At 36.4% G+C, this 57671-nt stretch carries 51 protein-coding genes and 2 riboswitches (1 of these 53 running past the window's edge); of the genes, 8 read left to right on the forward strand and 43 right to left on the reverse strand.

Annotation, left to right across the window (positions count from 1 at the left end; translation table 11 throughout):
- The 6 genes from ACGLXV_RS03515 to ACGLXV_RS03540 form a co-directional block, all read right to left on the reverse strand.
- On the reverse strand, nucleotides 1–395 hold a 395-nt coding region (locus ACGLXV_RS03515), incomplete at its 3' end, for an amidase family protein (protein WP_391557514.1).
- Complete coding sequence (uca, locus tag ACGLXV_RS03520; RefSeq protein WP_391557515.1) at nucleotides 355–3999, reverse strand: urea carboxylase; 3645 nt, start codon at nucleotides 3997–3999, stop codon at nucleotides 355–357. The genes uca and ACGLXV_RS03515, both read right to left, overlap by 41 nt.
- Nucleotides 4000–4019: 20 nt before the next feature.
- Nucleotides 4020–4670 carry an urea amidolyase associated protein UAAP2 gene (locus tag ACGLXV_RS03525; RefSeq protein ID WP_391557516.1) on the reverse strand — a complete coding sequence of 217 codons (651 nt, stop codon included), beginning with the start codon at nucleotides 4668–4670 and terminating at the stop codon, nucleotides 4020–4022.
- Nucleotides 4670–5398 carry an urea amidolyase associated protein UAAP1 gene (locus ACGLXV_RS03530; protein ID WP_391557591.1) on the reverse strand — a complete coding sequence of 243 codons (729 nt, stop codon included), beginning with the start codon at nucleotides 5396–5398 and terminating at the stop codon, nucleotides 4670–4672. The genes ACGLXV_RS03525 and ACGLXV_RS03530 overlap by 1 nt, the downstream gene beginning before the upstream one ends.
- A 50-nt stretch (nucleotides 5399–5448) precedes the next feature.
- Nucleotides 5449–5543: riboswitch (guanidine-I (ykkC/yxkD leader) on the reverse strand.
- Nucleotides 5544–5626: 83 nt separating this feature from the next.
- Complete coding sequence (locus ACGLXV_RS03535; protein ID WP_391557517.1) at nucleotides 5627–6994, reverse strand: APC family permease; 1368 nt, start codon at nucleotides 6992–6994, stop codon at nucleotides 5627–5629.
- A 68-nt stretch (nucleotides 6995–7062) separates the two neighbouring features.
- Nucleotides 7063–7157: riboswitch (guanidine-I (ykkC/yxkD leader) on the reverse strand.
- A 146-nt stretch (nucleotides 7158–7303) separates the two neighbouring features.
- Nucleotides 7304–8296 carry a hypothetical protein gene (locus tag ACGLXV_RS03540; RefSeq protein ID WP_391557518.1) on the reverse strand — a complete coding sequence of 331 codons (993 nt, stop codon included), beginning with the start codon at nucleotides 8294–8296 and terminating at the stop codon, nucleotides 7304–7306.
- Nucleotides 8297–8487: 191 nt separating this feature from the next.
- Between ACGLXV_RS03540 and ACGLXV_RS03545 the strand changes: the two genes are divergently transcribed.
- The gene (locus ACGLXV_RS03545) at nucleotides 8488–10188 is read left to right on the forward strand and encodes a transglutaminase domain-containing protein (RefSeq protein ID WP_391557519.1); all 1701 of its coding nucleotides are present in this window, start codon (nucleotides 8488–8490) and stop codon (nucleotides 10186–10188) included.
- A gap of 221 nt (nucleotides 10189–10409) precedes the next feature.
- Here the strand turns inward: ACGLXV_RS03545 and ACGLXV_RS03550 are convergent, their stop codons facing one another.
- The 9 genes from ACGLXV_RS03550 to ACGLXV_RS03590 form a co-directional block, all read right to left on the reverse strand.
- Entirely contained in the window at nucleotides 10410–11618 is a 1209-nt protein-coding gene (locus ACGLXV_RS03550) for a glycosyltransferase family 4 protein (protein ID WP_391557520.1), read from the reverse strand.
- Between the two features lie 175 nt (nucleotides 11619–11793).
- Nucleotides 11794–12303 carry a (2Fe-2S)-binding protein gene (locus tag ACGLXV_RS03555; protein ID WP_391557521.1) on the reverse strand — a complete coding sequence of 170 codons (510 nt, stop codon included), beginning with the start codon at nucleotides 12301–12303 and terminating at the stop codon, nucleotides 11794–11796.
- Nucleotides 12294–14567 (reverse strand): xanthine dehydrogenase subunit D, encoded by a 2274-nt coding sequence (pucD, locus tag ACGLXV_RS03560; RefSeq protein WP_391557522.1) that lies wholly within the window; start codon nucleotides 14565–14567, stop codon nucleotides 12294–12296. Before pucD ends, ACGLXV_RS03555 begins: the two co-directional genes overlap by 10 nt.
- A 12-nt stretch (nucleotides 14568–14579) precedes the next feature.
- Entirely contained in the window at nucleotides 14580–15437 is an 858-nt protein-coding gene (locus ACGLXV_RS03565; protein WP_391557523.1) for an FAD binding domain-containing protein, read from the reverse strand.
- Nucleotides 15434–16051: a nucleotidyltransferase family protein gene (locus ACGLXV_RS03570; RefSeq protein ID WP_391557524.1), complete on the reverse strand. Its 618-nt coding sequence runs from the start codon at nucleotides 16049–16051 to the stop codon at nucleotides 15434–15436. The genes ACGLXV_RS03565 and ACGLXV_RS03570 overlap by 4 nt, the downstream gene beginning before the upstream one ends.
- Complete coding sequence (locus tag ACGLXV_RS03575; protein ID WP_391557525.1) at nucleotides 16011–17084, reverse strand: XdhC family protein; 1074 nt, start codon at nucleotides 17082–17084, stop codon at nucleotides 16011–16013. Before ACGLXV_RS03575 ends, ACGLXV_RS03570 begins: the two co-directional genes overlap by 41 nt.
- 702 nt (nucleotides 17085–17786) lie before the next feature.
- Nucleotides 17787–19010, reverse strand: a complete 1224-nt coding sequence (locus tag ACGLXV_RS03580; RefSeq protein WP_391557526.1) for an MFS transporter — start codon at nucleotides 19008–19010, stop codon at nucleotides 17787–17789.
- A 15-nt stretch (nucleotides 19011–19025) separates the two neighbouring features.
- A complete protein-coding gene (locus tag ACGLXV_RS03585) occupies nucleotides 19026–19439 on the reverse strand; it encodes a MarR family winged helix-turn-helix transcriptional regulator (RefSeq protein WP_391557527.1) in 414 nt (137 codons plus the stop codon).
- Between the two features lie 120 nt (nucleotides 19440–19559).
- Entirely contained in the window at nucleotides 19560–20378 is an 819-nt protein-coding gene (locus tag ACGLXV_RS03590) for a methyl-accepting chemotaxis protein (RefSeq protein ID WP_119709670.1), read from the reverse strand.
- Between the two features lie 162 nt (nucleotides 20379–20540).
- On the opposite strand from ACGLXV_RS03590, the gene ACGLXV_RS03595 reads away from it, so the two are divergent.
- Both ACGLXV_RS03595 and ACGLXV_RS03600 read left to right on the forward strand, forming a co-directional pair.
- Nucleotides 20541–21455 carry an ABC transporter ATP-binding protein gene (locus ACGLXV_RS03595; protein ID WP_391557528.1) on the forward strand — a complete coding sequence of 305 codons (915 nt, stop codon included), beginning with the start codon at nucleotides 20541–20543 and terminating at the stop codon, nucleotides 21453–21455.
- Entirely contained in the window at nucleotides 21442–22278 is an 837-nt protein-coding gene (locus tag ACGLXV_RS03600) for an ABC transporter permease subunit (RefSeq protein ID WP_391557529.1), read from the forward strand. Before ACGLXV_RS03595 ends, ACGLXV_RS03600 begins: the two co-directional genes overlap by 14 nt.
- A gap of 50 nt (nucleotides 22279–22328) precedes the next feature.
- Here ACGLXV_RS03600 and ACGLXV_RS03605 read toward each other — a convergent pair whose 3' ends face one another.
- The 5 genes from ACGLXV_RS03605 to ACGLXV_RS03625 all read right to left on the reverse strand — a co-directional run bounded on the left by ACGLXV_RS03605 (nucleotide 22329) and on the right by ACGLXV_RS03625 (nucleotide 28115).
- Nucleotides 22329–23153: a hypothetical protein gene (locus ACGLXV_RS03605; protein ID WP_391557530.1), complete on the reverse strand. Its 825-nt coding sequence runs from the start codon at nucleotides 23151–23153 to the stop codon at nucleotides 22329–22331.
- Nucleotides 23154–23327: 174 nt separating this feature from the next.
- A complete protein-coding gene (locus ACGLXV_RS03610; protein ID WP_391557531.1) occupies nucleotides 23328–24389 on the reverse strand; it encodes a Ger(x)C family spore germination protein in 1062 nt (353 codons plus the stop codon).
- The gene (locus ACGLXV_RS03615; RefSeq protein WP_391557532.1) at nucleotides 24386–25480 is read right to left on the reverse strand and encodes a GerAB/ArcD/ProY family transporter; all 1095 of its coding nucleotides are present in this window, start codon (nucleotides 25478–25480) and stop codon (nucleotides 24386–24388) included. The genes ACGLXV_RS03610 and ACGLXV_RS03615 overlap by 4 nt, the downstream gene beginning before the upstream one ends.
- 24 nt (nucleotides 25481–25504) lie before the next feature.
- Nucleotides 25505–26992, reverse strand: a complete 1488-nt coding sequence (locus ACGLXV_RS03620) for a spore germination protein (RefSeq protein ID WP_391557533.1) — start codon at nucleotides 26990–26992, stop codon at nucleotides 25505–25507.
- Nucleotides 26993–27116: 124 nt separating this feature from the next.
- On the reverse strand, nucleotides 27117–28115 hold the full coding sequence (locus tag ACGLXV_RS03625; protein ID WP_391557534.1) for a F510_1955 family glycosylhydrolase: 999 nt from the start codon (nucleotides 28113–28115) through the stop codon (nucleotides 27117–27119).
- Nucleotides 28116–28482: 367 nt separating this feature from the next.
- Here ACGLXV_RS03625 and ACGLXV_RS03630 point away from each other — a divergent pair, with 367 nt between their 5' ends.
- From ACGLXV_RS03630 to ACGLXV_RS03640, 3 genes are read left to right on the forward strand one after another with little or no spacing between them, the layout of a single operon-like run.
- The gene (locus ACGLXV_RS03630) at nucleotides 28483–29883 is read left to right on the forward strand and encodes a sensor histidine kinase (protein WP_391557535.1); all 1401 of its coding nucleotides are present in this window, start codon (nucleotides 28483–28485) and stop codon (nucleotides 29881–29883) included.
- Nucleotides 29855–30532 (forward strand): response regulator transcription factor, encoded by a 678-nt coding sequence (locus ACGLXV_RS03635; RefSeq protein ID WP_391557592.1) that lies wholly within the window; start codon nucleotides 29855–29857, stop codon nucleotides 30530–30532. Before ACGLXV_RS03630 ends, ACGLXV_RS03635 begins: the two co-directional genes overlap by 29 nt.
- Nucleotides 30529–31065, forward strand: a complete 537-nt coding sequence (locus ACGLXV_RS03640) for a TVP38/TMEM64 family protein (protein ID WP_391557536.1) — start codon at nucleotides 30529–30531, stop codon at nucleotides 31063–31065. Before ACGLXV_RS03635 ends, ACGLXV_RS03640 begins: the two co-directional genes overlap by 4 nt.
- An 18-nt stretch (nucleotides 31066–31083) precedes the next feature.
- Here ACGLXV_RS03640 and ACGLXV_RS03645 read toward each other — a convergent pair whose 3' ends face one another.
- Nucleotides 31084–32577, reverse strand: a complete 1494-nt coding sequence (locus ACGLXV_RS03645) for a methyl-accepting chemotaxis protein (protein ID WP_391557537.1) — start codon at nucleotides 32575–32577, stop codon at nucleotides 31084–31086.
- Nucleotides 32578–32752: 175 nt separating this feature from the next.
- Between ACGLXV_RS03645 and ACGLXV_RS03650 the strand changes: the two genes are divergently transcribed.
- Complete coding sequence (locus tag ACGLXV_RS03650) at nucleotides 32753–34207, forward strand: M20 family peptidase (protein ID WP_391557538.1); 1455 nt, start codon at nucleotides 32753–32755, stop codon at nucleotides 34205–34207.
- Nucleotides 34208–34249: 42 nt separating this feature from the next.
- Here the strand turns inward: ACGLXV_RS03650 and ACGLXV_RS03655 are convergent, their stop codons facing one another.
- From ACGLXV_RS03655 to ACGLXV_RS03715, 13 genes are all read right to left on the reverse strand, one after another.
- Entirely contained in the window at nucleotides 34250–35515 is a 1266-nt protein-coding gene (locus ACGLXV_RS03655) for an L-lactate MFS transporter (RefSeq protein ID WP_391557539.1), read from the reverse strand.
- Between the two features lie 256 nt (nucleotides 35516–35771).
- Nucleotides 35772–36788 (reverse strand): nucleotidyltransferase family protein, encoded by a 1017-nt coding sequence (locus tag ACGLXV_RS03660; RefSeq protein WP_391557540.1) that lies wholly within the window; start codon nucleotides 36786–36788, stop codon nucleotides 35772–35774.
- A 17-nt stretch (nucleotides 36789–36805) separates the two neighbouring features.
- The gene (locus tag ACGLXV_RS03665) at nucleotides 36806–38605 is read right to left on the reverse strand and encodes an ABC transporter ATP-binding protein (protein ID WP_391557541.1); all 1800 of its coding nucleotides are present in this window, start codon (nucleotides 38603–38605) and stop codon (nucleotides 36806–36808) included.
- Between the two features lie 14 nt (nucleotides 38606–38619).
- Complete coding sequence (locus tag ACGLXV_RS03670) at nucleotides 38620–39027, reverse strand: signal peptidase I (RefSeq protein ID WP_391557542.1); 408 nt, start codon at nucleotides 39025–39027, stop codon at nucleotides 38620–38622.
- A gap of 16 nt (nucleotides 39028–39043) precedes the next feature.
- On the reverse strand, nucleotides 39044–39310 hold the full coding sequence (locus tag ACGLXV_RS03675; protein WP_391557543.1) for a PqqD family protein: 267 nt from the start codon (nucleotides 39308–39310) through the stop codon (nucleotides 39044–39046).
- Nucleotides 39310–40089 (reverse strand): hypothetical protein, encoded by a 780-nt coding sequence (locus tag ACGLXV_RS03680; protein WP_391557544.1) that lies wholly within the window; start codon nucleotides 40087–40089, stop codon nucleotides 39310–39312. Before ACGLXV_RS03680 ends, ACGLXV_RS03675 begins: the two co-directional genes overlap by 1 nt.
- A gap of 97 nt (nucleotides 40090–40186) precedes the next feature.
- Complete coding sequence (locus ACGLXV_RS03685) at nucleotides 40187–40348, reverse strand: hypothetical protein (protein ID WP_391557545.1); 162 nt, start codon at nucleotides 40346–40348, stop codon at nucleotides 40187–40189.
- Nucleotides 40349–40522: 174 nt separating this feature from the next.
- Nucleotides 40523–40987: a VanZ family protein gene (locus ACGLXV_RS03690; RefSeq protein WP_391557546.1), complete on the reverse strand. Its 465-nt coding sequence runs from the start codon at nucleotides 40985–40987 to the stop codon at nucleotides 40523–40525.
- Nucleotides 40988–41015: 28 nt separating this feature from the next.
- Nucleotides 41016–41732: a metallophosphoesterase family protein gene (locus tag ACGLXV_RS03695; protein WP_391557547.1), complete on the reverse strand. Its 717-nt coding sequence runs from the start codon at nucleotides 41730–41732 to the stop codon at nucleotides 41016–41018.
- Nucleotides 41733–41773: 41 nt separating this feature from the next.
- Entirely contained in the window at nucleotides 41774–42562 is a 789-nt protein-coding gene (locus ACGLXV_RS03700) for a class I SAM-dependent methyltransferase (RefSeq protein ID WP_391557548.1), read from the reverse strand.
- A gap of 236 nt (nucleotides 42563–42798) precedes the next feature.
- Nucleotides 42799–43908: a hypothetical protein gene (locus tag ACGLXV_RS03705; protein ID WP_391557549.1), complete on the reverse strand. Its 1110-nt coding sequence runs from the start codon at nucleotides 43906–43908 to the stop codon at nucleotides 42799–42801.
- Between the two features lie 10 nt (nucleotides 43909–43918).
- Nucleotides 43919–45346 carry an MBOAT family O-acyltransferase gene (locus tag ACGLXV_RS03710; RefSeq protein ID WP_391557550.1) on the reverse strand — a complete coding sequence of 476 codons (1428 nt, stop codon included), beginning with the start codon at nucleotides 45344–45346 and terminating at the stop codon, nucleotides 43919–43921.
- A 26-nt stretch (nucleotides 45347–45372) separates the two neighbouring features.
- The gene (locus tag ACGLXV_RS03715) at nucleotides 45373–46440 is read right to left on the reverse strand and encodes an acyltransferase family protein (protein WP_391557551.1); all 1068 of its coding nucleotides are present in this window, start codon (nucleotides 46438–46440) and stop codon (nucleotides 45373–45375) included.
- A gap of 167 nt (nucleotides 46441–46607) precedes the next feature.
- Here ACGLXV_RS03715 and ACGLXV_RS03720 point away from each other — a divergent pair, with 167 nt between their 5' ends.
- Nucleotides 46608–48944: a right-handed parallel beta-helix repeat-containing protein gene (locus ACGLXV_RS03720; RefSeq protein ID WP_391557552.1), complete on the forward strand. Its 2337-nt coding sequence runs from the start codon at nucleotides 46608–46610 to the stop codon at nucleotides 48942–48944.
- Nucleotides 48945–49886: 942 nt separating this feature from the next.
- Here ACGLXV_RS03720 and ACGLXV_RS03725 read toward each other — a convergent pair.
- The 9 genes in view from ACGLXV_RS03725 to ACGLXV_RS03765 are tightly spaced (at most 57 nt apart) and all read right to left on the reverse strand, a layout consistent with a single transcriptional unit that may run on beyond the window.
- Nucleotides 49887–50000: a hypothetical protein gene (locus ACGLXV_RS03725; protein WP_391557553.1), complete on the reverse strand. Its 114-nt coding sequence runs from the start codon at nucleotides 49998–50000 to the stop codon at nucleotides 49887–49889.
- Nucleotides 50001–50029: 29 nt separating this feature from the next.
- A complete protein-coding gene (locus ACGLXV_RS03730) occupies nucleotides 50030–50185 on the reverse strand; it encodes a hypothetical protein (RefSeq protein ID WP_391557554.1) in 156 nt (51 codons plus the stop codon).
- A 57-nt stretch (nucleotides 50186–50242) separates the two neighbouring features.
- A complete protein-coding gene (locus ACGLXV_RS03735) occupies nucleotides 50243–51793 on the reverse strand; it encodes an oligosaccharide flippase family protein (protein ID WP_391557555.1) in 1551 nt (516 codons plus the stop codon).
- Between the two features lie 37 nt (nucleotides 51794–51830).
- A complete protein-coding gene (locus ACGLXV_RS03740; protein ID WP_391557556.1) occupies nucleotides 51831–53321 on the reverse strand; it encodes a DUF6056 family protein in 1491 nt (496 codons plus the stop codon).
- A complete protein-coding gene (locus ACGLXV_RS03745) occupies nucleotides 53318–53743 on the reverse strand; it encodes a GtrA family protein (RefSeq protein ID WP_391557557.1) in 426 nt (141 codons plus the stop codon). Before ACGLXV_RS03745 ends, ACGLXV_RS03740 begins: the two co-directional genes overlap by 4 nt.
- Nucleotides 53724–54689, reverse strand: coding sequence for a glycosyltransferase family 2 protein (locus tag ACGLXV_RS03750; RefSeq protein ID WP_391557558.1), 966 nt, complete (start codon nucleotides 54687–54689; stop codon nucleotides 53724–53726). Before ACGLXV_RS03750 ends, ACGLXV_RS03745 begins: the two co-directional genes overlap by 20 nt.
- 39 nt (nucleotides 54690–54728) lie before the next feature.
- Nucleotides 54729–55928 (reverse strand): polysaccharide pyruvyl transferase family protein, encoded by a 1200-nt coding sequence (locus ACGLXV_RS03755; protein WP_391557559.1) that lies wholly within the window; start codon nucleotides 55926–55928, stop codon nucleotides 54729–54731.
- A complete protein-coding gene (locus tag ACGLXV_RS03760; protein WP_391557560.1) occupies nucleotides 55906–57048 on the reverse strand; it encodes a glycosyltransferase in 1143 nt (380 codons plus the stop codon). Before ACGLXV_RS03760 ends, ACGLXV_RS03755 begins: the two co-directional genes overlap by 23 nt.
- A protein-coding gene (locus ACGLXV_RS03765; RefSeq protein WP_391557561.1) for a glycosyltransferase family 2 protein crosses the window boundary here: on the reverse strand, nucleotides 57045–57671 show its 3' portion. 414 nt of this gene lie beyond the right edge of the window; the window shows 627 of its 1041 coding nt (coding positions 415–1041); its start codon lies beyond the right edge, outside the window — the gene reads right to left on this strand; the stop codon is at nucleotides 57045–57047. The genes ACGLXV_RS03760 and ACGLXV_RS03765 overlap by 4 nt, the downstream gene beginning before the upstream one ends.

Raw genomic sequence — 57671 nt, forward strand, 5'->3', positions numbered from 1 at the left:
ACAAGTCCAGTAGCGAATTGATCCAGATTTGCTTTTCCAACCGGGATGGCACCCGCGTCGATAAGCCGTCTTACTACTGTCGCATGTTCTACAGGAGTATAAGCAAACTCAGCACAACCGGCTGTTGTTGGTACACCTGCTAGGTCGATATTATCTTTAATCGCAAAAGGGATTCCCCAGAGAGGAGCTTTCTCTGGGTCCACTTTTTTCAAATTATCCAAGTAAGGCTGAATGAATTCCATAGAAGGTGGAGTGATCCAAATATTCATCTCTTTGTCAGCTTCGGCTCGTTGAATAATCTCTTGAATAAGTTTTTCTGGTGTTAACTCGTTAGACTTATATTTTTCTCTTAGATTATGAATGGATAGTAGCTTTGGCGTGTTCATCGTTTTCATTGGCTATCCCCCGCTTTTCTTTTGTAATGGAGACAAACAGTTGTCCCGCATGAACTTCATCACCTGGTGATACGTGTACAGATTGTATCAGTCCATCAAACGGAGCATGTTGAGGAAATTCCATCTTCATACTCTCCTCAATCATTAATACGTCGCCTTTCTTGACTGTATCACCCGCAGAAACCAGCACTTTCCACACGCTTCCTGGCATCGTACAACGGACCGCTTCTACTCCTTGTGGCAATTCTTCTTCAACCGTTTCAGACACCGATTGTTCCGAAATATACTCAGCAAGACCAAGCTCTTTCCAGCTCTCGCGCTCCGTCTTAAATGCTGCCTCCTGCGTTTGTCGGAATTCTTCTGCACTCTCTTTAATAGATTCCAAAAACGCTAAGTACTCTCCAAGGTTAAAGGTTGTCTCGGTAATGTCTACTTCAAAACGTCCTCTTAGGAAGTCTTCTCTCATGACTGTAAGCTCTTCTGTACTGACTGGGTAAAATTGAATTTGGTCAAAGAAACGAAGTAACCATGGCTTTTTCTCTGTAAAGCTCTTTGTTTCCCGAACTCGATTCCAAACTTGAACCGTCCGTCCAACAAATTGGTAGCCACCAGGTCCCTCCATTCCATAGATGCACATATAGGCGCCGCCAATTCCCACTGCATTCTCTGGTGTCCATGTTCGAGCCGGATTATACTTTGTGGTTACTAATCGATGTCTTGGATCGATTGGGGTTGCAACAGGTGCACCCAAGTACACATCCCCAAGACCAAGCACTAAATAGCTCGCATCAAAGACCGTCTTCTTCACATCTTCTATCTGTGCCAGACCATTCACTCGTCGAATGAATTCTAAGTTGCTTGGGCACCAAGGAGCATCAGGCCGAACATTTTTTTGGTAGCGATCGATGGCAAGCTGTGTAGCTGGATCATCCCATGAAAGAGGAAGTCGAACCACACGGGATGGTACTTCAATCTCCTCTAACGGAGGCAACTCTCGGTTGATTCCTTCAATTAATGCACAAATAGCAAAGGTAGATATTTGGGATGCATCAAAATGGACTTGTAAGGAACGAATTCCTGGCGTTAAGTCTAAAACAGGAATATCCTTACGAACTTGAATGGCATCCATTAATGCATGAATTTGAAAACGAAGCAGCAGATCTAACTCCATTTCTCCATACTCAATGAGAATGTGCTCATCTCCCGCCGCACGAATCGTCAATGGGAAACGGCTCTCCTCATTTTGAACGAGTACGGGATAACTTGGTGACAGGAGCTTCGTTTCTTCTGGCAATGTAGGAACTGCGTGATCTCCTATATTTTCTAAAAACAATTCTTGTGTTTTTCTTAGTTGTTCCGCCTCTTCTAGCGTTAAAAGCTGAAAGCGGACGCGGTCACCTGCATGAAGCTGGCCGAGTTTCCAAAATTCTGCTGATGCTGTTGTCACTGGACAAACAAACCCGCCCAGACTCGGACCATCAGGACCAAGTAAGATAGGCATATCCCCAGTTAAATCTAATGTACCTATCGCATACGCGTTGTCGTGAATATTAGAAGGATGTAACCCTGCCTCTCCCCCGTCTTCTCTAGCCCAAAGTGGAGCAGGCCCAATTAAACGGACACCTGTACGAGAGCTATTAAAATGGACTTCCCAGCTTGTTTCTGTCAACTGTGTCAAATACTCTGGTAATAAAAACTCTTCTGTACAGTGTGGACCGGGAATGACACCTATTGTCCATTCTTTTGTTAATACAGGCTGTTGATTGATACTAAGCTCTTTATTGGGAGGAGTAGCACAAGGATGAACGCGCAACACATCTCCTGTACGAAGTGCACGCCCACCGTGTCCACCAAACCCTCCAAGCGTAAAGGTGGAGGCACTTCCTAAATAAAGGGGCATATCGAAACCACCTGCCACTAACAAATAGGTGCGCATTCCTTGTGTAGCTTCACCAAATGAAAGAATTTGGCCGCGCTTGGCAGTGATTACCTTGTAGGTCGGAACAGGCATATCATCCAATGTTGCTCCCATATCTGAGCCGGTTAAGCAAAAAACGATATCTCCACGGAAACGGTAAGAGCCCCCTCGTAAAGTGAGTTCTAATCCAGCGGCATGAGAATCATTCCCTAGCAACTGATTTCCGATTCGGAAGGAGAAAGGATCCATCGGTCCACAAGGAGGAACTCCCACATCCCAATGTCCCACTCGTCCTGGCCAATCTTGAACAGTCGTTTGAATCCCACCATCCAGTACTTCAATGGCACACTCCGCTGGTGAAAATTCCTTTAACATTTGAGTATGAACATGTCCAGAGCGACATTCTTCTTCCTCTAACAGTGACTGTACATATTGTAAGTTGGTTGTGACACCATATAGTCTTGTATCTTGTAATGCTTGACTTAGCTGATTAATAGCTTGTTCACGTGTGGCCGCATGAACAATAATTTTGGCAAGCATGGGGTCATACAAAGAGGTAACCGTTAAGCCATCTCTTACCCAAGTTTCAATCCGGGCATCCTCTGAAAATCGAACTTGATCCAATTGACCACCGCTCGGACGAAAATCATTTAGACAGTCTTCCGCATAAATCCGAGCTTGAATACTATGCCCTTTCGGAGTGGTATACAAAGTATTAAGTTGACGAAGCTCACCAGCCGCTTCATGAACCATCCACTCGACTAAATCAAGACCTAACACTTCTTCGGTCACACCGTGTTCTACCTGAAGTCGGGTATTTACTTCAAGAAAGTAAAACTTCTCAGCTTCCGGATCATACAAATATTCAACCGTTCCTGCACTCCTGTATCCCACTTCCTCTGCTAGTCGTTTTGAAGCAGCTAGCATTTCCTCACGAACAGCTGGAGATAAACATGGAGCTGGACTTTCTTCTACCACCTTTTGATTACGACGCTGAACGGAACAATCACGTTCTCCTAATGCGACCACTTCACCGTACTCATTCCCGAAGATTTGAACCTCCACATGGCGTGCTTTTTGAATATATTTTTCTAAAAAGACTCCTCCGTTGTTAAAATTCGTTTCAGCTAGGCGACAGACCGAATCGAAGGCATCTGTTAGGGCAGACTCATCTACACAGACACGCATTCCAATTCCTCCACCTCCTGCTGTACTTTTAAGCATGACAGGATATCCAATTCGTTCTGCTTCAGTAACGGCGGTTTCTACTTGGGTTATTAAGGATGTTCCCGGTAAAAGTGGAACTCCTGCCTTCACCGCTATTTCACGCGCTGAATGCTTTAAACCAAACAGCTCCATTTGCTCAGGTGTAGGACCAATAAAGGTGATTCCATGTTTTTGACAAGCACGGGCGAAATCAGCATTTTCACTGAGGAACCCATAGCCTGGATGAATGGCTTCCGCACCTGTTTCAAGTGCCGTTTTTAAAATGAGTTCCGCATTGAGATAGCTTTCTTTTGCAGCACCTTCACCTATTAATACAGCTTCATCCGCGTGATCGACATGAAGGCTATCTTGATCTGCTTTTGTATAAACCGCAACAGATGAAATGTTTAGTTTTTTTAGAGTTCTTTCAATTCGAACCGCAATCGCTCCACGGTTTGCAATTAATACTTTTTTGAACATGGCTGGAGCTCCTCTCTATGTTATTTATCCCAGATTAGTAGTTGAATAGGAGTAGGATTATAGGCGTTACAAGGATTATTTAATTGTGGACAGTTGCTAATAAGGACAAGTGTCCGACTGACTGCTTTCATTTCTACATAATATCCTGGGGCGGACACACCATCTTCAAAGGTTAATCCACCTTCTGGCGTAACAGGAACATTCATAAAAAAATTTACGTTTGGTGCTAAATCTCGTTTGTTAAATTGGCTTCCATACTTTGAGAGTTGAAGCATAAACGTATCTCGACAGTTGTGCATAGGAAGCTTGTCATGAGAATAGCGAACGGTGTTACTTTGCGCGGAACAAGCGCCACCAAGCGTATCGTGGCGTCCACATGTATCGGCAACAATCTCAACAAGTTCTTTCCCAGACTCTGAAACTAGAACCGAACCAGTCGTTAGATAAACATTGCCCTGACGTTGAATTGTATTTATTGCACTATAATGGTCCGTTGGATGATCGGCATCGTAGAATAGGGTGTCTGCTGCTTGATTTCCTTCTACATCCACAATTCGTAGCACCTGTCCTGGTTCAAGAATTTGTGTCCACCCTTCTCCAGCAGGAACAATATAGTTATCTATCGCTTCCTCTACCTGTCTTTCACTAACCTTGTATTGTAAAGTGGCCATTAGTTCGTTCCTCCTTTTGTTAGCAAAGCATAATCCCATGTGTTCTCAAATGCACGACGGTTTTCCGGACGATGGTTCACACAAATATCGTTCTCCTCAACAGGAGCTGCATCGGTGATCGTTATCTCGACAGGAACAGAAGGATAATTGGCACTTGGGTCAAGCGGATTTGGTGTGTTTGATAAAATAATAAGAACATCCATTTCGGCTCTCAATGTAATGGTGTCACCCTTTTTTGAATGACTTGGGGCAAAATGAAGTGAACCATCTTCCTTGCAAGATACTTTTGAAAATAAATTAACAACGGGGATCAGATCTCTGTTCGTTAATCCATTTCGGAACAATTCAACAGCAAAGTTTTCCTCCCCACTTCGATACCAATCATTTCTTTGTTCTTGATATGTGGTCTTCCCATATCGTTCGTCGATCATAAGGCGTGTCACATAGCCTGATATCGTGTCATGCCAGCCGAGAGAATCATCAATAATACTAGCTAGTACTCTTCCATTGTCACTCATCAAGACGTTTCCAGCCGTTAAGTGAGCAGTATGCTGAGCCTTTAATGTATCCGGCATATTGTAGCGCTCTGATGTGTCATCTGCGTTATATAAAAGAAGAGAAAGATTGGCTCCATCTCCAAGAGCAGTAAAGGTTAGTTGTTTTCCACTTTTTATTTTTGTTGACCATTTTCCACCAGCAGGAATTATTTTCGTTAGTACCTTACTCATCATTTAGCCTCCTTTAAAATAAAAAAGGATAAAAGCCTAGGAGATCATTCATCTCCCAGGCTTTTATCCTTCCGTGTATACAGCAGATGCTGTACGCTCTCTCTCGGACCTGACGTTAATAACCGGAACCCTAGAAAGCTTTTTCGTTTCCAACAGTATGTGGAAACCTGTATGTTGTTGTAATTAGTATAACTATCAGAAAAGATAGATAACAATGAAAGTGTCAGACTATCTAACAATGTTTTTCTTAATCGCTGTTTGATGGAAAGACAAAGCCATTTTACGTTCCTTAGCTTTGGTCCATTCAGTCTTTAAGAAGAGATACGTAAATCCTACTGCCACCCAGATCACTCCCGCTGTTAAAGTATGCTTATCCAGCAAGGTTAACAGCCAGCCGATAAAACTTGCCCCGACAAGTGGAAAAATAAGATAAAAACAAGTGTCTTTTAGTGAGCGTTTTTTCATTTTCACATAATAATGAGCAATCACTGATAAATTGACAAATATAAATGCGGTTAAGGCACCGAAGCTTACAAACATGACGGCAGTATCTAGACTAATGAACACCGCAGAAAATGAAATAATCGCTACCAAAACGATATTGGCAAAAGGTGTTTTGTATTTAGGATGAATGCTTGTAAATATTTTTCCTGGAAGAATGGATTCCTTACCAAGTGCGTATAGAAATCGGCTCACACTTGTTACAGAGGAAACACCCTGTGTAAAGGTTGCGATCATAAGAACCATGATAAAAAGAGAACTAAATAAATTGCCACCTACTAAATGAACAAGATTATAAGCTGCATTATCAGGATTAGTAAAAGTAAAATCCGGATAGGCAAGTTGAGTCAAATAAGAAATCGCTGTGTACATCGTTACCGCTATGATCACAATGAGAAAGATGGCTTTTGGTATCGTCTTTTTTGCATCGATCGTTTCCTCTGCCATCGTTGTCACTGCATCAAAACCGAGGAAGCAAAAACAAATGAGTGCTGCACCGGAAAATACGGCACTTAAGGCAATATGTTCGCCGAAGAAAGGTGTTAAGGAGAATAGTGAGCTTGCACCTGTTCCACCTGCTAAAAGATCCTTTGCAACGAGAATACAAAAAATGAGAATAAATCCGATTTGAACAAGTACAGACATCCCACTCACCCGAGCAGCGGACTTTATGCCAACGATATTAACGATAGCAAGGATGATATTCATAATGATAATCCAAACAAAAACCGGTATAGAAGGAAATTCTGTATGCATGAAGATGCCAAACGTAAGGATAGCAATAATAGGAGAGAAAATATAATCCAAAAGAAGAGCCCAACCAACAAGAAAGCCTGCCATTGGATGAACCGCCCTCTTCGTATACGTATAGGCAGAACCTGAGACAGGGTAAGCCTTAACCATTAAACTGTAACTATAAGCAGTGAAAAAGATTGCAATGAAGGCTGTTACATAGGCAGCCGCCATCATCCCACTCGATGCCTCATAAGCAACGCCGTATACGGTAAAGAAAATCATCGGTGTCATCCAAGCAAGTCCCATAAATACAACTTGATGTAGCTTAAGTGATTTTACTAATCCTGTTCCTTTATTCATTCCCTTACACCTTCTTTTTTGGATTTCGTGTAAAAAAAACAAAAGCCCAGGAGAATTTTACAGAAAAATTCTCCCGGGCTTTTGTCCCTCCGTGTCTACAGATATACTGTACGCTCTCTCTCGGACCAGACGTTTTTCAACCGGAACCCTAGAGAGCAATTTTTGTCCTCAATTATACTAACGAGAACCCGTATGCTTTTATACTCTGAAGTATAAACGCACAAAAGTTTAGGTTCAAGGGATATGTTAGATTATATGACATAGAAAAAAAGCTACCAGACATGGTAGCTTTCAAGGAACCATTTTTTATCATCCAAAACGGTAGTAAACCAACACAATCGTTGCTAGTACAAACAAGAAGTTTAGAAATACAAAGATAAATTGATCCAGTTTGGTTTTATGCCATTTGATCGGTGGATTATAGAAAGATACTCCTTCAATGATAAAGATGATCAAAACAATATGAATCATAAAGTGACCGATAATTTCTGTAAAACCAAACAGCATGGTCGTCATGATAAAGATAACAGTAACAACAAGACCTAATACTCTGTTTAAAATACCTACCACTAGTAAATAACCTACTACAAATTCAATAAATGCGGCCATCACAATAAAAGTAGCTGGTGCAAAGCCAAATGTTGGAACATGATGGTTCACAATAATGTCCATCGACATGCTTGGATACACCCATTTTTCAACGGCTACCCAGCATAGAGATAACCCTGTTCCTAAATATAAAAATGGAAATCCAACATTTTCTAGTTTTGTTTTTCCTACAAGTAAAACTCCAATAATAGCGATATAAAAGCTGTAATCAAGCATGTAGAAAATACCATGTTCAGCAGTAATATAAACAAATAACCCTAGAAGAATAGCCGAACCAATCTTTGTTGCAATATGATGTGGAATCAATAAGAAACCAACACTTATCCAAGCAATAATGGATACCATTTGACTTACATGTAGTTCGGGTGCAAATAATGTTCCATTAATAATTTGCAAAATAAGAGCAATGGCTGTCCCGTATTTTAGCAGATGTCTTGAATATTTTCTTAAACTTGATAATTTGTCATCCCAAATCTTAATTTGCTTCCATTCGGCAAACCTTGGAATAAGTAATGTGAGTATCCCTAAAACAATTGCAGCAAGTAGTGCTAAAGATATAAATAACGGCGATAATATATTTTCAATGGTTTCTTTTTGCGGCACAAGTTTTGTAAACCACTTCACATGAGCTTGTGCAAAATAAGGTGTTAAGATTGCTCCAATTAATGTTGTTAAGAAAAATAGTTTCTTCATTGTTGCTCCTCCTTACGATTAACACTATTAACATATTATTAATATACTTTACCGAACGTTCTTTGTGTGATAGGAATATTGAACTTTTTGTGAATAAAATCACAAACAATAAATAAGAAAGAAGACCCAGAAACCTAACCCACCATGTTAACGTAAATACCTTTGTAAACGGTCGTTTTAAAGGAGGATATATGAAAAAGAAAACACCTGTCATATTTATTATCATCAGTTTACTAAGCCTTATTCTTTTTATTTCAGGATGCAGCAACTCCGAGTCAAGTAATTCTAAAACGGAGGAAACTCAAAAAGAAGAAAACAAATACGATAAGCTCGTGAAAGAAAAGAACAAAGAACTCGATCTTCAACCCATTGAGCTAACTTCTTATAGCGAGGAAGCAGGAGTCACATTAAATAAACCTACTTATAAAGAATTCGCCGTAAATAAAAAAGTGGTGGTTGAAGGAGAGATCGAGAAGTTTTCAGAGATAAAGTCTGATTATGTTTGGATCAAGGTTCAGGCTAACGAAGAGGAACCTGCAGGAATGGAGCAGGAATACTACGCACCGATTAAAGAAGGGAAGTTTAAGCAAGAGATCTCCCTTTTTAATGGAGATGGCCAGTATGAAGTAAAAGTACAGGTTCCTAGCTTAGATCGTGAAGACTATTATTATGAGACTGCATCTTTTACGGTTCATAACGTGAACCCAGACATTGAACGCGATGTTACGTATTCTCCTTTTGGTCAAGAAGCAGAAATACTTCTGAATCTTGATCTCGGGTATGTGACTGAAAAAGAAATTTTTTCATTAAGTGGAGATGCAGGAACATTATCCGATAACGACACCATCATGATTAAACTAACCAAGGACTCGGATTCTTGGACGCACGTATTACCTATTGTTGATGGTCAATTTTCCTTTGATGTCCCCCTTTTATATGGCAAAGGAGTACATGAACTCGAAGTACTCGTCCCTGATGAAGAGCGAGAAAAATATTATCAACCGGCAACAAAGATACTTATTAATAACGAATCAGACCGAACCTTGTCACCAATTGATTTTTCTAGTACTTACCTTGAACGAGGAGTCACACTTAACTATCCTCAATTTGGTGGAGTCGAATCTGATGGCCTTTTTACCATTAAAGGGTCGATTGACCCCAAAGCTTCATTTGGACCTGAAACTACGCATATTTATGTGACGACGAAAAAAGGAGAAGACGAAGCATTAGACGTTATTCCTGTAGAGGATTTCTCTTTTGATGATTCCTTCTACTTACGATTTGGACCTGGAACGTATGAAGTCATGCTTAGCGTCCCTGAAATCAAGGAAGAAAATAGTGATAGGTTTCGATATTTCGGATTTGCCAAATTTGAGGTAGAGTCAACCTCTGAGGATAAGCGTGATTTGCTACCATCACGTGGGGTTGAGTCTGATGCTCCAGAAATTATAGAGTTAGCTGGGCAGTTAACAAACGGTTTAACCATTGACCGAGAAAAATCAGAAGCCATTTACAAGTATGTAGCAAGCAATATCTCCTATGATGTAGAAAAGTACGAAACAAAGAACTATAACTGGGATGATAGTGCTTTAAAAACACTCCAATTAAAGAAGGGGATTTGTCAGGACTACGCTTACCTTACCATTGCCCTTTTACGTGCCAGCAATGTGGAAGCACGATTAATTGAAGGAAATGCCTTTGGAGGATTTTGGCCACAAAAGCATGCTTGGGTAGAGGCAAAAGTCGATGGAAACTGGCTCACCATGGATCCAACTTGGGGAGCAGGATATATTAAAGACAATGCTTTCGTCGCACAGTACACCGCAGAGTACTTTGATCCAAATCCCACAGAGTTTGAAAAATCTCATAAGCGTACAGGAGTATCTTATTAACAAACAAGCACCAGAATTTTTTTCTGGTGCTTGTTTTCATGTAACAAATCCATTTCGGACAGGGATTCGCAGACCTCATCCATGCTATGAAGGTCATTTCTTCCGAATTTTAATGAGCTAATGACCTTCATCCACCTTATGAACGTCATTTCCCTCCATTTTTTCTGACCTAACGTCCTTCATCCACCCTATGAACGTCGTTTCCCTCCATTTTTTCTGACCTAACGTCCTTCATCCACCCTATGAAGATCGCTCCCTCGGGATTTTAGGATCGTTCTTCCATAATTAATAATTTCCTGTTGGTAGATCTGTTCAATTTTTCTTGCAAACGATTCTGAAGAGTAGTCACATGCGGCTTTCGCTCTTGCATGATGACTTAAACGACGATACACCTCTTCTTGACTCAGCATCATGTGAAGTTTTTCATCAAACTCTTCGAAGCTTGAGTATTGCCACCCATTTACCCCATCTGTAATCACATCATCTAAACAGCTATCCTTCCGACAAAGGGCAGGCACTCCATTTGCTAATGCCTCAACATATGTTAGACCTTGTGTTTCACTATTAGAAGCACTAACAAACACATCCCCCAATTGGTAATAAGCTGAAATTTCTGTGGGAGAGATCATTCCCACAAATATCACATGATTACGAATTCCCAAAGCTTTTGCGTATTCCTCCAGGCTCTCCCGATTTGGTCCATCACCCACAATCAGTAGTGTCACATCCTTTTGCTCTGTTTTTGATAGATAAAATAGTATTTCCTCAAGGTTCTTTTCCTTTGCTAAACGTCCAACCGCTAAAAGTACCTTATGATGGGTAGGAATACCTATTCTCATACGAAGAGTTTGCTTTTCTTGGTCATTGATGGGTCTGGTTATTCTAGCTAAATGGATCCCTGTAGGCACCACCTGAATGGGTCGAGTCACTCCATATTCGAGTAGGATAGAGCGAACTTTATTCGTAGGTGAGATCACACAGTGAGCGTTTTTTAAAACTTTCCTAGTAAAAATAGCGACCATGGCTCTGCCCCACTTTTTGTTAGGTGAAAAATAATGGGTATAGTCCTCGTAAACCGTGTGATATGTATGCACTATCGGAATTCTCAGTTTCCTTGCCATTTGTCGAGCCATTAAAAAGGTACTGAATTCACAGTGAGAATGAATAATATCCGGCTGCCAGTCAACCAACTCGTCAAGATATTCCGTATTTGTGCGCCAAGCAAATCTGGCGCCAGGATATAACTTACCTGCTCCAAGTGAGCAAATATAGGTTACATGGCCCTCCTTATACGACCGTTTTGTCGTAGATAACGTTAGTATTTTCACCTCATGCCCTAGTTCTCTTAGTTCTTTTTCCAAAGTCATAACAGACGTTACTACCCCATTTATGACAGGCGCATAGCACTCCGTTGTTAGTAAGATTTTCATATTTAGCCACCTTTGCTCGTTTTTTACACACGGACAAACTTGAGTCTAAATAAAATAAAAAACACCTTTCATACTATCCATTTAGTATAAAGAAGTGTTTTAAACGAGACTTTGGAGAATTGTAAAATATACTTAAAGATTTGTACAAATTAGAAGAGGGCCCTATTAAGGACCCTCAAATTGCTTGATTATTGCTTGAAATCGCCTTTTGGACAGCACGAATAATTCCACCATACCCCGTACAACGACAAAGGTTCCCAGATAGAGCTTCCTGGATTTGCTCGTCTGAGGGAGAAGGATTTGTAGCTAACAAGGCATTTACCGCCATCACCATTCCCGGTGTGCAATATCCACATTGAAAACCACCCTCTTCTAAAAATGCACGTTGAATAGGATCCAGTTCTTCTCCCGCTAAGCCTTCAATCGTCACAATCGAAGCGTCGATTGCCTGATAAGCCATGACTAAACATGAATTAACTAACTGATTGTTCATTTGAACCGCACAAGCTCCGCATCGGCCAACCTCACACGAAATTTTCGTACCAGTGAGGTTTAGTTCTTCTCGCAAAATGGTGACAAGCCTTTTCGTGGGGGGAACCTGTAATATCACATTCGTTCCGTTGATGGTTAGAGAAAGCTCCATTTTGGGAGGAGTCGTGATTTCTGCTTGTTCTTTCATATCCATCGCTTCTCCCCTCTAGCAGACATTTGCTCTAGTAAAAACTCCCTTGATACAGGTAACTTATTTACCCAACACCCTGTTGCATCATGGATAGCCTTCACAATCGCTGGAGCAACTGCTATCGTACCAATTTCTCCCACTCCACGCGGGCCATATATATCCCCCTCTTGAAGCTTCTCGATTGCTTCCACATTCATGGCGAACGGCACATCTTGGATGGTAGGGATTAGATACGTATCGAAATTATCATTTACGTACGCTCCATTTTCCATCTTTGCTTCTTCCATCAAACTGTAGCCTAGCGCCATAATCCCTCCTCCTTCAATTTGCCCCTGATAACCTAGCAAACTCACAACAGGACCAGCCGCTATTGCTTGATCTAAATCAAGCACCTTTACCTTTCCTGTTAAAAGGTCTACCTCCACCCGTGCTAACACAGAAGAGAACGCATATAAGAAATGACTTCCGTCTACAACGGCATCAGGACTTACAGGAAAATTAAAGGAAGTTTCTATTTTGAAAAGTGGTTCATTGAGAGTCCTTCCTGCTAATTCGGTATACGTGATACATAGACTGCCATCATTTAGCCAAATTCCATTAGGTCCCATAGTCAATTCATTAACTGGTATACCGGATACTCTCGATGCCCTATTCAAGATCTCGCCTCGAAATGTCTCTTTCATTCTTTGAATCGAATTCCACACCATGCTCGTTGCGCGAGAGGCTGTTGACGATCCTGATATCGGTACGGAATCTGTATCACCGACAACAATACGTATATCATCTTCCTTACAATTAAACTCTTCCATGACTAATGTTTCAATGACAGCTAGTAAACCTTGCCCACACTCTTCGAAACCGAAAGCAGCTTCTATTTTTCCCTCTTTAGTAAAAGAAAGTCGTCCTCCTGCTGGGTCGATTCGACCGACACCTAGTCCCCCACCATGAATGGAAATGGCCACTCCAGTTCCTGTTACCTTCCACTGATCAGACAAATGACTTTCGTTTGTATTTTCAACCACTTTTTCCTTGATTGCCTCTAAGACATCTCTAGCACCACTAGTTGGAGCAATTTTTTGTCCTAAGGGTCCGGGACTATCCACTTGTCTTAAGTTTTTTTCGCGAAATTCAATAGGATCCATTTGCAATTTTTCAGCTAAACGGTCGATTTGTCCTTCGAGTGCGAACGTCACTTGATTCCCACCAAACCCTCTAAATTCACCTGCCACACCATTATTTGTGAAAATGGATAAGCCTTCTATTTCTATGTTCGGAATGACATAAGGACCAGGAGCATGCTCTACAGAAAAATCCAAAACTGCAGGACCTAGTGTGGCATAAGCTCCCGTATCAGCTATTATCTTCACCTTATGTGAAAGTATCTTCCCGGAATCATCTACACCCGTTTTCATCGTTATTTTCATCGGATGTCGCTTTAGCCCTGCGCGAACCGATTCTCTTCTCGTTTGATGAATTTTAACAGGACAGTTCGTTGCAAGTGCCAGCAATGCTCCATACGGTTGAATGTTTAATTCATCTTTCCCCCCAAAGGATCCACCCATCGGACTTGACACAATCCGAATGTCAGACTCATTCATATTTAATATTCTTGCCAGCTGATAGCGATCTTTGAACCCATGCTGTGTACCAACATAGACCGTTAATTTCCCGTCAACTTCAGGGACAATCACTCCACCTTCTGTCTCCATATAAGCATGCATTTGTCTTGGTAGTTCATACGTTTCCTCTACAATATGGGAGCACGACTGGAATCCTTCCTCCACATCTCCTTTTGAATAATAGGCACGGTGGAGTAGATTTCCATCGGGATGAAGCTTTGGTGCATTTGGATGAAGGGCTTCTTCAGGTTCAACAATGACCGGAAGCTTCTTATATTTCACCTGGATAAGTTGCAAAGCTTCATCAGCAATTTCTATCGTGTCTGCAGCCACAGCAGCGATTGCATCCCCAACATAGCGTACTCGATCCTCACATAGCACAGGCTGGTCAGGAAATATGAGTCCAAACCCGTTTAACCCTGGAACGTCCTCATAGGTGACAATCGCTCTTACCCCAGGAAGCTGCTTTGCCTGGTCAATGGAAATAGATTGAATTTCTGCATGTGGTTCCGTACTTCTTAAAATTTTTCCGTATAACATCCCTGGAAACGATAAGTCAGTTAAATATTTTAGTGCACCAGTCACTTTTCCTGGACCGTCAGGACGTATCTTCTTTTTCTTATCAAAAAAGCTTGTGTGTATCGCCATGGGCCCCCTCCTTTATGTAGCTAGCCTAGCAATCTCTGAAACCACCCAATTGGCGGCTACTGATTTTTTATAAGTTGCAGTAGAGTACACGTCTGTAGAAGGAGTAAATTCTTCTTCTATTGTTTGGAAGACCTTCTGTAATTGTTCGTTCGTAAGTGAAGAACCTTCTAATAGTTGCTCAGATTCATATAATCGCTGGGGCTGAGTTGTACTACCACTTACAGCCAATCGAACGGCTGATATCTCCCTTTTTTCATTAAGACGGAACGTTCCTGCCACCGTCACAACACTCGGGGTAAATGCCTCACGATGACAGAGCTTCTTATAAAAAAAGTGCTTCGTTTGATCATCTGGCACATAGACAGAGATAATAAGCGATTGAGAGTTATTTTTTATATAATCATATAATGGTTGATTTTGAACTAAGTTACCGTCATACACGGAGAGGACGGAATCCATTGCTAGTAAGGCAGGAATCATATCGCCAAATCCATTAGCGACGTTACCACCGATCGTCGCTTTGTTTCGGACAGCAGGTGCCGCAATATTTCTAGCAGCCTCCACAAGAAGAGGATGAAAGAGTTCCTTATTTTGACGACAGAAGTCCAAGGTAATGCCCGCACCAAGACGAGTATACGATTGGCCATTTAGAAGTTCTTTCCCCCAGCCTTTTACCTCATTCACTCGATCTAAACTAATTAGATACGAAGGACAATCAAACCCTTTCGCCCAATGGGTTTGCATAAGAGTTCCGCCAGCAATAAACGAAGCGGTTTCCCCAAACTTCTCTTTTAGGTCCCAAGCCTCGTCAAGTGACGTAGGCATCCAAACTTCTGTATCAATTAGTGAAGTGGTTCCTTGTCTAATCATCTCCATTCACCTCCAAGTACTCTTTCATAATCTTCCTTCGTATCAATATCATAAAAGTCTCGAGTATTTGCGAATTCTACAAACATTCCTTCTAACTCCTTAAAAATCTTTCTTGCCCCAACATCCCCCTGTAGTTTCATCAACTTAGGGATCACGCGTGGGGAAAAGATGACTGGTGGTCTAGGGATTTCTTTGAAAGTGGCGGCAACAAAGTCCCCCTGGCGAGCATGGTTATAAACAGTGATTAACTGTTCTATGGTTGATCTAGACAAATAAGGCTGATCAGCAAGAAGAACCATGATTCCTTTGGGATTCATACTCATCGCTGCATATAATCCTCGTTGCAATGAATGCGCCTGCCCTTTCTCCGCATCATCACATACCACATGAGACCATTGACTAGAATAAGGAGAACAGAACAGAGAGGGATCAACCCATTCGAGGGAGTCTTCTTTTTTTGAAACAACAAGGACATGTTCCAGGGAGGAAGATAATGCCGTACTTAGGGCAGAGCTTCCGATGGTACAAGTAGACAGTGGAAGAGAAAGCTTGTTTTCCCCCATTCTGCTACTCTTACCCGCAGCAAGATATATGGCGATGATTCCATTCTTCATGAAGAATTCCCTCTTTGCTTTTTTTCCGTTGTTGAATTAACTCGGCAACGATACTAACCGCAATTTCGTCTGGTCCCTCTGCTCCAATGGGTAAACCAATTGGACTTTTTACATGTGGTGGAATGTCCTGTCCTTCTAGCAATCGCTGTGTCCTATTTTTAGACCCCAGTACGCCTAAATACCTTATCTCTTTGGTAAGCAAGTACAGTAAATATTCTTTGTCTCTCTGAAAATTGTGGGAAACGACGATAGCTGAATCTGTAGGGTGAAAAGTTAATTTTGCTAAGCTCTCCTCCGGAAATCCAACAATCAGTTGATCTGCCTTCGGGAACACTTCTTTATCGCATAAGGCCGGACGCCAATCTGATACAATTACTTTAAATCCTGTTTTAGAAGCCAAATCAACTAATGGAATGACATCCTCTCCCGCACCGAAAATCATGAGTCGCGGTTTTGGTTCAAAGGTATGGATATATAGATTTGAAGCTAACTCGGAGGAATATAGTGTTCCGCTTTTTTGGGGCATTAAATGATAATTCTTTAAAAGACTTTTAGCTAATAAAACATTGCTACCCGTCCAGCTCCCAAAAATAGTTCCATTATCGGTCATAAACAGGCAAGAGGTTGCAGATAAATGTTCATCTAATTGTTTAATCATCGTCACTCTATTCCCAAGTGCTAGATGATTTTTTAAAATAATCAGATGTTCTAAAAGCTGTTCGTCAATCGGTTCAAGTAAGACTGTAATGATTCCATTGCAGCCTGCCCCTTGCCCCCATGAAAGATCATCTTCCGCTTGCATATGATAAACAATGGTTTGGGGCTCACTTGTTCCAAACCATTCTTTTACTCGATACTCGAGATCGGTTTCTAGACAGCCTGCACTGAGGATGCCAGTCCTTGATCCATTTTTATGGAACAACATAGATGTTCCTTCTTTTCTATAGGCGGAGCCCTCCACTCGGATGATCGTCGCAAGAACCCCCTCATTAGAAGTTGAAATCATCTGTAGAATGTCATGGATTGCTTCCATCCGTGCCCCTCCTTGAATTTTCATATAATTCAGTGTATTCACGAATCATAACAAATTTAAAAATGAAAATGTATATTTTTGTAAGGGAATCTAACATAGAAAGTGAAACTGAACCAAATATAAACAAACCAGATCATTTTTAGGACCTGGTTTGTAAAGGAATAACTATGCTTTTAATGGGGGTGCTAGAGGGAATAATGTATATAAACCGTTCGGCTCTGTGGTCAACGTATTATTCAGACTCTCGTTTCACTTCTGCTCTGGCTCCTGTCTGAATGAACCCTTTATTTGGACTTAATGATTGTTCTAGAACTCTAAGCTGTCTCTATCCCTCTCTCATTCGGACTTTCGTTTCGCTTCTGCTCTGGCTCCTGTCTGAATGAACCCTTTATTTGGACTCAATGATTGTTTTCGAGCTCTATGTTGTCTCTATCCCTCTCCCATTCGGACTCTCGTTTCGCTTCTGCTCTGGCTCCTGTCCGAATGAACTCTTTATTTGGACTCAATGATTATTTTCGAGCTCTAAGCTGTCTCTATCCCTCTCTCATTCGGACTCTACGCTTGGTTTCAAACGCTAAGCTGTCTTAATCCACCTCTCATTTGGACAAAACTATCGCTCCGATGACCTCTCTTGTCGGAATGACCATACAAAAAAAGACTCGGATAAAAATCCGAGTCCACTCTTCCCAAAAAAGCACCGAACTAATTAGCCCGCTTATTCAATTCTGTATTATAAGTTGCTTCCCCATTCTTGCTGATGGATTTTCTCAAATTAAAGTAGATGTATACAGCCATTCCTGCTAATACATAGAACGATCCGTAAAAGTACAATTGGCTGAATGAGATTCCTGTTGCTATGACACCTACGATATAGGATCCGAGTCCAATTCCCGCATCAAATACAGACAAGAAAGTTGCTGTTGCCATGGCTCTTCGTTTCGGTGGCGCAGTTTGTATCGCGATGGTTTGGAAGGTTGGGAACAAAGTACCCCATCCAAGGCCGATAAAAGCAGCTGCAAGTAAAAAGATGAAACCTGAAGATGCTTGACTGAGGATGAACAAACCAATGGAGAAAAGAATAATCCCAGGAAACACAATGATATTTGCCCCGAATTGATCAAACCATCTGCCAGTAAAGGGACGCGACACTAAAAGGACAAAAGCATAAACGACGAAGAAAAAGCTTGCAACATGACCTAAATGAATCTCATTTGCATACACAGAGATAAACGAGATGATCGATGAATAGATAATCGCAAAGAATGCACCTGTTATGGCAATCGGTAATGCTGTTTTTTCAAAGAGAGAGCCTGTTGTAAACTTCGTTGGTTCCATTGAAGTTTCTCTCCGCTCCTTCGTTTTTGAGAGTGAGAATCCTGCAAAGAGTCCACCTAATGAAGCAACAAGGGCAATCATAAGCATCACATGAATGCCACCACTTTGCATGGAAGTTAGCCCGAGGTAAGGACCAATGACCATCGCTAGTGCTGAGGATAAGATAAAGTAGCCCATCCCTTCTCCTCTTCTTTTTTCAGGGATAATATCCGCTACGATCGAACCTGCCGCAGTGGTTGCCATCCCAAAGCTTATTCCATGAATCAGTCTTACCATTAGAAGTTGAGAAACACTATTTGAAAAGAAGTAAAATAGGGTGGTAGCAAGAAATAATACTAATGAAATGATTAATATGGTTCTACCACCATATTTTTCAATTAGTTTCCCTGAAAAGGGACGTATAATGATGGCTGCTAGAAGGAAAGCCGTGGTAAGTAAACCAGCTGAGGATTTGGATGCCCCTAAGTCATTAACGACGTAAACTGGTAAAGTTACTAAAAGAAAATAAAAGCTCATAAATAAAAAGAAATTGCTGGCTGAAACCGCAATAAAGTTTCTGGTCCACAATTTTGTTTGTGTTGTATCATCCAAGATGTTCACAACTCCCTATAATTTTTTTAACCATTCGGTCACAATGACTCGCAGTTCCTTTTGATCATGTTCTGAAAGACCGCTAATGATTTGGTTATTCACATCCATCACGGCTTGTTCCCAGACTGGATAGCTTGTGATTGCCTTTTCGGTGAGGCCAATGTATTTTTTACGTCGGTCTTCCCCTTCGGTCTGTTCAATAAGCCCTAGTTTTTGAAGCTTCTGAATGGTTCTTGTCATTGGTGGAGCTTCAATCGCTAAATAATGGCAAAGATCTTTTTGTGTCATAGATCCTTTTTCCTTAAGCACAAATAAAACTGACCACTGAGAGCTGTAGATTTCATACGGTTCTAATGCCGCATTTACTCTTTTAGTCAGGTTCCTTGAAAGCTGGTGGATGCTATGAAACAACTCGTGTTTCTCCTCCATATAAATACCTCTCTTTACCTATCATAATACTAGTATATCATAAATTAGTTACCTAGGTAAGTAATTTATGATAAAAAGGGCACTCCGTGTAGACGAAGCGCCCTTTTGAATGCTGACTTATTATAATTTATTAGCAAATTCTCCAAGCTTCTTTGAAAGCTTTTCAATCTCCTCGACCAAGGAAGAAATCTCATGAATGGACTCCGCTTGTTCATCACCAACAGCGGCAATTTTTTCAATCGATTGTCCCATATGGTTCGTTGCTTTTTGAATTTGTGAAGTAATTTCACTAACCTTTTGTGTAGACGATACGGTTTCTCGAGAGAATTTCCGAATCTCGTTTGCCACAACTTCAAATCCTTTTCCATGCTGTCCTGCTCTAGCCGCTTCAATGGCTGCATTCAATCCGAGTAAGTTCGTCTGATCAGCAACTTTCTTGATCATTGACAAAACCAGATCCGTTTCTTTCACATTCTCTCCCGCTTGACTCGACTGTTCGAGAAGCTCCTTTGAAAGACGGACTAAGGACTCAGATCCAGTTGCCACTGAATTAATTTGTTCCGTAGCCAGCGACAAGGAATTAGATATTTTCTCTGCAATGGCTCTTAGTTCACTCTGTTTTCTAATTTGAACGGCTATGCCTCCAATGACCTTGTTATTCTCATCATGAAGGGGAAGGGCCGTACCTGTGAATTCAAATCCATAGAAATCTTTTGGTACTTCTGCTTGCAGCCTTTTATTTTGGCGAATAGCAATAGAAAGTGGTTCTTCTCGATTAATTTTTTGGCCAACTTTAATGTTTAAATCAATATTTTCACCTGGAAAATAGGCAATGAATTCTTCTAGATTACAGACGGCAATCGATAGGTCAGCAGGAATGGCTGCTTTAAATACTGGGATGAATTCAATTAATTGTTGTAATGAGTTTATTTTATTCAAAACGTGCTCTCCTGTTCGTTTTTCTCTACCTTATTAATGATATAATTACCTTAATAATGGAAATTCAACATTACTAGAATAAATCTAGTTACTTTTTTTTACAAGTGGTTAGTTACATAAAAACTGTTGTTATAGGTTTATTTTAAAAAGGGGGATAAAAGATTGGTTCCAATTATTCAAGTAGAAGGAATACAAAAACACTTTGATGCTCGGCCCGTCTTACATGATGTTTCTTTCACAGTAAATAAAGGCGATATTGTCGGGTTGCTAGGACCAAATGGCAGTGGGAAGACCACTATCATTCGATTATTAAATGGAGTCATCGAAGCCACAGCAGGACAGATTCTGGTCAACAATTGGGATCCACATACACAAGGTCATGAGATCCGAAAAATCAGCGGTATACTAACTGATGGAGCTGGTCTATATCACGAAATGAGTGGTGTTGATAATCTTATATTCTTTGGCAAACTTTACGGAGTCAATGATGAGGAGAGAATACAACAATTGCTCGAGGACTTTCAACTGGCCGACCATCAACAGAAAAAAGTGGGTACATATAGCACAGGAATGAAACGCAGATTAGGAATCATAAAAGCCATTTTACATAACCCGACCATCTTGTTCTTAGATGAACCAACAAATGGATTGGACCCAGAAGGCATTCAAATGGTACTGCAAAATATCCATACACTAAACAAGAAATACGGAACCACGATCTTCCTTTGCTCTCATATTCTGCACCAGATTGAAAGCGTTTGTACACAATATTTATTTTTGGATCATGGTACCATTATTGAGTCCGGTACCAAATCAGAATTAGAAACAAAATACATCAAAGAAATCTCTGTAAAAATTGAAACAAACGCGGTTGTAAACGAACTAAATCCTCTATATAAAGTAGTCAAACAGGAAGGCTCTTTTGTCACATTTATCTTGCAAACAAAAGACGAACTGCCTAGATTATTAGAGGAAATATTGAAGAAGCAGTTCTGGATTCACCATGTAGAGATTCAAAATAGAGATTTAGAGAGTTTGTATTTTCAGATTAGAGGTGTGAAAAATGAAGATAAATAAGCAACTAGTCTGGACTATAGCTATGAAAGATATTAAGGGCATAACAAGTAATAAACAAGTGCTCATCGGTCTGATCATCCTGCCCTTGATTTTTGCTGTCCTACTTCCCACTGCACTTATTTTACTTATTAATTTTGTTCCTCTCACCTCTTCTGATATAGAGACAATGACAAACACCATTTTATCTGGTCTGCCTAACGGAGAAACTAAAGACACGATTAACGCGTTACCAACGTTTAACCATCAAATCATTTATGTGGTTGTAAACTATTTGTTAGGTTCTATGTTTCTACTTATTCCCGTAATCAATTCCATGATGATTGCTCTTAATAGTTTTGTTGGGGAAAAGGAAAGAGGCACCTTAGAGAGCCTGTTATTTGCACCGATCACAGTAAAGGAATTGTTTATTGGAAAGGTACTTTCCGCTTTTGTACCAACCATGGTTTTAACAATCGGCAGCTTTGTCATTTTTGGTATCATTACGACTGCCATTACATATCCAATCTTTGACGGTTTTATTTTTCCAAATACAAACTGGATATTACTAGTAATTTGGTTATCACCAATCATCACCCTATTTACCATTTTAATAGAGGTATTAGTGTCAGCCAGGTCAAAAAGCTTTCAGGAAGCTCAGCAAATCGGTGGACTGGTCATCCTTCCTATTGTTGTTTTATTCGGAGGTCAAGCGACAGGAATGTTAATTATTAGCCCGATTATCCTTCTTTTTGTTGGCCTTTTCTTATTGATGATTAACGTACTGCTGCTCTTCTTAATATCTAAATATAATAATCGAAACACCTTATTTGAAAGCCAAGTGTAACAATAAAAGAGGTACAGACGTGAACCATAAGTCTGTACCTCTCCTTATTTTCACTCGATCTCCACTACAAACGGAAAGACTCTCACTTTCCCATCTTGCTTAAATTCTGCCCATATTTTATAAATTCCCGGTTGGTCAAACTGAGTACCAAATACAGGTTTTGTAGCATCTTCTGGGTGTACATGAAGATACTTTTCTCCATGTTCATCTAGAATGACGACATGGCCCATTGCACCTAAATATGGTTCTAAATTACTTGTATCAAGGTCAAAATTAAGTGTCACTGGTTCTCCAGCTGTTTGTGAACTAATTTGTAAAGTAACCTTTTTCCCATCAATCTCCTGAGTAAGATCATTATCAGGTTGTAGCTCATGACCGTGAGCAACAGTAGTATCTCCGACGACTAAAGTCATCGGTTGAACTGTATAGGATAAATCCTTAGGCTTGATATCAACGAACACTTTATAATGATCCTCTGTTAATTCAATAGGAACTTCGTATTCTCCCACTCCAACTTCATTCGGGTGGATATGCTGGTACGTGTCTAAGTGTTCATTCACAACTATAACATGCATATATTTTTCATGATTAATCTCCAAGTCTGATACAGGATTCCCCTCATCATCAGCCAAAGCGATGTGTAATAGATCCTCTTTGTAATCGAGTGTAACCTTTACTTCACTCTCGGCTACGTGTCCTTCATGACCTTCTTCTTCCGTGTGACCCTGTACTTGTTCTTCTTCTGAATGACCATGGGTATCACTCTCTCTTTGTGCAGCTGAACTTTCTTCTTCTTGAAAAAATCCATTATAAATCGTGTATCCAGCAACAACCAAGAATACATACAGAATGGCTGATAAAGTCCACTTTTTCATGATCTTATTCCTCCAGTTCATTATTTACTTACCTTTCTTTTGTATATCTTCATACTATACCCTCCTACCCTATAATGTCAACGGTTAAAGAATACATTTTCTAAATAAAGGAAACCAGGATGGATCCATTGTTATAAATAAAATAAAAACCCCATTAAATGAGGTTTCTTTAGCTTATTCAATTACTCCTGTTTCTGTAATTAACACTTTACTCGTTACTTGAAAAGTGGTGTTGGGATAGACCGTATTCCACTGCTCTGGATTAAAATTTTTTGTTTGGGTTTTTGCTAATACTCCAATGCCAACCGGGTCGATTCCTTCATCTCGGAAACGATTAAGTAATTCTTCTGTTCTTTGATTTATTTGCTCTTCCAACGATTTACCAGCCCTATCAATAACTTCTGGACCAAGTTTTCTCCCTGAAAATTCTCTTATATGTGCTTCTAGTTGGACTTTCAACTTCACTTTTGGTTGAGTCAAAGGATCTTCAATATGATACTTCCTTTTCATCGTTATATTATAGGTCGTTACATAATCCTTCCCAACTTTAAATGTGTAAGCACCATTTCTGAAATTCTCCATAAGCAACTTAAAAAAAAACATATCTTTGTCATTTAGATAGTCTACAGCTTTATCTTCATCGAATAAGGCGATTCCAATAATCTTCACTTTATTTCCTGTCAATTTAACATAAGGAAGAAAAGAATCCTTTACTTTTGAATAATACGAGTACATAAATAAATGAAGATTCGACCGAGGCAACTCTCGGTGCCTCATATTATGTTCAAATAAAGTATTTAAATAGGCTCCTGTTCCAAGATTTCCAAGATTCTTCTCCAATACCTCATCCGCATTGCCGTCAACAACAGCCAAATACAATCGAGAACCAATACCAGCATCACGTTCAAATGTATCCGTTATTTCGTATATTCCTCTTTCCGCTATCTCTTTTCCAAATAGAACAACTTCAATTCCTCCATTTTCTAATGGATCGGCTGATTTCATTTGTGATTGCCGGTTAATTTCTTTGCTCACTTTAGCCACACTCATAAAAGATTCATTCGATATACTTTTATCCGCTTTATATACGGGGATAACGATAGTCCCTTTTACTTCTCCATCTTCTCTAGCATCATAGCCAACCGCACTCATAATATTGATATCATCAATAATTTTTTGTTCTACACAGCCTGTTAATACCATTATGGAAATCAGTAAGAAAAAGACCTTCATCATGCGGATTTCCTCCCTTTCATACGATAAAAAATTGTACTAAAAAGAAATAGAAAAGGAATATAACCAAAAATTAAATAAAAACCTATTTCAGCAGTAAAGTTACTTATCATATCAATTTGCTCACGGGTTTTTAAAACACAATTGCCTGCACAAACGATTAATAATAGTACCACTAATAGTGTCCGTTGTTTCTTTTTAAAGACTCGTTTTGCCCCCCGGCTAGCAGACCACATCGCTAAACAAAGATTCGGTAAAATCACAAATAACCAAGAAGAAATTGCAACGTATTCGATTCGCTCGACAAATGGAAGTTGAACTATTTTTAGCATGGTAAGGGTTGCCCATATATTTCGGTTTAATTGTTCTTCAGAAAAGTACGCAATACTTACGATCATAACCGCAAGATAAACAAAGATCGTCGATGCTGAACCTAGATGAGCCCATTTTTGAGATTTCTTCGGATCTTTAAAAAATGGATAATAAAAAAGCAATGTTTCAAACCCTAACACACTTAATGAAATTTGTTTTGTTGATTTCATAATTTCTAACACGGAGTGATTAAAAATAGGCAGCAGATTTTCAAAAAATGCATACTTTAAGGGAAAAAACAAGGAAAACAGCAAATATGCAGGCAGGACAACTCCTAATACCGCTATCCCAGTAACGGTACGGAGGCCCCCGTTAACAATGTAAAAAACAATAATCAATATCACAATCGAGAAAAGGCTAACTCTAATTCCAGGAAACACCCACACCTGTACCACTTCAATATAGGATCTTAAGACAGTCGTTGTTAATAAACAAAAGTATAAGACTAACAAAATAGAAAAGGCCGATCCTATCCATTTGCCAAAAAGAACCCGATGTACGTCTGTAATATCTCCGTTTTGTTTATTAAGAATTTGATAAATCATCCATATGATTACGTGAACTCCTATTCCTCCTAAAATGATAGACATCCACGCATCATTTCCGACAGCTTTTGTGAGAATTCGTTGAAAACCTAATATTCCAACTCCTATTTGGATCGCTTGGACCAGATAAAAAGAAAAAAATGGTGACACTTTTAAACGGTCTGGGATGGTAGTCACAAAGGAACAACTCCTTCTAACGAGCTATTCATCAATATCTCGATGAACTCTTTCATCTTTTGGTGAGAAGCGTTTTTTCTGTTCGGGATGATTTTGAACTGGCCTTCGACTTAGCTTGGAAAATGGCAGTCGAATAATGGTATCCTTTAAATCTCTAACCCTTGTAGGATAAAAGGGCTCTAGATATGGTCTCCCTAATGAGGTTAACTGCAATAAATGTCCTGCCAATAAAGAAAAGCAGAGAACAATCCCGATTAATCCCCATGCATGTGCAAATAATAAAAACGGAAAACGGATCAAACGAATCGTGTTACCAAATTGATAGGTTGGTGTGGTAAACGAAGCCAGTGCTGCCAAGGCTACCATTATTAGTAAAACATTACTTGTTAACCCAGCTTCAACTGACGCAGTCCCGATAACGATCCCGCCTACGATACCGATTGTTTGCCCGACCTTCGTTGGAAGTCTTGCTCCGGCCTCTCTTAGTAATTCAATGGTCAGCTCTAGAAACAGAGCTTCCAAGATCGGCGGTAAGGGAATCGCTCTTCTGGACGTAATTAATGTTGCCAATAAATCCTTTGGAATTAACTCATAATGATACGTCAAAGTCGCGACATAAATAGGTGTGATCAAAATAGAGAAGGCAATGGATGCGATTCTTACAATCCGAATGAAGGAAGCAGCATACCAATTTAATAAATAGTCCTCAAAAGTGGAGATGGACTCATTAAAAGTAGTAGGGCCTATCAATGCATGTGGTGATCGATCGACTAATATGGCTAGCTTCCCCTCAGCCAATGCGGTTGCTACCCGATCTGGTCTTTCCGTATCAAGAATTTGTGGAAAGGGGGATCGCTGATTGTCCGCAATAATTTGTGAAATATATGCCGTATCCCCGATCGCATCAAAATCGATTTCATTCAATCGCTGCCTAACTGTATTTATGTTTTCTTCATCTGCAATATCTTCAATATATAAGCAAGCTACTTCGGTATTTGATAAGTCCCCGATTGTGAATTTTTCCACTCTTAGGCTATCAATCGGTAACCTTTTTCGAATAAGATAAATATTGGTATCTAATGATTCAATAAAAGATTCCTTCGGGCCGACGACACTAAATTCTACCTCTGGTGGAGAGATGGACCGATTATCATCTTTTTGTGCTGGAATTAATACTCCATGATGATCTGAATCTGTAAAGTAAATATACACATATCCTGAAGGAAGCTTTTCAGTTAGATCCTTCGGGCTTATGACATCAATAATTTCCTCAATCGGAATCTTTGACTTGAGTTCCTCCAAGTCACTGATTTCCAGCAAATTCGGTAGGATATATTGATGAATTATTTCCGCATCCACAATACTTGAAAAATAGGAAATAACATACGGAACGTTGCCATGATCTTTTTTGTAAAACACAAAATCAGTTGATTTCCTTAGAGAATCAAACGCTTCCCTTATGGTCGTTATTTCTGGTTTTTTCTCAGATTTTTTGTTACTCCCTTTTTTCATCAAACTTCTCACCGAGCTTTCACAAAGTAAAAATTATCCTAGGATTATTATCCTTTAAGAGGAAAAAAATATACTTTCTCTACATAAAAAAGACGTAGAGAACTACTTCTCTACGACAGATTCTTTATTGTAAATTTCCTGATTTCGCTAGCAAATTCCAGCTTTCACCGTGATTGGTGGTTTGGTAAATGTCATTGTTAAAGCTGACGAATGTGATTTCCTGCTCGTTTTTCGGATTGATCGCGGCGTACATGACGGCGTCTTCCTTCATCTCCGGCAAGGCAATTTCCTCTTCTTTATCATCGGTTAAGTTTCTTATTACAAATGAAGGCTGACCATCATATTCACCGTAAAGGAGGCTATCATCTGTAAAATAAACACTTGTCCCCTGTGTTCCTGTTGTTAGTAACTCAAATGTTTCCCCCTGGTCTTTAGATAAGTAGATTCCGTCTTCACCCGCTGCAGCCAATATGTTTTTATCGGTTGGATGTACAGCCAATCCGATGAACTCACCTTTTAAACCACTTGCTGCAACTTCCTTCCAATTGGCTCCCTCGTCTTCACTCACATAAAATGCATCGGCCTTCATAATGGAATTTTTATGCGGGCTCATCGCAAAAATCTGATGATTGTTATATCCAACCGCCATAAGATGAAAATCCACTTCGGCTTCAAACCCAAGACTTTGTAAGGTTTGACCATTATCCACACTTTTCATAATGCCAATCGGATTGGGCAACTTAGAATCTGTTCCTGGATGACCGCTGGAATAAAATCCATCATCGGTCGCATTAAAGCCCATATAATCATTATTTTCTTTCTTTGTTTTTAACCATGTCCCGTTCTCATATACCTTTAACCCGTCATGAGCTGCAAAAAAGGCAGCCTCTTGATCTCCCACATACCCGAGCCCGTGGATATGATCTATTTTTCCAGCGAACGATTCAAAAAAGGCATGTGATGCAAGCGAGACTGTAGTTGAATCTTTGGTTTCATCCTGTGCATCTGAGCCCTGAGTTTCTGTTTGATTTGTTGACTCCTCTGATTGCGCTGTCTCGTCTTCTTGACTGCAAGCCGTTAATGTGAAAAGACTAATAGCAGCCACTAATAAAAATTTATTCATCTTAAAAAGGTCCTCCTACTATTAATGTGAACCATGTCCCGGTTCCGTTCCCCCCATACGTCTCGGCATACTTTTATCAACTGCTAATGCAAATTTAGTGGATCGTTACCGGTGATTTGCTCTACCTTATACTCTTCTAATGCATCAAGAACCATCTCGGTACCATCACTCATCTCCATTCGAAGTACAAGCAGCTAAAAGTGAAAACATAGTTTCACTTTATCAACACTTTGTGCAGATTTTATGCATAAAGTTTGATTCTTTTTTGTCATCTGCTAGTATTGCCCTATTTTTCTTATCCATAAATTAAGATTTCCATAGTAATTTCGATTACTATAGAAGTATGACAGGAAAAGGAGATTTCCCTTTGAAAAAGCTATCGATCAAATTAGGTGCCATTTTCTTTTTATGTATTTTAGGACTTGAATCGTTTATGTTCTTCTTTCTTCATTCCGCTTTAGTAGAATCACGGATACAAGAAGAACTGAATGCCCTTCAAGCTCGCGGGAATTCCCATCGTGCGATTTTAGAGAACCATTTTACCCCAGAAACCATAACCCACGTTGCTTTAATGGAGACAGAATCCACAACAGATGTAGTCGTAACCGATGCTGATTTACAGATTCTTGGTTCTTCGAGTAAAAATGAACAACTCATTGATAACGTAAAGCTCCCCTCAAAAGAGATTCCTCAGGAAGGTGTCATTATCGAGAATGATTGGGAGACAGAACCTTTCATTTCTACCGTTAGCTCGTTAGAAAATGAGGGAGAAATCATTGGATATGTGTTCATGTTTCAAGACACAGAAACCGTTCATTCATTAATTAAACGATTAAACCAACATTTCCTCCTTGCTGGGTTCTTAACGGTTGGTCTAACATTATTTATTATCGCTTTGCTTTCGAAAGCAATCACCAAGCCTCTTATCAATATGAAGGATGCAACCTTTCAAATCAGCCAAGGGAACTACTCCATCTCCTTGCCTGAAACAGGGAACGATGAACTTGGCGATCTGGCTAAATCGATTGAATCGCTCGCACATGATCTTACCTTTTTAACGCAAGAGAGAAATGACTTTCTAGCAAGTATATCGCATGAATTACGAACACCGATCACTTATATAAAAGGGTACACAGAAATCGTCATGAAGCGCGAGTTATCTGAGGAAGAAAGACGGAACTACCTAGCTATTATTCTTGAAGAAACCAATCGTTTAAATGACTTAATTAAGCAGCTATTTGACTTAGCCAAAATGGACCAGAATTCGTTCTTGATTGAAAAAAAGGAAGTCAACATAAAGGAGATTCTTGAAAAAGTGGAGGCGAAACTAGCTCCAGCTTTTAAGGAGAAGGGAATGACTCTTCACATCTCCTGCCAAAAGGATTTCTTTTTACATGCTGACCCGATCCGAATGGAACAGATTTTTTTGAACTTACTGGATAATTCAATGAAATATTCATCAAATGGTGGAAGTACTAGCGTGATGGTTGAACTAAGGAAAAACCAGCTTTTTGTGACAATTCGTGATACCGGTAACGGCATTCCTGAAGAGGATTTACCACATATCTTTAACCGTTTTTACCGTGTAGATAAATCGCGGACTCGCATGCTAGGTGGTGCCGGTCTTGGTCTTTCCATTGTCAAGGAACTAGTAAATAAACATGACGGAACGATTACTGTGAAAAGCCAAATACAACAAGGAACAGAATTTCAAATGATGTTTAGGGGAGCGTGGAGTGATGAAAACGATCTTACTGGTGGACGATGAGCAAAGAATGTTGGATTTATTAAGTCTTTATCTAGAACCAAAAGGATACAAATGTGTTCCACACACTTCTGCTTTGTTTGCTCTTGAATACTTATTCTCCTATCAGGTTGACCTCGTGCTTCTTGATATCATGATGCCTGAGATGGACGGTTGGACGTTATGTGCAGAAATCAGAAAAAAATGGGATATTCCCATTATCATGTTGACGGCACGAACGGATAAGACCGATGTTGTGAAGGGACTCGATATTGGTGCGGATGATTATATCTCAAAGCCATTTGATGAAGACGAACTACTTGCTCGAATTGGGGCTGTATTAAGAAGACATAAGTCCACAAGCCAACTATTAACTTTTAAAGGGCTAGTTTTGAATCTAGAATCCTTTGACCTGCATTATGAAAAAACACCGATTCCATTAACACCAAAGGAATTTTCCATGATGGAGCTTTTTTTAACCCATCCAAATAGAGTATTTACACGCGACCATTTAATCACCTCGATTTGGGGCCATGGTGTTGCTACTGAGGATAGAACCATTGACTCCCATGTTCGGAATCTCCGAGAAAAATTAAGAAAAGCCCACTTCCCTGCTGATGAGCACTTACAAACCGTATGGGGATTAGGGTACAAGTGGCAGGACGGACAATGAACGAAATTCTTTTTATTATTGGAAGTGTAATTGGGAATGTGCTCATCGCTGTGGCTGGTGTTATTCCGAGTGCCTTTTTAACAGCAGCGAATATTTCTATCCTCGGTTTTGAGGTTGGGTTAGTTGTTTCTATTATAGGAGAAGCACTTGGTGCCATTGTGAGCTTTTGGCTCTATCGAAAAGGATTTTCGCGGATGAAGGAAAAGGTACACGTCAAGTGGAGATCGGTTCGACTCCTCCTTGACCGATTGTATCAATCGAAAGGTTTTGAAGCTGTTGCGATTGTTCTTATGCTTCGGCTGTTACCGTTTGTTCCGTCAGGTTTCGTGACGTTGACTGCTGCGATTGGCAAGATGAATATAGTAGCTTTCGGAATAGTGAGTACGATTGGAAAGATCCCTTCTTTGTTTATCGAGGCTTATGGGGTTCACCAAGTTCTGAAATTTGATACCAAACTTCAACTCATCTTGGCAACTGTTGTTATCATGATTTTTGTGATTTATTTTTTCGTAAAAAAGCGTCCCCGTGATTAATTCGAGGACGCTCTATTTTTAGTTATTTGAATTTTGACCCACAATATTCTCCAAAGCTACAATCAAATCATTCAGTTGATCCAAGCTAGAAATAACCTCTTTCATCGAATGTCTTTGGTCTTCCACTCCAGCATAAATTTCTTCCGTTGTGGCGGATGCTTCTTCCGTAATATTACTAATTGAAGTCACTTCATTTACAATGCTGTCCGAAGCTGATAATAAAGACTTCGTTTTATGCTGGATTTGATCCGCTTGCGAAAATACATTGGTTGCATTTTGACTAATGAGCTGAAGAATATTTTCTGCTTCTTTTGCCGCTTTCGAGCTTAATTCAAAAGCATTTTTACTTGTATCGAGCTTTTCTTGAAGCTGAATAACTTTAGAAAAAATATCCGTTAACATACTTCCTACTTCTTCGGTTGCTTGACGAGAATGTTCGGCTAATTTTCGAACCTCGTCGGCAACGACCGCAAACCCCTTGCCTTGTTCTCCAGCGCGAGCCGCTTCAATACTTGCATTAAGAGCAAGCAAATTCGTTTGTTCCGTGATTCCTTTAATCGAACCAAGCATTTCTTCAATTTTACTATTTTCGGCGGCAAGTGTTCCCATCAAGCCTACTGTTTCCGTCATGCTACTTTCCACTTTCCCCATGTTAGAAGCAAGCTGAGATAAGTGTGCTGCCCCCACTTGAGTGGACTCACCTGTCTTACCAGATAAAGTCTTCATCTCCTCTGATGTTTGAGTAACTAGAGAGATTTCCTTGTGAATTTTTTCAATATTATCCTTAATATCATGAATGGAAACCGCTTGGTATTCCACCCCTTTTGCCACTTCCCCAAAACCAACCGCAATTTCCTCCGTTGCCTTGCCCGTGTGACTTACCTCGGCTTGAATGGATTGATAAAAAGATAATAACCCTTGGACAGAGCTTTTTATGTTCTCAAAGGTTTGTTGGAGTTGCTGTTGCTGATTTTTTGATTCTTCTAAGTGCACGTTCACATCAGAAACTACTTTTCTACCAATAACAGAGATAATGATTCCAGCCACACCACACATCGCAATTAACACGTACAAAACAACCAGATCCAGAACTGGCAATTGAACTGCTTGAAATGCTGGATTAATAAAAAACTGAATGGTAAAAACGAATAACATAAGAGCCGTTGCCATTATCATCACTTTTCGATCTAAGTAAACAATGGAAAAGATCAAATACAGAATAAAAATCGTCCAAGCATTAAACGTTGGAATAGCTATTAGTAGAAAATGACTCGCAATAAACATTAACGAGACTACTAGATACTTCGTCCAACTGAAGCTTGCAAGTTTTTTGTTAATCACAAATAGTAAAGAACAAACGATTACCGTTAACACAAAGAAACCAATCATCGGTCCAAGCTCAATTTGCTTGAAAAAATACATGAGCCCAATGATCGGAATCGCCGATAGATAGAGCGAGATTACTGTATACGTCAGTAACTTCGTCCCCAGTTTTTCATAATGTGTTGCCATAGTGCACCTCTTCTATAAATACTTTGTTTACCTAGATGAAATATCGACAAATCTCGGGATACCTTTAGCTGAATAACACACCGACTAAAAATATTTTTTCACTCAGTAAGGGATTTCATTTGTTTTATTCAATATATTGATAGTGATGAGCTTTTCCAATGAATGGAGGGTAATAATGAAAAGACGAATTACTTTTTTTCTATTAGGTCTGATTGGCATATTTCTCTTAGTAACTGCAATTATTTCACTTACCGTAACATCAAGACAGCCCTCTCCTATTGCAAGCAAGGTTCAAATCAATGAGAAGGAAGCCGTGAACCGATTCTCTGAAGCGATTACGTATAAAACGGTATCTTATCATGACTACAAACAGTTTGATTATGAAGAATTTGATCGATTTATTTTGTTTTTAGAAACATCTTATCCTCTAGTTCACCAAAAGCTTACATTAGAGAAGATTAATGAATATGGCTTGATTTATAAGTGGACAGGGAAACATTCCAACAAAAACCCGATCGGTATTACTGGTCATTATGATGTTGTACCTGTACTAGAAGGAACCGAAAGCAAGTGGGAGGAGGCTCCTTTTAGTGGAGCGGTTGTGGATGAGAAAATTTGGGGACGCGGCACATTAGACGATAAAATTGGTGTGATCGGAATACTTGAAGCAGCTGAATATTTGTTGGAACAAGAATTTCAACCTAGTAGAGATGTGTATTTTATGTTCGGGTTTGACGAAGAAGTAGGAGGAGAAAAAGGAGCTCTCGCTATTGCAAACACATTAAAAGACCGGGGCATAGAATTTGATTTTGTGATCGACGAAGGTGGAGCGATCGTAGAAAATATGGTACCAGGTGTAACGGAGCCAGTAGGTGTGGTGGGAATTTCTGAAAAAGGGTATGCCACTGTAGAATTAAAGATTGAAGGCAGTGGCGGTCACTCTTCACAGCCTAAGGAACGTACGAATATCGGCAGAATTGCAACCGCTATCTCGAAACTTGAAGAAACTCAGTTCCCTGCTGACCTACAAGGACCTGGAGAAGACTTATTTGAATTCGTAGCCCCCGAAATGAGTTTTTTTATGAAGTATGTGTTTGCGAATAAATTCCTTTACGAACCCCTTATTGAAAAAGTTCTACTTCAACAACCGGCAACCTCTGCCTTGATTCGCACCACCATAGCACCGACCATTTTTCAAGCGGGGGAACAAGAAAATGCTCTACCCGAGATAGCATCCGCCAAAATCAATTTACGTTTGATGCCAGGTGATACGCTGGAAGAGGTGGAAACGTTCATCGTCGATACAATAGATGACGAAGAAATTACAGTCTCAGTGGATGGAAGTCAAGCAACAAAGGTATCTTCTGTGGATGGCTGGGAGTTTGCGGCTGTTCAGCAAGCAGCAAGAAATGTATACAATGATGCGATCATTGCTCCTTATTTGATGTTTGCAGGATCAGATGCCAAACATTACGATTTGGTCTCTCGTAACACATACCGATTTTTACCGGTACAAATCTCGTCAGAAGACTTGAACCGGATGCACGGTACAAATGAACATATAAGTGTGGAGAATTTTGTGAATGCGGTGAAGTTTTATGCGGAGTTAATGAAGGTGGTTGGTGAGTAAAGAATAGGGTTCATGCTTATCTTTTAGCATGAACCCTTCTATTTATCCTGCCTTTTTTACTGACTCGATTACGGCTTTCGATTTTAACTTATTAATATCAGCGCGAATTAATAGAGAAAGAACGAGTGCAACTACAAATAATCCCGAAAAGAAGGTTAAGCTTCCTGCATAACTTCCTGTCGTATCCTTGATCCAAGCTGCGAACAGTGGACCCGCCAAACCAGCAGCTGCCCATGCGGTTAAAATATATCCATGAATGGCGCCTAACTGCTTCGTTCCAAACAAGTCGCCGATATAAGCTGGAATCGATGCGAATCCCCCACCATAACATGTATAAACAACGATCAGCATGCCCATAAACAACCATTGAATGGACACTTGTGGCAAGAAAAAGAAGATAACCATTTGCAGTACAAAAAATGCGGTATACGTGTTTGGTCTACCAATATAATCCGATAATGAAGCCCAGCCAATTCGTCCAAGACCATTGAAGATTCCAATCGCACCAACTAATGCGGCAGCTGTTGCCATGTCAATCCCAATGCTCTCCATCGCTAGTGGTTTTGCTACTGCTAAAATCGCAATTCCACAGGTAATGTTAATGAATAACATGAACCACAAATACCAGAAACGCTTGGTCTTAACAGCTTGATTCGCTGTTAATTGTGATAAATCCAACGTAGCCTTTGCTTTTCCACTAGCAATCTTCTCTTTAAAACCTTCTGGCAACCAGCCTTCTTGTGGTTTTTCAAGATATAAAGAAGAGACAACCATGATGAGAAAATAAGAGATACCTAGAATGTAAAATGTGTTAGCCACTCCAACAGAGGTAATTAACGAGTTCATGATCGGGCTAGCTATCGCTGCCGCAAAACCAAATCCCATAATGGCTAATCCTGTTGCTAAGCCTCTTCTGTCAGGAAACCATTTTACGAGAGTTGAAACAGGAGCAATATAACCCACACCTAAACCAATTCCTCCAAGTGCCCCATAAAATAAATACAACAAGGACTTGGATTCCATATCAACAGCAAACCCTGCCCCTGTCATCCCAATCCCAAAGAAAACCGCTGCTAGTAACCCAGCTTTTTTCGGTCCATATTTCTCTACAAAATGTCCTAAAAAGGCCGCAGATAATCCTAAAAATAAAATAGCAATACTAAAGGTTAAAGCCACTTCAGAATCAGACCAACCAAACATCTCTTTTAACGGCGCAGTAAAGTTACTCCATGCGTACACGGATCCAATGGAAATATGAATCCCCACTGCTGATAATGCGATCAACCACCTATTCTTCCTCACTAACATCTCTCCTTAGTAAATTCTATAAATATCTAAAAACGTTATGGAAAGTTCATAACGGATTTTACTTACCTTAGGATCGAATTATCAAAAACACGAACATTATTATTATAAAACCATAAAACATTCGCCTTTCAAAAAGAATAAACCTACTTTACCATGTGAAAGTGAGGAAGACAATAGTAAATATGATATATAATTTGAGAATGTTATAAATTTGAGGAATGAAAAATAGCTGTAAGCCTTTTGGTAAGCGCTACAGCTACTGGTGTTTAGTAGAGGATATAACAAGTGGTTTGGTTGGTCTTAAGGATTTAATCCAGCTGAAAAATTCACTTTTACTATGGGATAAGCTATCATAGCTAAAAAAGGAGTAGTCCACAAAATCTAAATAGTTCTTTAACTGTTTCTTGTGTCCATTTCTAAACGCATTATAATCCCATAAGTTAGGTCTTTTAACAGGCAATGGTTTTACATTTTGCAAGTATGGGTGCTGTTGATAAACGATTGCAAGAGTACGGATCATCCGTTTTTGAGTACGATGATGTCTAGCCTGAACTAGCAATTGTATGTAATCCACTCTGTCACCAATCCGATAAATCAGTTGAATGATATCTAAAAAGTGTTTCGGAGAGTCCAGATTATGTCTCCATCCATGCAAGCAAATCATATAAAAGGTATGATAATCTGAAAGTTCTTTTATATATTGGTAGTTTCCTAAAGTCCTAGCTCCCTTCCAAAACTCTTCTATCCGGAGCTTGGAGGTATCATCCTTCAATAAGTTCCAGTGTAACTCTATCGTTAAAGGAATCTTTGAGTTCGGAATCGGTTTACTAAAGCTACAGTGAAAATGTCCAGCAATCGGTTCCTCTTCAACGGAATAACCTAAAGAGATAACTGCGGATATTGCATTTTGCAAGTCCTTCGCCTGAATGAGTACATCTATATCTGATGTACCTCTTGCCCCAATATGACCAAAGTACTTTTCAGCAAAAAGCACTCCCTTCAACGGAATAGTTGGAAGTTCAGCTTGCTCAAAGCAATCCAACACTTTCGTTAATTGGCTTTTGATAAAAAGAGATAAAAAGAGATTTTCTTCGTACTGCTCCTTCAAGCGTTCCTGAAAAAATACAGGTGTTCGACCTAAAGTTCCTTGTTGCTTTAATTGGTAGTAACTTTGAGGAGCAACACCAAACTCCATGATTTCTTTTAGTAGAGATTTGTAATCATATGAATCTAGGGTTACCTCTGATTCATACAAAGCCTGAATCCATTTCATGGCACACCCTCCTTTCTTTATGCAAGTGATAGTTCAACTTTAGGTTTAAACTTTGTACGACTTAATGTTTGATATAATCCTGGCTGGTTAATTAACTCCTCATGTGATCCCTGCTGAACGATTTTCCCTCGATCCATTACCAAAATTAAATCAGCACTTTCAATCGTTGATAAACGATGAGCAATGACAAGAGTGGTTCGATTTTTCTTTAGTGAGCTCAGAGCTTCCTTCACATAGTATTCCGTTTCCGTATCAAGTGCGGAGGTTGCTTCGTCTAATAAAAGAATAGGCGCATCCTTTAATATTGCCCTGGCAATCGCGATTCGCTGCTTCTGGCCTCCTGAAAGCTTCATTCCTCTTTCGCCAATTTCTGTATCGTAACCGTTTGGAAGAGTTTGAATGAAATCATGGATGCAGGCGTCTTGTGCAGCACGAATCATTTCTTTTTCAGTGATTCCTGGTCTGGCTAGCATGAGGTTTTCCCGTATGGTTCCAGCAAAAAGGAATGTTTCTTGAGGCACACTGGCGATCGTGCTTCTTAATTTTGATACGGTCATTTCCTTTATGGACACTCCATCAAAAAGAATGTCTCCTTTTTGTGGCTGGTAGAAACCTTGGAGTAGGTTGAATAGGGTGCTTTTTCCTGCTCCGCTTGGGCCTACTAGGGCGATGACTTTGTTGGCTGGAATGGATAGTTGTAAATTTTTAAACACCTGAGTTGATTCATTATAGCTAAAGGTTATCCCTTTAAATTCCATCGCATGTGAAAGACTCTCTCTAGGTGTGTAGGAAGGTAATCGAGGAGATTCTGCCTTTTCTTCGGTTACCTTTAGTATTCTTTCCACTGATGTAAGAGATCGCTGAAAGCCTGCCCATTGTCCTGCTAGTCGAGTCATAGGACTGACTAAGTAACCGACAAGACTCTGAAAGGTTAATAATGCTCCTACCGTCATAGATCCTTTAGAAACAAAATATGCCCCTAATAAAAGGCTGATATAGTAAGAGCCCGCACTTAGCAGATTTCCCCCTGAGGAAAAATATCCTCTTAACTTTGCATTAGTAAGCTCAAGATGATAGAGTTCTTCATTTTGAGAAGAAAATTCTTGGTAGGATTTCTTTTCTAAAGTAAAAGATCGAATAACAGAAATACCATGAAAGGTTTCGCTAAGATGTGCATTTACTTTTTCAAAAAGGGTGTTGAGCTTTCTACTATTTCGACGAAGCAACACCCCAAATACGGCTCCAGCTAAAATGGCCAATGGTGTGGCAAGGAGGGTTAGAAGAGACATCGTCATATTTAACTGAAGAAGATAAATAAAGACGACCAAAAAAATGAGTGGAAGTCTGATGAGGTTAATTAAGCTGCTCCCAATAACACCGTCAAGGTTATGAATGTCATTTGTAAAATACGTAATAACTTCTCCAGATTTCATTTGAGAGAAGCGGCTTGTTGGAAGTCTTAAAATGTGGCTAAATAAATAGTCTTTAATATCTCGTTTTACACCGTTTGTTGCTACTGTTTCAAAGTAAATATCTGCGAAAGAAAAGGAAATACTTATTACAACCAGTGTAAGAGCAATTGGGATGAGTGTTTTGATTTCCTCGAAATCTGCACGAACCGCAGCATCAGCAATCTTTCCAAAAAATGAAGCAAACGCAACTGTTAAAAAAATATCAACAAATAATAATAACAATAAAACCAAATAAGCCTTCCATCGCTTCAAAACAAAAGGCTTCAATAATCCAAAGGTTTTTTTAATATCCTTAAGCACAATATATTCTTTCATGCGAGGTAAGAGCTGCTGAACTCTATTCATAATGACACTCCATCTTAAAATCTTCTATTTAAATAGCTTCTAAGAATAAAAGAAAGAAACGGAAAGGTAATAATTAACTTACTCCATCCTGCTATGATCAAATTGCTCGGTTGAACTACATGCCCTTGCTTTTCAATGGAAACAAGTGTACCTAGAATCCGTTCTTTTTGAATGGGTTCATCAAATCCAAGGTTTGTGTCACCCTTACAGCGATATATATTCTCTGATTCCATCTTGTAAAATCGGTGGGCGACCAACTTACCGTTTGAAGCCCAAAATAAGAGAATATCTCCTTTTTTTAAAGAGTTTGGATCAAAAGGGGCAAACCTGCAAATATCTCCTTGTTGAATAAGGGGATACATACTATTCCCTTCACTTGGTAGGGAAATACACCCTTCATTATTAATCGTTTTTTGAAGCACTGAAATAATATCCTGATTAAACAGCATGAATAACCAATCCGTATTCAATAAGCTCTTTTAAAAATTTCTCAATATCTTCTGCATCAATGGATTGGTCAACTTGGTTTTCAGCTTTAATGGATTGAATAATAGAGTCAACCGTTTGTTTCTCCTTAAGCAATGACCAACAATAGCCACCCATCTCATTAAGCTTTGTGACGGTAAAATGCTCAGCATCTAGAATAATCCACTCTCCATCGAGTTGGGTAGTATCAAAGCTCTCTTTTTGGATGTAGTGCGTCATTATGAAATCAACTCCCAAAAGGTATCATTTTTCTGAAAATGCAGATCATAGACTGAGACTTTATCTACTAAACTCAATAGCAGGTACATAATCTTTTTCGTTTCCTCAGGACAGTGTACCCAGTAAAATACCTTATCCATAAGATTTAAGACAGCATCTGACTTTTTTAGTTGGTTCCTGCTATTGAACAAAGCTTGCCGTAAAAGCTGAATGCTAACTAGCGGTGTTGAGGTTTCTTTACCAGTTACCTTTAACTCGCTACGAAATGGTGAATTAAAAACCGTTATTCCTTCAGGAGCAATTTTGACAAGCGTCGCTTCATCCGAAAGGAGCACTCTCGGTGCTGATAATTTGGCAGCAGTCGACTTCCCCGCTCCAGAACGGCCTGTAAAAATATGAGCATTCCCTTCTTCCACTACACAGGAGGAATGAATTAATAATCCCCAGTTGTTGTGGAGGATAAAAGCACTGTAAAAGTTCATCAAAGCATGCTTTAGGGCTAGTTCGTCATGAACATGAATGGTTGCTTGTTTATAATCCTGTGTGGTTTCGATAAGGTAATCAGCACGTCGGTATGTTATTTTATTTTTATCTCTTATAATTTCAACATCGTAGTTAGTGAAAGGTACACCATAATCAGCTAAAATATTCAGTGACATGTCAAACTGGATACGGTTTAAACTTATAGATAAATAGTTTCTTTCAAAAAAAGCTTTAATAAATGAAGATTGGTATGTTATAAATGCTAAATGCTCCCCTATTTGTAGATATATCTCCATCTTTTTCTCCTTTAACACCATTCAGAAAAGTACGGGACCAATATGTACACTTTCTACTATGCCTATAATGAAATACTGTCCCGCAAAAATTTTCATGTTATTTGTTCTTATGATCCTTTTTAGGTTCGAACGGTTCATGTTTATATTTGTCCCCATCACTATTACCATCATCACCAGATACAGGTCCATGCCCTTTGTTCCAGCTTTGTGAAGTTTCAAAACGAATTGGCTGATGGCTCAATACTAGAGGTTTTTCCATTTTATATCACCTCCTTCACCGGATTCTTTATAGAGAACAATTGTGGTAAAAAAAGAAATCTCATCAAAGTAAAAAGACAAAATCCCTAATTAATCTACATTAACAAGTAGATTATACATGATTAACAGTTCTTTGAGAAGAACGAAATATTCGACAAATAACTCCCATTTTATCTTAAATGGTTAGGTCATTACTGTGTTTTTTATATGTAATTTTTCTTAGTAAACTTCCAAATCTAGACCTAATATTCATGTATTTCTTATGTACTACATACCACAACGCCCATACACCAATACAATTCTTCAACAAATCCACTAAAGAAAATGACCGAAAGGGGATGTAGTACTGGTGCAGTTCATCAACAAATCCATAGCCAATCGCTAGAACAACTGCGAACATTTCTTTTTTGTATGAAAGCTTTCCAAAGATCAGGAAAGCCATCACCAAAAACAAATAAAGAAGCCCAAATTCAAAAAGATGGGCTAACTCTAACCCAGCTCCTATTAATAAAAGAATGCTCATATCTATTTGAGTGGAAAGCATATATACGGATTCTGGATCAAAGTTGCTAGTTTGTAACCAAATCAAAGCCATGTAGACGAATGGGATAACTAATAGTAGCAATCTTATAATAAACATTTCATGCCTCCGTTTATCAGCAATCCCATTACAGTCTTCCATTTAAGACCACATTACTCATCATTTCTGCATTTGGGTACTCTACATTCTTGTACTGCTCTGCTACCTTTTGGACATCATAACTTACGCGGACATTGGACGTTTGAATTGTTCCTTTATTAATGTCAACTATAGAATACGAGGCATGATTTAAACCATCAAATGGAAGCCCTACACTTCCAATGTTCACAATACATTTTCCATTGATAAAACGTATGTATGACTTGTGAATATGAGCGTAGATAAACATATCTGCGTCAGTCTTAACCAACTTTTCTAGGATAGTTTCGTCAGTTGCTGAAGGAGGTACTACTTCGAAAAGACTGTCTGGAGTAGCATGAAAAGCTTGAATTATTACACCTTCAACGTCGAGAGTTAGCTGTGTTGGTAATTCTCTTAAGTAGTCTACACTTTCATCAGACAGTTGGGAAACAATCCAATCTCTTTCTTTGTTCATTAGTTCAAGAACATGGCCAGGTACCTCTCCCTGCTGAACACCACGTACTACCCATTCATCAGCATTTCCTTTGATCACATCGCAATCAAGTGATCGAATTAGATCTAAAGCACGCTGAGGCTCTGGACCACGATAGCATATATCACCTAGGACAAATAATTTATCAACGTTTTTTGCTTTTATATCACTTAATACCGCATCCAATGCAATGGCATTGCCGTGGATGTCGGAGATGAATGCTAGCTTCATTTTCTAAACTCCTTTTTTGTTCCAATTATACATTTCATTATTTAGGCATTCAATTTTATAAAGACACTCTTCTGGGGATTTGAATTTTTAATTATTTCACTGTTTCTATCGAAAACTGGGGTTGTGTAATCATCCTGTACGTAGTTTCCTAATGGTTTATATTTATGAGCTACTCTAGTGTCCAAAAGTGAATACTGTGTAAAGTGAACAATTAATAAGCCATTTGGCTTTACAAGTTTGTCTAAAGTAATAATTTGTTTTTCAAACTTCTCAAAAGGATAAATCTTTTTTAAATTAGTTATACCCATGGCAGCTATATCATGAGGCTTTCTTTGCAAAACTGCCATGCAAAATATTGCATCGAATTTCCCATGCTTTTGAATCTCTTTTTGTGAGGAATATATAAAATTGATTTTCTCATCCACTTGAAGTTTCCTACAAGTGTTTAGACTTTGTTTGTTAATATCGGCACCAATTATTTGGGAATTTGGAAAGTATCGGCGCAGTGTTAAAACTTCCTCACCTGTGGAACACCCGTAGGACAGTATCTTTAAATCTTCTCTGCCCTTAAAATATTCTTGACAAGCAGTAAAAATTTTAGGATATCGGTTCATAAAGGTAAGTGGAGTAGTTTGATGAACATTCTTTCCGTTTAATACCTTCATAAAAATATCATTTCTGTATTCTTTATCAGTACACACTCTTGTAGTTGCTTGGCACATATTCCATAAAGACTCTAAAATGGCCGCAAACCATCTAACTATGATATTTTTAGAAGACCTGTTTTTTTTAATATGTTGTTTAGCGATGATAATTAGTTTAGAGTGCAACTTAAATCCCCCCTAATATTTTAAATACCTTTATCTTTGAGTTCAAATATACCATTGTTCTTAAAAGAGAACAACATTTTAAATGAATAGATGTATGGAGATGTAGTAAAAAAGATTATAGAAGAGGGTGAAGAAGAATAGGGGAACAAATGAGAATAATGTGTAAAAGGGCGGGAAATGAAAAGTACTCCTAACTCTTTTATAAAAACTAAGAGCACTTTTCATAATTAATATCACTATATGTCTTGTGTTATCCATTCACTATTCTCTTTTTTGAATTGTTGTAATAGACTCTTTAACTTCTTTATTTTTACTTCGGTATTATCATTGTTAATTACACTTTCATTTTCTGCTATCATATTAATCATCATGTCATTAAATTCTGGACGATAATGGGTTGTGTCTTTATAGTTATTTAAGTCTGTAATACCTTGGTAATCTTGAAAATCAAATATTGTTACGTTATCCATTTGTGTAAATTCACTTACAAAGACACTTTTAAAGGAAACTAGTTCATCCATATACCCTTTTTTCTCCGCATCGTACCACATAAGAGCTGAATAAGGTGGAAAAACCAATATAAACTCCTTGTCTTTGTTCCTTTCTATAACAGGAACAAAATCTTCTTCTAATCTTTTTATCATTCTTTCAGTCATTTGAACTTTATTTTGTTCAGATACAGATTCAACGTCATTATTATATTTTACTTTTACAATTTCCTTTCCAAATTGCGTTCCATTACTCCAATCCCCCATTTGATCAATATCTGTTGTTCTAGCAAATTCTTCTACAACCTTACTAGATAGAGGGTTTTTAAAATCTTCAGCGATATTGTATGTAAGATTAAACGGCACAAACTTTGTCCAAGTCTCAAATCCCAGTAGGTACTTAATATCGTTTATCCTAGATCCATCGTATAAATAATCTGGATATTTTTTATATGGCGATTCTTTTTCAGTATTAAATGTAGTCATATCTATATTTACGATATACTTTGATACTTTGTTCGTCTCAGTTGAAGTAGACTTATTTAAGAGCATGATTATTTCGTCAACACTCATTCCACTCCTTGTATATTTCACTGCTTCCTTTCCAAAGATATCTTCAACTAAGTCTATGTCTGTATTTTGTACCATAGATGATCCAACGATCGCTATCTCGGCATCAGAGTTTTTTAAGATACCAGCTGTTGAAAATGACTCACTATAATATGTCTTAATTTTTGAGTCCCTAAAGTAACTTAGTGGATCAAGTATAAAAGTTAATATAGAAGTTACTAAGGCGAATGTAAAAAACAAAAGTAAAAACTTTTTGATAAACCTCTTACCGCTAATTTCTTTTTTCATTGGAAACCACCTAAAAGTTAAAATAAATAAATGCACTTACTCTACTTAAACAAATAACTGATATAAAAAATAAAACAGCAGTTAAGTAAACTGTTTGATTGTTTAAGTTGAATTTCTCCGCAATCTCTATGGTATTTGGAGCCTTAAAAACAACGATTAATAATATTACTAATGTAAAGAGGATAATCCCAGTACAAAAGATTGTTGGCAAGTTCATTAGTCCATCGTAGTACAGTAAGCCGATTTCAAGTAATCCAAGGGATGATGGTGTAATTAAAGATTTATATATTCTTAATGCATTATCTACCGTTTCAGCTCGAAATAGAACCCATGTTAAACTTACAAATAAAAATGTTATAAGCACAGATATACTTTGATTAATTACCATTCCAGTTTTATTCCAAAGTCTATGAACTACAAGGCCAAGCCCATGAAATAGCCCCCAAAGTATAAAGAGCCAAGAAGCTCCATGCCATAAACCACTAACTAAAAAGGTTAACAGTAAATTACGGTATGTCTTAGCTCCCCCTTTCCTACTACCTCCAAGAGGCTTATAAATATATTCAAAAAGCGATTTTCCTAATGTTATATGCCACCTTCTCCAAAAGTCCGAGATACTTTTAGATTTATAGGGAGAAAAGAAATTTATAGGTAAGTCAATATTAAACATTTTTGCTAATCCAATGGCCATGTCAGAGTAACCACTAAAATCAAAATAGATTTGTAATGTATAGGTCAATATTGTAGCTACTGTTGTAAAAAAGCCCATTTCTCCCATATTATCAAATCCATTATTTGCCCAAACTGCCAAAGTATCTGCTATAACTATTTTTTTAAATAGTCCAATAACAAAAATAAATAAGCCTTTAGCAAGATTATCCCAATTAACATATCTTCGGGAAGGATCTTGAAATTGAGGAATCATTTCGCTGTACTTTACAATCGGTCCAGCTACCAATTGTGGAAAGAATGTTACAAACAAACAATAATCTATAAAGTTACTTACCTTTTCCTCTCCCCTATAACTACTTAGAAGGAATGATATTTGCTGAAAAGTAAAGAAACTAATACCTAGAGGTAATATTAAGTTCTTTAATAAATAATCTTCTTTAAATAGATAGTTTACATTTTCTATAAAGAAATCATAGTACTTAAAATAGCCTAATAAAATCACATTAAAGAGGATTCCAATAATAAATAGAAATTTCCTCTGAATATCACCTTCTTTAATCATTAAAATTGATACAAAGTAATTACCAAAAATGGAAAATAATATAATCCATAAATAGCTTATATTAAACCAGGCATAAAACACGAAAGAAGCTAATACCAAAAAACAATGTTGTAATTTTATTGAATTATAATTTGAGAGTAAAAAATAGGTGATAATAACCATTGGAAAAAATAAAAAGATAAACTCGTATGAAGCAAATATCATAATATTCTCCCCTTATATTAATAATACTAAGCAGCTAGATTTGATTTCTTAGTCATAATAATTTTGTCTATTAATACAGCAGTTGGTCTATAGAAGAAATTAATAATGTATGAAGATATTAAACATAATATAATTAGCCATAGGAAAATTAGTATTGGATACTTAGGTGCAAATGTAAGTTCAGGGAAAATTGTCATATAAAAAAACATGTGAGTTAACCACATGTTTGTTGAGTGACTTCCAAAGAAGTTTAAAACTTTTTTAGTTAGAAACCCTTTATCCATTATATTAAATGCACATATAAAAACTATGGCAGTAAATGGAGCTATAATCATTGATTCATAAAAGCCATGAAATGTAATCAGCGATAATATTGCAGCAACACATATAATATTTTTATAGGCAAATTTATTAATAAGTTTGCAAATTAGGGAGTATAAGCTTTTTTTTGCAAAAATGGATCCAATCATAAATGGAAACAACGACGTACCCAAGAGTACCATAGCATTTACTAGTATATTTATACCTCCGTTATCCCCCAAATTTATTACTTGTTGTACTCGCTGAATATATGAAATTAAATAAATAAACACCGTAATTATTGTGATTAAAAAGATGTTATATCTTTTTATTACCTTAAATAAAAATGGTGATACTAAAATTAATAAGAAATAGGTTTGTAAAAACCACCAGGCACCATTATAAGAATTTGATAATAATAATAAGTTTAATAATAATTTATTTAAAGGTCCAGGATATGAATCTGGTACTATGTAACTCCCTATAGCTATAAATAGTAATAGAATAATGTAAAAATTTATTAAAAGTTTGATTATTCTAAACATACTTGTTCTATTGTAGCTAGCTTGCTTTTTCTCATAACTTAAATACAGTCCGTATCCACTAGCAAAACAATATATTGGAACACATGCATCCCCAAATAATGCTAGGTAATATATCAAAGGGGTATCACCAATATAGATAAAGGTTTCATATAAACCTTCATATTCCTTTCTACAAAATAAATGAAGGAGTAGCATCATTAGAATTGCTACTCCTTTTGTTATGTTCATATCTAATTTAGATAACTCCATTTACTTGCCTCCTATTTTTATGCTTTCTTTTAAAACTTTAGCCGTTATTAAAGATTGGGAATTATAGTCTATATAATTATTTCTTATAAAAAACACATTTGTCCGTTTCAAACAAAGAGTTAATTACGTAACATATTAAAAACAAGTATTAGAAAGGAGATATTAAAATGTACATGATTGAGCTTGATAAATGGAAAATCAAGGAAGGATTACCTAGTAAACCCTATAAGAATGAAGATTATACTCAAGCAGACCTTAATATTCAAGGAATTAATAATGCCCTCCAATACGCTAAGAGTAATGGACACTCAATAGTTTTATTACCAAAAGGCCAATATGCCTTGTGCTATCCTAGAGAAATTAAGATGGTTAGTAATCTAACATTTGATTTAAATGGATCTACCTTAAAAGTTATATATGACTCAGATCAAAAATCCCCATTTGATACTAGAACTACAAATGAGTACTATAAATTTAGTGGCAGAAGTATATCCTTTGACAATGTAACTAATTCACATTTAACCAGTGGTATTATAATAGGCTGTAAGGAAGATAGAAGTTTTCTAAATTCAAACGAAGAAAGAAAGGTCGAAAATACCTACGGTGTCATCTTTGAAAAAAGCACCAATAATTCAACAATAAGCCACTGTGTCATTAGAGATTATATGGGGGACAATATTTCCATATCCAGTACTTCTATGAGAGCATTAGCAGAATTTAATCTAGGCTTGACACTAAATTCATTAGACTATAATACAGGTTTGCCTATAACATCTACAAATACATTGATCTCAAATTTTATTACGATACCAACTGGTTCTAATTTTAACTCTTTCCTCATTTCAGGTTCAGGGTATACTAGATTGACAAATCTAAATAAAAGAGAAGTTGATGTGTTCTTTTATACTTCAAATAATAACTTTATAGGAGTACTAAAAAAGCAAAAAATCTACTCGTTAATCTCTATACCTAAAAACGCATCTAAAATCCGCTTTTTATTCTCTAATGAATCAAATCCACAGAAAAATTTACAACTCCAGCTTCAATTTGGCCTGTTTCCATATAATAATATAATTGAACACAATGAAATCATAGGTGGTCATCGAGGTGGTATTACTCTTGGTGGGAGTTACAATGTTGTTCAACACAATACCATAAGAGATAATGGAAAAGGTGCTAACAGTTTTATGGATGGTAAGCCAATTTTCTTTAGTACTACTAGGTATTCAATAAACCAGGAAGATTCTTATGGAGATAATTGTGTTATTAGAAACAATTTTATATATGGTAGTACTAATGGTATTTTAGTTGGATGTTATACTACTCATATTGAAAATAATCATATTTACAATATGGATTCTGCAGGAATAATTCTTTACAGTTTAATGTATGCAAAAGTAACTGGAAACACACTTTATAACTGTAACTCACCATTAGGTTTAATGAATTCAAACTTTGAAAGTTCTTATGTTACCTTAAATGACAACTATATTTACGGTGGCACAATATGGTTGGAAAATAATAACTCCTATTATTTAAATATTAAGGACAATATGTTTTTTGATGTTATTAATATCAATCTAGGTAATAACCAAGAAAATCATATATTTCTTAATAATAGATTGAATTACAGCAAAATTATTAAACCAACATTAATAGCATCTAGAATCGAAGGGTGTATCATACAATCCCAGGTCTTACAAGAAATCGCAATTAAAACAAATGTAATGTCTAATTGTAAAATTAGTAATTTACAATTTAATTTTCGTAACTGGGACCTTAGCAGTAATGGTTATGTAATAATAGATAATTGCAGCTATATAAATTCAGTTCTTAACAACCACATTTATCTGACCAAGTCCAGAGAAATATTAATAAAAAATTCCAGCTTTACTGATACTATAATTAAAAATGGAAACATTAACACTCCTTCCAGTTCTTCAAAAACTAATATAGAAGACAGCAAATTTATAATAAACAATATAAACCATATTTTTGCAACTGATTTCAACGTACCAGAAGGTGAGATCACCTTAAAAAATAGTGAAATTACTATAAATAATACTAATTTTACTTATCTAATAAAAAATGAAAAATCCGTAGAAGATACTTTTGAATTTCGATTGTTTAACACTAAAATTTTTAACTCAAGCCAGAATTTAATTAATTTAAAGTATTATAATACAGTATTACCAATAAAAAAAATCTTCTCTTCAGAAAATATATATATATATGTTTCACTTTCTATACAGGACCCAGATGTAATTTTTGAATATAACCCTTCATCAACATTTCTAATAAATATAAATCTTCAGCCAGATGGAAATATTTTTTCATCAATTATAAATCATGACTTGGATACACTGTATCCAATGGTTCAATGCTTTACAATTGATATGGAATTAGTAATTTTAAATGTAATTATTTTAGATAGAAATACAATTAAAATATTTAGTAATAACTCGTATGCCGCCCCTTTAAAGGTAATAGTTAAAAAGATTTAAATGAGTTGAAAACAAGAACACTTATGATTAAATCGTAAGTGTTCTTTACAGCTTTAATCGTTGATATTAATTTAGCCCATTTTTCTAAATTCTAAAATAAAGTCTTCTTAACTTGTTCGAAACTTCTAACTTTCCATTAATTAAATATTCCCCTATCTTTATTGAGGGTTTCTCAACTATAAAATATATTAAACTTGCAACCAGAAAGGAACTTATAAATGTGATAATACATATTATTCCTAGACTTAACTTTCCAAGTAGCAAATTTATTAAAGTAAAAATAACAGGGATATGAAACAAATACAGACTATATGATATTTTCCCAATAAAAATAATTATTTTTGATTTTAATAACCTTCTTATACATGTTGAGTTTAAGGATATTAAAATAAAAATAAAACTACCTATTGCTATTGCCTAATCTCCTAATAAAGGTAAATGCAGTAACTTATTATTAGGAAGAAACCAAGAATTATACATATAAAATAGTATTCCGATACATCCAAATATTATCTTAACCAATCTATTTACCCTTCCATACACTATACCAAAAATATCTCTATACTTAGAGATATTTTTGGTATAGTGTAAAGACTGAGAGGTAATGAATTGTTAATATATGAGAAGATGGGTTCCATATTAATGAGGATATATCAATTTTTACAGCCTTCAATAAAAAATAATAAACTGTAACAATTACTACGGGTATTAATAAAGGTAATAGTACTGTGCCTTTCCAATTTAACCTTAAAATAAAATACACTATAAAAGGAAATATTATTGAAACCCTCATCTCATGTATCAAGGACCATATAACAGCATTAATATTTCTTGTTTCAAATTCTCCAAAAAGAATGATATGATCCAAAATAGAATTAAAAGAGAGTGGTAATATCCACGAATATTCATAACCAGGAATACTCACTCTAGAAAAACTAAACATTAAACCAAACTAATAAATATTGAAATAAGGTAAGGAATATAGATTCTACATACCCTTTTGATAAGGTAATTTTTATAATTGAATGTTTTATTATTAAAAAAAGGTAATGACAATACAAAACCACTTAATATAAAAAAAAGTATTACGCCTCATGGCCTGCCCAAAATATATGGAATGGAGTGTTTTTAAATTTATTAAAAACATATAATTCTGGCAAAACTATAGCAATATGTGAAAGAACAACTGTTGTTGCAGCGATTCCTCTTAATGAGTCTAATTCAACATAACGTTGGTTCATACATTTCCCCCTATTCCTAATAAAAAAACCAACTTTATAAGAAAGTTGGTTCCTCTTTTAATATTGTTCGCTCGATTTTTCTTTCGAAATAATAATTTTTTTTCTAATCGGATTTACTATTGATTTTATTAATTCTTTTTCATATCTATTCATACCTAGTAAATACATTAGTACAAAATAAAAAACTGTTAAAATAACTATTTTGATTAATAGTGTAAATATTTTATAATCAGGAAACAAGCTATTTAATATAAAACCAGCTACTATATTAATGACTATTAGAAAGGCTAGATAATTTATTCTTCTATAAAACAATAATATATCTAACCCTATTTTTTTATAATAATAAACGTTCATCATTATAATGTTACCAACAACCATTGAAATACCTGTCCCTAAGGCACATCCAATTCCACCATACATCCTAGCTAATGGAATACTTATTAATAAATTAACAACAGCTAAAAACAGGAGAACTATTGATCTGAATTTATGTAAATTTTTTGCTTGTAAGATATTTAACCCCATATTTTGAATCAAAGGGATTGTAAAGGGAATGATTAGTATTAATGCTATATAGTAAGCATCTATATAATTTTCGCCTGCCCATATAACTATAAATTCCTTACCAAAAGAAATTAATCCAGATATTATTAGACCCAAAATTAATAACTGTATCCTTCCAATTCTAATAAATATATCTGTTAGTTCTTTTCCTGTTGCATCTTTAGTTACCATAGAAGTAATTCTAGGTAAAAACATTCCAGATATAGCAGTCGAAAATTGCATATAATATAAATTCAGCTGAGATGCGATGGAATAGACAGAGACAGCAATTGTACCTGATATTACACCCAGTATTAATTGATCAGTAGACCAATATATTTTATCTACTATTATTCCTAAAAAGATAAAGAAAGAGTATATAGAAATTTCTTTAAATACTTTATTATCTATCTTTCTAAAACTGACACGAATTTTCAATTTGCTGAAGCAATAATAAACATTGGTCCAAAGAAATAAAATATTTACCAATGAGTTTGCAATTACCATGCCAAGTGAATCATAACCTTGATATAGGACAGCAATAACAATAATTGGATTAAGTATTGTTCGTATTATTCCAATTACTTTAGGGAATATAAATTTCTCATAAGCAACAATAATAGAACCGAATACAGAAAACGGAAAGCTTACCGCTAAATTAAGTGTTAACACAATTAACATAATCTTAAATTTATCTACTTCTGATGGACTTAATGCAGAGCTAAACCAATTGTCAGAGAAGTAGTATAATATCAATCCTATAATGACTGTTAAAAATAATATTACTGTATTTATTAGTATAAATAAGCCATTTAAATTGTTCTGTTTTTCATGGTCTCCAAGTGCTCTGTATTTCGAGACATATCTTATTGTAGTATTTCCAAACCCTAAATCTACTAGACTTAGTGTAGCAATTAGAGAAGAGACAAGTGAATATAATCCATACTCCTCTTGTCCAAGCATTCTTAACATAATCGGTGTATATATTATACCTACAATATTCCCAAGGAAAATAGTCATATAAGATAATAATGCACCTATTTTATACTGACTTGTCCCCATAGTTCCTCCCTCTTATTATCAATTATTTTTCTAATTATTAGGGTGTAGTTATTAACCTAGTGTCTTTTGGAATACCATAATATTGCTTGAATGCTTCAGAGTGAAAACCTTCTTCCTCAGGTGAGCTCATCCATAGGTAATGGTCGTGCGGAAGTTTCCTTAAAATAATTTCGCTCTTGTTATCTTTTACTTGATCTATTACTTCTTTCATACGAAGATTATCTGAATATCTAATAGAACTAAATGTAAAAATGTAGGATATTGAAACTAATATTAAAGATAAGCTTAAAAAAGTTTTCACAAATTTTTTCTCTAGTAACTTATGGACCTCTAGATACTGAAATATTATTAAAATCGCAACAATTAAAAATATGTAAGGTGCTATAAAATTCCTTGGACCTATTGGATTCACAAAAAAAAGTGGGCATATTATTAACCAAGCAGAGAAATAATAAAAAAGAATATGATATTTATATTTTGTCACATCTACTGTCAGTAATATTACAAATGCAACACTTACAAAATAGCAAACAGAAAAGATTATACTTACATCACTTGGTATAGATTTATATAATATTGATAAGTTTATAAGTATTGCATATATTGGGTAAAACAAAACAATACTCAAAAGTACGATATAAACATAATTTTTTATTTTATTTTCTTTCTTTAGGGATCTAAAAATAAGGATTTTACAAAGAAACGACAAAACTATTATTAAGACAATACTGTTACTAATAAATATAGGGTATACTTGATTTTTATATACACTGTATATAACTTTGATAAATGTAATAAAATTATAAGTATTAGAATTTAAAGAACGATAATCATCATTTCCACCTACAATAGTTGAATAAGCACTATTAGAAAACATAATTATAGCCCCTATAATAGAAGAACAAAGATATAATACATGGAGTGGGTATACCCTCTTGAATTTATAAAAACTGAAGCATATTATAAAAATCGATAAAAATAACACATACAATGTGATGTGTTCTACAAATAACTGTGTTCCCAAACCTAAGGGGATTACAAAAAAAGTTTGCCACTTATTATACATTGGCTCGTCAGATTCAAAAACATTTTTTATCACTGAGGTATAGATTAAAACTAATGCTATTGAGGTTACATAATTCGAAAAACCAGAAACCCATGCGTATGTCTGACTATATATATTAGTTGGTATAAAAAGTATTAATATTAATGAAAGTGTTAAATAGAAACTATCTCTCTTCTTAGATGAATTAATCATAAGTATAACTATTAAAGTTGAAAACAGTGGGATTAAGGCTAACTTTAACCACTCTATTCTAGTTAATACAATAACTGTAAGATTCCCTAAGTACCTTCCATTATAACCGCTAAACCAATCTTCTAATTCTTTCAGCCCATTATCACTTCCCCAGAACCAATCATCACCAGTTAAAGGAGTACTATAAGCTAAATATAAATAAAATGAAAATATCGCCATAAAAGAAATAACATAATATTTATCTTCTCTAGATTTGATAAGCCGATTCATTTCAGTGCTCCTTTAACCATTTCAGTAGATTCTTTTCTGAAAACAATATTATTACTAAATATATAATTCACTATTAAAACAAGTACATTAGATAGTAACTTTGCTGTAAAATCATCATTATTTAAACCGCTAACTAACACCATCATTGCTACCAAGTCAATTAAAAATGAAAAGAATCTAAGAAGAAAAAACAAACTTATTTCTTTTAACACTTTGGTTATATTTTTATTTTTACTTTCAAAAACATATTTTTTATTTGCATAGTAAGCAAATAAAACCGCAAGTAACCAAGCTATAGCTGTACCAGTTCTATAATCAAATAAAAATATATTAACAGCTAACCAATAACTTATTAAATTAACAATAGTAGTTATACTACCGACAATCAGATACCTTATTTTTTTAACTAGGAATCTCTTCATAAATTCTGTTCTCTACTTTCTTACTTTTATAATCTTCAACAAAATACAATGGGCGATTTTTGGTTTCGTTAAATACTCGACCTAAATACTCCCCAATAACTCCTAAAGAAATCAACTGAATTCCTCCTAGAAATAGAATTACAACCATTAAAGAAGGATACCCGCTAACGATTTCTCCAAATATAATTGTTTTGGTAACTATAAATAAAAGATATATAAAAGCAAGTACTGAAATAAAAAATCCTAAAATTGATGAAATTCTAAGAGGTAATATGGTAAATGAAGTAACTCCATCTATAGCTAAATCTATCAAACTTACTAAACTCCATTTACTTTTTCCTGTTTTCCTAATGGGGGCATCAAAAAATATTTCCTTTTTCCTAAAACCTATCCAGCTATATATTCCTTTTGTGTTTCTTTGAGACTCTCTAAACTGTTTTAGAGCCTCAATGCATCGACGATCCAATAAACGAAAGTCTCCAACGTCCTCTAAAATAGGTATTTTTGTCATTTTTTGTAAGACGCGATAGTATGCTTTTGACGTGTATCGCTTAAACATAGATTCTCCTTCACGTTTTAGTCTTTTTGCATATATATCTTCATATCCTTCTTCCCAGTAATAAATCATTTCTTTTATTATTTCAGGTGGATGTTGTAAATCAGCATCCATTATTATAGCTGCATCTCCAATAGCATAATCAAATCCTGCTGCCATCGCAATTTCTTTCCCATAATTTCTAGATAAATTAACAAAAGATATGCGTTGGTCATTGTTTCTTAATTTTTTAATTTTTAGAAGTGTGTCATCACTACTCCCATCATTGATAAATAGGATCTCAAAGCTATAATTATTAATAATACTTATTTCTTGGTTAAGTCGAGTATACAATTCAGCAATTGAATTCTCTTCATTAAAACAAGGAATTATTATTGTTATTAATTTCAATTTAATAATACCTCCTTAATTAAAATAAAAAGCAACCCCCTAGGAAAAAGTGGTTACTTTTATTAGTTTATTTAATTCTTCTCCTGCTAGTTTGGCTTTTTCTTTGTAAACAGGCATAAAGCTTTTCAAATGGTCTTTTATATTTTGTTCATTTTCTCTTAAGAAATTATATTTTTCAATTAGATTACCTTTATTTAAAATATTTTGTACTGGTATTACCATATTTTCTTCAGAACCAAATATGTCTCTAGCTATTCCAATAGACTTAACTGAATAACCTATCACTAGAGTAGGAATGCAAGAAGAGTAAGCTGCGATTGTAGAGTGAGTTCTCGCTCCAATAAAAAATCTACACTTCGAAATTAGATACTTTAGCTGCATACAATTAAGGTTCTCTCTAACTATAATAACCCTATTAGAATTCTTAAAATTGGTATAGACTTTTTCTAGTACATCTAAATCTCTACTTTGACTCCAAAAAACATGTGGAATTAATGCAATTTGCATATCACAAGTATTAATAATATGCTCAATAAAGTTAATGTATATATTTATTACAGTTTCTTTAGGTAATGAAGACTTATAAATATATGGACTTAAATTAATTCCCACAGTGTTATTTTCCATAAAACCATCAGGTAAATTAACTTCTTTAGAGTTTAATTGAAAAGCAGGATCTGGATACAACTTTGTAGCTTTATTAATTCCGTACTTTAATAAAGTTTCATAAGTTATACTTTCTCTAGCAATAATTAAATCATAGTTCCTCAAATCCTCTAACATCTCTTTATTCATATTACCTTCTTCTAATGAACATCCCCATAAAACAGTTTTTGTTTTCCTTTTTTTTGCTTCTCTATGACTAACATGTAACCATTTTGAATCTGTATAACAATAATTATCCCCACCTATAGACAATGCTAACGAATCACTCCCAAAATGCTTATAAAGAGATTTTTGACCATATGAAATATATTGATCTGTCGTCCCAGTTACTTTATATTTAAAATTTGCATAAAAATGCTCAAGGCTATATCTACTTACACTATTTTTATATTGAACAATATCATTAAATTGGTTAATTTCAACTTGTTTATCTTCTTCTTCATTTAGGGAACATAAGTAATATTCATAACCATCTCCGCAAATATCTCCAATTATGTTACGAGTACTTCGAACTATTGCTTCACAACCTCTATTTCCACTTCCTCCATGACTAAATAATACAATCTTCTTCATGTAGTACCTCCTTTAATAAATCTATAACCTTATATTGGATTATTTCTTTTTCAAATTTCTTTGGATAATTATCGATTTTATTTTTGTAATACGTTAATAAATTTTTATTAGTCATTATTTGTTCAATTCCTTCAAAAAGGGACTGAGAATTATTTTCAGTTACAATCCCGTACTCCCCTTTATTTAGAAGCTCTTCTGGACCTCCACATCTTGTAGATATTACGGGTGTTCCTAAAATGAGTGCTTCTGCTACACTCAAACAAAAAGATTCTGTCAAGGATGAACAAACTAATAAAGTAGATTCTTTTATATATGGATAGGGATTTTTCTTAAAACCAAGTAATTTAATATATTCTTTAGCATCCAAATCCTCTATTTTTTTAGCGATTTGTGAATACAAATGACCATCACCAATTATGATTAATTCTAAATTATTAGTTGAGTTATATTTTTCATATAGCATTTGAACACTATCAATTAGCATATCTACTTGCTTTTCTTCAGACAATCTCCCTATATAACACAGTCTAAAAAGGTCAGGTATTTTTTGAATGTCTTCAACTATTTCATTTGCATCTCTTTTCACCCTTGAGTAGTCAATTGGATTATAAATCACATTAATTCCATTACCTATACCTAGGTATTTGTCGTATTGTTCTACTATAAATTCTGAAACAGCTACCTTTTTATCATATTTATTTAATTCTTTTTTTAAATTTGCTTTGTTATTGTAATAAGGCAAATTAAAGTCATAATAATACGGATCATTATGGAACCAGCATATTTTTTTTGTATTACGACTACTTCCTGCAACAATCTTAGTAGGATACCCTTCTTGAAAGGAGATTTCTATATCATATTTTTTTCTAATAAATAATTTATGTAAGATGACAGATGGAAGGTGTACTAAAATCCTATCTAAACCTCTAAATTTTTTTTTAAATAAGTATTCATATTTCACATTTCTCGGTAGACCTTTTGCTATATCCTCATTCTTAGTGCCTGTCATAACGGTGATATCAAAGATACTATTATCAAGGAAATCGACAATATCAATCAAAACCTTTTCTAAACCGCCTAACATTTCGCTCTTAGTTACAAATAAAATTTTCTTTTTCATAAGGTACTTTTTACCTTCCGTGTCAGTATTAATAAATAGTATGTAGCAATATAAATGATTGAATTTCTTGTTCTAATAGAATTTATGATAACTTTTGGGAAGCTAGAAAGATTATCCTTATTTTTATTTAAAAAATTTATTACATCTGGGTGATTTAAAATTAAGCTGATTGATTTTAAACGTCTAAGAAAATCTCCTTTTTGTCTTAGGTTAAGATTTTCATCTAAACAGAATTGAATTATTTTAAAATATCTCTCAATTAAAGACTTTTCTAATTCATTATTTAAAAATCCACTTTTTTCACAAAATTCATATATATACTTAGAAATATAATTAAGGATCCCAAATTTATTTTTCCTGATCTTATGAGTCAGTGAATTACTTGATGAATTAATTAAATAATAATAAGATGACTTAGATATCAAATGGATTGAATCAACATATTTCAGACATTCTATTACAAAAAGAGTATCTTCCCCTAAGTCTAAATTATTATTGAACTTAATTTGATTATCAATTAGCAATGATCTTTTTATAAGTTTTGAATAACAATAATTAATGTAAGATGAATTTATTAGATCCTTTATCACCACTCCTAGGTTTTCTTTATGGATATATCCAGG

The organism is Robertmurraya sp., from assembly GCF_036676585.1.
Classification (GTDB): Bacteria; Bacillota; Bacilli; order Bacillales; family Cytobacillaceae; genus Robertmurraya_A.

What these genes read in the sequence shown, in the direction of transcription:
- uca (WP_391557515.1), bottom strand. Translation starts at nt 3,999, where the DNA reads ATGTTCAAAAAAGTATTAATTGCAAACCGTGGAGCGATTGCGGTTCGA.
- ACGLXV_RS03525 (WP_391557516.1), bottom strand. Translation starts at nt 4,670, where the DNA reads ATGGCCACTTTACAATACAAGGTTAGTGAAAGACAGGTAGAGGAAGCG.
- ACGLXV_RS03530 (WP_391557591.1), bottom strand. Translation starts at nt 5,398, where the DNA reads ATGAGTAAGGTACTAACGAAAATAATTCCTGCTGGTGGAAAATGGTCA.
- ACGLXV_RS03535 (WP_391557517.1), bottom strand. Translation starts at nt 6,994, where the DNA reads ATGAATAAAGGAACAGGATTAGTAAAATCACTTAAGCTACATCAAGTT.
- ACGLXV_RS03540 (WP_391557518.1), bottom strand. Translation starts at nt 8,296, where the DNA reads ATGAAGAAACTATTTTTCTTAACAACATTAATTGGAGCAATCTTAACA.
- ACGLXV_RS03545 (WP_391557519.1), top strand. Translation starts at nt 8,488, where the DNA reads ATGAAAAAGAAAACACCTGTCATATTTATTATCATCAGTTTACTAAGC.
- ACGLXV_RS03550 (WP_391557520.1), bottom strand. Translation starts at nt 11,618, where the DNA reads ATGAAAATCTTACTAACAACGGAGTGCTATGCGCCTGTCATAAATGGG.
- ACGLXV_RS03555 (WP_391557521.1), bottom strand. Translation starts at nt 12,303, where the DNA reads ATGGATATGAAAGAACAAGCAGAAATCACGACTCCTCCCAAAATGGAG.
- pucD (WP_391557522.1), bottom strand. Translation starts at nt 14,567, where the DNA reads ATGGCGATACACACAAGCTTTTTTGATAAGAAAAAGAAGATACGTCCT.
- ACGLXV_RS03565 (WP_391557523.1), bottom strand. Translation starts at nt 15,437, where the DNA reads ATGATTAGACAAGGAACCACTTCACTAATTGATACAGAAGTTTGGATG.
- ACGLXV_RS03570 (WP_391557524.1), bottom strand. Translation starts at nt 16,051, where the DNA reads ATGAAGAATGGAATCATCGCCATATATCTTGCTGCGGGTAAGAGTAGC.
- ACGLXV_RS03575 (WP_391557525.1), bottom strand. Translation starts at nt 17,084, where the DNA reads ATGGAAGCAATCCATGACATTCTACAGATGATTTCAACTTCTAATGAG.
- ACGLXV_RS03585 (WP_391557527.1), bottom strand. Translation starts at nt 19,439, where the DNA reads ATGGAGGAGAAACACGAGTTGTTTCATAGCATCCACCAGCTTTCAAGG.
- ACGLXV_RS03600 (WP_391557529.1), top strand. Translation starts at nt 21,442, where the DNA reads ATGAAGATAAATAAGCAACTAGTCTGGACTATAGCTATGAAAGATATT.
- ACGLXV_RS03605 (WP_391557530.1), bottom strand. Translation starts at nt 23,153, where the DNA reads ATGAAAAAGTGGACTTTATCAGCCATTCTGTATGTATTCTTGGTTGTT.
- ACGLXV_RS03610 (WP_391557531.1), bottom strand. Translation starts at nt 24,389, where the DNA reads ATGATGAAGGTCTTTTTCTTACTGATTTCCATAATGGTATTAACAGGC.
- ACGLXV_RS03620 (WP_391557533.1), bottom strand. Translation starts at nt 26,992, where the DNA reads ATGAAAAAAGGGAGTAACAAAAAATCTGAGAAAAAACCAGAAATAACG.
- ACGLXV_RS03625 (WP_391557534.1), bottom strand. Translation starts at nt 28,115, where the DNA reads ATGAATAAATTTTTATTAGTGGCTGCTATTAGTCTTTTCACATTAACG.
- ACGLXV_RS03635 (WP_391557592.1), top strand. Translation starts at nt 29,855, where the DNA reads ATGAAAACGATCTTACTGGTGGACGATGAGCAAAGAATGTTGGATTTA.
- ACGLXV_RS03640 (WP_391557536.1), top strand. Translation starts at nt 30,529, where the DNA reads ATGAACGAAATTCTTTTTATTATTGGAAGTGTAATTGGGAATGTGCTC.
- ACGLXV_RS03645 (WP_391557537.1), bottom strand. Translation starts at nt 32,577, where the DNA reads ATGGCAACACATTATGAAAAACTGGGGACGAAGTTACTGACGTATACA.
- ACGLXV_RS03650 (WP_391557538.1), top strand. Translation starts at nt 32,753, where the DNA reads ATGAAAAGACGAATTACTTTTTTTCTATTAGGTCTGATTGGCATATTT.
- ACGLXV_RS03655 (WP_391557539.1), bottom strand. Translation starts at nt 35,515, where the DNA reads ATGTTAGTGAGGAAGAATAGGTGGTTGATCGCATTATCAGCAGTGGGG.
- ACGLXV_RS03660 (WP_391557540.1), bottom strand. Translation starts at nt 36,788, where the DNA reads ATGAAATGGATTCAGGCTTTGTATGAATCAGAGGTAACCCTAGATTCA.
- ACGLXV_RS03665 (WP_391557541.1), bottom strand. Translation starts at nt 38,605, where the DNA reads ATGAATAGAGTTCAGCAGCTCTTACCTCGCATGAAAGAATATATTGTG.
- ACGLXV_RS03675 (WP_391557543.1), bottom strand. Translation starts at nt 39,310, where the DNA reads ATGACGCACTACATCCAAAAAGAGAGCTTTGATACTACCCAACTCGAT.
- ACGLXV_RS03680 (WP_391557544.1), bottom strand. Translation starts at nt 40,089, where the DNA reads ATGGAGATATATCTACAAATAGGGGAGCATTTAGCATTTATAACATAC.
- ACGLXV_RS03685 (WP_391557545.1), bottom strand. Translation starts at nt 40,348, where the DNA reads ATGGAAAAACCTCTAGTATTGAGCCATCAGCCAATTCGTTTTGAAACT.
- ACGLXV_RS03690 (WP_391557546.1), bottom strand. Translation starts at nt 40,987, where the DNA reads ATGTTTATTATAAGATTGCTACTATTAGTTATCCCATTCGTCTACATG.
- ACGLXV_RS03695 (WP_391557547.1), bottom strand. Translation starts at nt 41,732, where the DNA reads ATGAAGCTAGCATTCATCTCCGACATCCACGGCAATGCCATTGCATTG.
- ACGLXV_RS03705 (WP_391557549.1), bottom strand. Translation starts at nt 43,908, where the DNA reads ATGAAAAAAGAAATTAGCGGTAAGAGGTTTATCAAAAAGTTTTTACTT.
- ACGLXV_RS03710 (WP_391557550.1), bottom strand. Translation starts at nt 45,346, where the DNA reads ATGATATTTGCTTCATACGAGTTTATCTTTTTATTTTTTCCAATGGTT.
- ACGLXV_RS03715 (WP_391557551.1), bottom strand. Translation starts at nt 46,440, where the DNA reads ATGGAGTTATCTAAATTAGATATGAACATAACAAAAGGAGTAGCAATT.
- ACGLXV_RS03720 (WP_391557552.1), top strand. Translation starts at nt 46,608, where the DNA reads ATGTACATGATTGAGCTTGATAAATGGAAAATCAAGGAAGGATTACCT.
- ACGLXV_RS03730 (WP_391557554.1), bottom strand. Translation starts at nt 50,185, where the DNA reads ATGAACCAACGTTATGTTGAATTAGACTCATTAAGAGGAATCGCTGCA.
- ACGLXV_RS03735 (WP_391557555.1), bottom strand. Translation starts at nt 51,793, where the DNA reads ATGGGGACAAGTCAGTATAAAATAGGTGCATTATTATCTTATATGACT.
- ACGLXV_RS03740 (WP_391557556.1), bottom strand. Translation starts at nt 53,321, where the DNA reads ATGAATCGGCTTATCAAATCTAGAGAAGATAAATATTATGTTATTTCT.
- ACGLXV_RS03745 (WP_391557557.1), bottom strand. Translation starts at nt 53,743, where the DNA reads ATGAAGAGATTCCTAGTTAAAAAAATAAGGTATCTGATTGTCGGTAGT.
- ACGLXV_RS03755 (WP_391557559.1), bottom strand. Translation starts at nt 55,928, where the DNA reads ATGAAGAAGATTGTATTATTTAGTCATGGAGGAAGTGGAAATAGAGGT.
- ACGLXV_RS03760 (WP_391557560.1), bottom strand. Translation starts at nt 57,048, where the DNA reads ATGAAAAAGAAAATTTTATTTGTAACTAAGAGCGAAATGTTAGGCGGT.